This is a genomic window from Pseudomonas sp. 13B_2.1_Bac1 (assembly GCF_025466155.1).
In the GTDB taxonomy this organism is placed as follows: domain Bacteria; phylum Pseudomonadota; class Gammaproteobacteria; order Pseudomonadales; family Pseudomonadaceae; genus Aquipseudomonas; species Aquipseudomonas aylmerensis.
Map to the genome: position 1 here is coordinate 1 of NZ_JANLOH010000072.1, position 41,232 is coordinate 41,232.

At 58.4% G+C, this 41,232-nt stretch carries 39 protein-coding genes and 1 pseudogene; 19 read left to right on the forward strand and 21 right to left on the reverse strand.

From position 1 onward, the window contains the following. Positions 1 to 68 precede the first annotated feature (68 nt). Together NTD80_RS16905 and NTD80_RS16910 are read right to left on the reverse strand one after the other, a co-directional pair. A complete protein-coding gene (locus NTD80_RS16905) occupies positions 69 to 392 on the reverse strand; it encodes an antibiotic biosynthesis monooxygenase family protein (protein ID WP_262134370.1) in 324 nt (107 codons plus the stop codon). Next, on the reverse strand, positions 389 to 1,096 hold the full coding sequence (locus tag NTD80_RS16910) for a CTP synthase (RefSeq protein WP_262134371.1): 708 nt from the start codon (positions 1,094 to 1,096) through the stop codon (positions 389 to 391). The genes NTD80_RS16905 and NTD80_RS16910 overlap by 4 nt, the downstream gene beginning before the upstream one ends. An 80-nt stretch (positions 1,097 to 1,176) precedes the next feature. On the opposite strand from NTD80_RS16910, the gene NTD80_RS16915 reads away from it, so the two are divergent. Beyond that, positions 1,177 to 2,070 carry a LysR family transcriptional regulator gene (locus NTD80_RS16915; protein ID WP_106802820.1) on the forward strand — a complete coding sequence of 298 codons (894 nt, stop codon included), beginning with the start codon at positions 1,177 to 1,179 and terminating at the stop codon, positions 2,068 to 2,070. Positions 2,071 to 2,076: 6 nt separating this feature from the next. Here NTD80_RS16915 and NTD80_RS16920 read toward each other — a convergent pair whose 3' ends face one another. The 4 genes from NTD80_RS16920 to NTD80_RS16935 all read right to left on the reverse strand — a co-directional run bounded on the left by NTD80_RS16920 (position 2,077) and on the right by NTD80_RS16935 (position 6,131). Then, positions 2,077 to 2,598 (reverse strand): DUF1003 domain-containing protein, encoded by a 522-nt coding sequence (locus tag NTD80_RS16920; protein WP_065909162.1) that lies wholly within the window; start codon positions 2,596 to 2,598, stop codon positions 2,077 to 2,079. Between the two features lie 76 nt (positions 2,599 to 2,674). Next, positions 2,675 to 3,994, reverse strand: coding sequence for a methyl-accepting chemotaxis protein (locus NTD80_RS16925; protein WP_262134372.1), 1,320 nt, complete (start codon positions 3,992 to 3,994; stop codon positions 2,675 to 2,677). 263 nt (positions 3,995 to 4,257) lie between these two features. After that, positions 4,258 to 5,316, reverse strand: a complete 1,059-nt coding sequence (locus tag NTD80_RS16930; RefSeq protein ID WP_106802822.1) for a diguanylate cyclase — start codon at positions 5,314 to 5,316, stop codon at positions 4,258 to 4,260. 188 nt (positions 5,317 to 5,504) lie between these two features. Continuing rightward, on the reverse strand, positions 5,505 to 6,131 hold the full coding sequence (locus tag NTD80_RS16935) for a TetR/AcrR family transcriptional regulator (protein WP_106802823.1): 627 nt from the start codon (positions 6,129 to 6,131) through the stop codon (positions 5,505 to 5,507). A gap of 124 nt (positions 6,132 to 6,255) precedes the next feature. Between NTD80_RS16935 and NTD80_RS16940 the strand changes: the two genes are divergently transcribed. From NTD80_RS16940 to NTD80_RS16950, 3 genes are all read left to right on the forward strand, one after another. Next, positions 6,256 to 7,314, forward strand: a complete 1,059-nt coding sequence (locus tag NTD80_RS16940) for an MBL fold metallo-hydrolase (RefSeq protein ID WP_262134373.1) — start codon at positions 6,256 to 6,258, stop codon at positions 7,312 to 7,314. A gap of 156 nt (positions 7,315 to 7,470) precedes the next feature. Beyond that, positions 7,471 to 8,157: a hypothetical protein gene (locus tag NTD80_RS16945; protein ID WP_262134374.1), complete on the forward strand. Its 687-nt coding sequence runs from the start codon at positions 7,471 to 7,473 to the stop codon at positions 8,155 to 8,157. A 132-nt stretch (positions 8,158 to 8,289) separates the two neighbouring features. Further along, positions 8,290 to 9,792, forward strand: a complete 1,503-nt coding sequence (locus tag NTD80_RS16950) for an amidase family protein (RefSeq protein WP_262134375.1) — start codon at positions 8,290 to 8,292, stop codon at positions 9,790 to 9,792. A 178-nt stretch (positions 9,793 to 9,970) separates the two neighbouring features. On the opposite strand, the gene NTD80_RS16955 is transcribed toward NTD80_RS16950, so the two are convergent. The 7 genes from NTD80_RS16955 to argH all read right to left on the reverse strand — a co-directional run bounded on the left by NTD80_RS16955 (position 9,971) and on the right by argH (position 16,854). Continuing rightward, positions 9,971 to 10,351 (reverse strand): multiprotein-bridging factor 1 family protein, encoded by a 381-nt coding sequence (locus NTD80_RS16955; protein ID WP_262134376.1) that lies wholly within the window; start codon positions 10,349 to 10,351, stop codon positions 9,971 to 9,973. Between the two features lie 106 nt (positions 10,352 to 10,457). Then, the gene (locus NTD80_RS16960) at positions 10,458 to 11,405 is read right to left on the reverse strand and encodes a hypothetical protein (protein ID WP_262134377.1); all 948 of its coding nucleotides are present in this window, start codon (positions 11,403 to 11,405) and stop codon (positions 10,458 to 10,460) included. 54 nt (positions 11,406 to 11,459) lie between these two features. After that, the gene (locus NTD80_RS16965) at positions 11,460 to 12,629 is read right to left on the reverse strand and encodes an MFS transporter (RefSeq protein ID WP_106802829.1); all 1,170 of its coding nucleotides are present in this window, start codon (positions 12,627 to 12,629) and stop codon (positions 11,460 to 11,462) included. A 176-nt stretch (positions 12,630 to 12,805) separates the two neighbouring features. Then, positions 12,806 to 13,627, reverse strand: a complete 822-nt coding sequence (locus NTD80_RS16970) for an ABC transporter substrate-binding protein (protein WP_262134378.1) — start codon at positions 13,625 to 13,627, stop codon at positions 12,806 to 12,808. Positions 13,628 to 13,652: 25 nt separating this feature from the next. Further along, complete coding sequence (locus tag NTD80_RS16975) at positions 13,653 to 14,417, reverse strand: amino acid ABC transporter ATP-binding protein (protein ID WP_016974699.1); 765 nt, start codon at positions 14,415 to 14,417, stop codon at positions 13,653 to 13,655. A gap of 24 nt (positions 14,418 to 14,441) precedes the next feature. Further along, positions 14,442 to 15,320, reverse strand: coding sequence for an amino acid ABC transporter permease (locus NTD80_RS16980; RefSeq protein WP_017134649.1), 879 nt, complete (start codon positions 15,318 to 15,320; stop codon positions 14,442 to 14,444). Positions 15,321 to 15,426: 106 nt separating this feature from the next. Continuing rightward, positions 15,427 to 16,854 (reverse strand): argininosuccinate lyase, encoded by a 1,428-nt coding sequence (gene argH / locus NTD80_RS16985; protein WP_262134379.1) that lies wholly within the window; start codon positions 16,852 to 16,854, stop codon positions 15,427 to 15,429. A gap of 193 nt (positions 16,855 to 17,047) precedes the next feature. Here argH and NTD80_RS16990 point away from each other — a divergent pair, with 193 nt between their 5' ends. Further along, positions 17,048 to 18,007: a LysR family transcriptional regulator gene (locus NTD80_RS16990; RefSeq protein ID WP_213554507.1), complete on the forward strand. Its 960-nt coding sequence runs from the start codon at positions 17,048 to 17,050 to the stop codon at positions 18,005 to 18,007. Positions 18,008 to 18,247: 240 nt separating this feature from the next. On the opposite strand, the gene NTD80_RS16995 is transcribed toward NTD80_RS16990, so the two are convergent. Then, positions 18,248 to 18,892 (reverse strand): HAD-IB family hydrolase, encoded by a 645-nt coding sequence (locus tag NTD80_RS16995; protein WP_213554505.1) that lies wholly within the window; start codon positions 18,890 to 18,892, stop codon positions 18,248 to 18,250. A 345-nt stretch (positions 18,893 to 19,237) separates the two neighbouring features. Here NTD80_RS16995 and NTD80_RS17000 point away from each other — a divergent pair, with 345 nt between their 5' ends. Next, positions 19,238 to 19,723: an Hcp family type VI secretion system effector gene (locus NTD80_RS17000; protein WP_262134380.1), complete on the forward strand. Its 486-nt coding sequence runs from the start codon at positions 19,238 to 19,240 to the stop codon at positions 19,721 to 19,723. Further along, positions 19,720 to 20,433, forward strand: coding sequence for a DUF4225 domain-containing protein (locus NTD80_RS17005; RefSeq protein ID WP_410017417.1), 714 nt, complete (start codon positions 19,720 to 19,722; stop codon positions 20,431 to 20,433). Before NTD80_RS17000 ends, NTD80_RS17005 begins: the two co-directional genes overlap by 4 nt. Before the next feature lie 396 nt (positions 20,434 to 20,829). Here the strand turns inward: NTD80_RS17005 and NTD80_RS17010 are convergent. Further along, positions 20,830 to 21,331: pseudogene (locus tag NTD80_RS17010) on the reverse strand (Bro-N domain-containing protein). A 562-nt stretch (positions 21,332 to 21,893) separates the two neighbouring features. On the opposite strand from NTD80_RS17010, the gene NTD80_RS17015 reads away from it, so the two are divergent. Genes NTD80_RS17015 through NTD80_RS17025 form a run of 4 tightly spaced genes read left to right on the forward strand, consistent with a single transcriptional unit; the run spans position 21,894 to position 24,604 of the window. Further along, the gene (locus NTD80_RS17015; protein WP_262134381.1) at positions 21,894 to 22,130 is read left to right on the forward strand and encodes a hypothetical protein; all 237 of its coding nucleotides are present in this window, start codon (positions 21,894 to 21,896) and stop codon (positions 22,128 to 22,130) included. A 21-nt stretch (positions 22,131 to 22,151) separates the two neighbouring features. Then, positions 22,152 to 22,712, forward strand: coding sequence for a hypothetical protein (locus NTD80_RS17020; protein WP_262134382.1), 561 nt, complete (start codon positions 22,152 to 22,154; stop codon positions 22,710 to 22,712). After that, positions 22,702 to 22,929 (forward strand): ABC-three component system middle component 6, encoded by a 228-nt coding sequence (locus NTD80_RS31370; RefSeq protein ID WP_410017418.1) that lies wholly within the window; start codon positions 22,702 to 22,704, stop codon positions 22,927 to 22,929. The genes NTD80_RS17020 and NTD80_RS31370 overlap by 11 nt, the downstream gene beginning before the upstream one ends. Then, positions 22,916 to 24,604 (forward strand): DUF2326 domain-containing protein, encoded by a 1,689-nt coding sequence (locus NTD80_RS17025; protein ID WP_262134383.1) that lies wholly within the window; start codon positions 22,916 to 22,918, stop codon positions 24,602 to 24,604. The genes NTD80_RS31370 and NTD80_RS17025 overlap by 14 nt, the downstream gene beginning before the upstream one ends. 78 nt (positions 24,605 to 24,682) lie before the next feature. Here the strand turns inward: NTD80_RS17025 and NTD80_RS17030 are convergent, their stop codons facing one another. The 5 genes from NTD80_RS17030 to NTD80_RS17050 all read right to left on the reverse strand — a co-directional run bounded on the left by NTD80_RS17030 (position 24,683) and on the right by NTD80_RS17050 (position 30,528). Next, complete coding sequence (locus NTD80_RS17030; RefSeq protein WP_032879817.1) at positions 24,683 to 25,933, reverse strand: ribonucleotide-diphosphate reductase subunit beta; 1,251 nt, start codon at positions 25,931 to 25,933, stop codon at positions 24,683 to 24,685. A gap of 606 nt (positions 25,934 to 26,539) precedes the next feature. Next, positions 26,540 to 27,823: an ABC transporter substrate-binding protein gene (locus NTD80_RS17035; RefSeq protein WP_065909193.1), complete on the reverse strand. Its 1,284-nt coding sequence runs from the start codon at positions 27,821 to 27,823 to the stop codon at positions 26,540 to 26,542. Positions 27,824 to 27,860: 37 nt separating this feature from the next. Then, positions 27,861 to 29,126: a DUF1479 domain-containing protein gene (locus NTD80_RS17040; protein ID WP_262134384.1), complete on the reverse strand. Its 1,266-nt coding sequence runs from the start codon at positions 29,124 to 29,126 to the stop codon at positions 27,861 to 27,863. Between the two features lie 131 nt (positions 29,127 to 29,257). After that, on the reverse strand, positions 29,258 to 30,121 hold the full coding sequence (locus tag NTD80_RS17045; protein ID WP_262134385.1) for a helix-turn-helix domain-containing protein: 864 nt from the start codon (positions 30,119 to 30,121) through the stop codon (positions 29,258 to 29,260). A 137-nt stretch (positions 30,122 to 30,258) separates the two neighbouring features. Continuing rightward, positions 30,259 to 30,528 (reverse strand): DUF2790 domain-containing protein, encoded by a 270-nt coding sequence (locus tag NTD80_RS17050; RefSeq protein WP_027607759.1) that lies wholly within the window; start codon positions 30,526 to 30,528, stop codon positions 30,259 to 30,261. A 398-nt stretch (positions 30,529 to 30,926) separates the two neighbouring features. Between NTD80_RS17050 and acs the strand changes: the two genes are divergently transcribed. From acs to argR, 7 genes are all read left to right on the forward strand, one after another. Beyond that, positions 30,927 to 32,882, forward strand: a complete 1,956-nt coding sequence (acs, locus tag NTD80_RS17055) for an acetate--CoA ligase (RefSeq protein WP_065909200.1) — start codon at positions 30,927 to 30,929, stop codon at positions 32,880 to 32,882. 769 nt (positions 32,883 to 33,651) lie between these two features. Beyond that, positions 33,652 to 34,437, forward strand: a complete 786-nt coding sequence (locus NTD80_RS17060) for an ABC transporter substrate-binding protein (protein WP_065909201.1) — start codon at positions 33,652 to 33,654, stop codon at positions 34,435 to 34,437. A gap of 91 nt (positions 34,438 to 34,528) precedes the next feature. Beyond that, positions 34,529 to 35,218 carry an ABC transporter permease gene (locus NTD80_RS17065; protein WP_010208305.1) on the forward strand — a complete coding sequence of 230 codons (690 nt, stop codon included), beginning with the start codon at positions 34,529 to 34,531 and terminating at the stop codon, positions 35,216 to 35,218. Further along, positions 35,215 to 35,913 (forward strand): ABC transporter permease, encoded by a 699-nt coding sequence (locus tag NTD80_RS17070; protein WP_106802836.1) that lies wholly within the window; start codon positions 35,215 to 35,217, stop codon positions 35,911 to 35,913. The genes NTD80_RS17065 and NTD80_RS17070 overlap by 4 nt, the downstream gene beginning before the upstream one ends. A gap of 1 nt (position 35,914) precedes the next feature. Next, the gene (locus tag NTD80_RS17075; protein ID WP_262134387.1) at positions 35,915 to 37,027 is read left to right on the forward strand and encodes a succinylglutamate desuccinylase/aspartoacylase family protein; all 1,113 of its coding nucleotides are present in this window, start codon (positions 35,915 to 35,917) and stop codon (positions 37,025 to 37,027) included. A 27-nt stretch (positions 37,028 to 37,054) separates the two neighbouring features. After that, complete coding sequence (locus NTD80_RS17080) at positions 37,055 to 37,819, forward strand: ABC transporter ATP-binding protein (RefSeq protein WP_010208310.1); 765 nt, start codon at positions 37,055 to 37,057, stop codon at positions 37,817 to 37,819. Between the two features lie 247 nt (positions 37,820 to 38,066). Beyond that, positions 38,067 to 39,047: a transcriptional regulator ArgR gene (argR, locus tag NTD80_RS17085; RefSeq protein ID WP_065909207.1), complete on the forward strand. Its 981-nt coding sequence runs from the start codon at positions 38,067 to 38,069 to the stop codon at positions 39,045 to 39,047. Between the two features lie 9 nt (positions 39,048 to 39,056). On the opposite strand, the gene NTD80_RS17090 is transcribed toward argR, so the two are convergent. Beyond that, positions 39,057 to 39,461 (reverse strand): hypothetical protein, encoded by a 405-nt coding sequence (locus tag NTD80_RS17090; RefSeq protein WP_262134388.1) that lies wholly within the window; start codon positions 39,459 to 39,461, stop codon positions 39,057 to 39,059. A 447-nt stretch (positions 39,462 to 39,908) separates the two neighbouring features. Here NTD80_RS17090 and NTD80_RS17095 point away from each other — a divergent pair, with 447 nt between their 5' ends. Then, positions 39,909 to 41,129, forward strand: a complete 1,221-nt coding sequence (locus tag NTD80_RS17095; RefSeq protein ID WP_106802838.1) for an aspartate aminotransferase family protein — start codon at positions 39,909 to 39,911, stop codon at positions 41,127 to 41,129. Positions 41,130 to 41,232 lie beyond the last annotated feature (103 nt).

Sequence of the window (41,232 nt, forward strand, 5' to 3'; positions counted from 1 at the left end):
GGCGGTAGTTCAGCCACTGCATAAATTGGCTGAAAAAAATGCCATCGCAGGCAAGCCAACCCCCACCGTCACACCGCTCCAAAGGCGTAGGCTCGCTCCACCTTGCACACCCGCGTCTGAAACGCGGAGTACCAGGTGGAGCGCCCTTGCTCACGTACCGCGCGATGTTCTGCCTGCTGCTTCCACGCCAGGATCGCCGCCTCGCTGCTCCAGTACGAGACGGTAATCCCCAGGCCATTTTCACGCGCCGATTCCACGCCGAGAAACCCCGGCTGTTCGCGTGCCAGTTGCAGCATGCGGTTGGCGGCCTCGCCGTAGCCGTGATCACCTTCGGTGCGCAGTGAGCTGAAAATCACTGCGTAATACGGCGGGGTCGGTGTGGTCGCGATCATGCCACTGTCTCCTGGCATGCCTTGAGCAGGGCGATCGGCAACGGTGGCGTGATGCCCCTGAGGGCGGCGCGTTCCGGCTGAAACAACGTAGCGACAAAGAACGGATGATCGAGCAACTCCACAGCGCGCAAGTCGCCCGCCGAGTCGTGCCCGCTGGGAATCAACTCGCGTTCCAGCAATGCCTGTGCAAATTCGGGGTTCATGCCGTAGCGGCAGCGATAGCCTTCCTCGATGTCGAGGGTGCCATAAGCGTCGGCGATGCGCGTGTAGGGGGTCAAACGCACGGTGTCAGTGGCCTCCACCAGCGAGCAGCTCAGCGGTGCGATCACCGCGCGTTGGGCCTGTGGCGCCAGTTCACCATGTTCCGCGTCGGCCCAGCCCAGCACGTTGCGGGCATATTCGAGCACCGCATGTTGAAAGCCGCCGCAGGTGCCGAGGAAAGGTCGCCGTTGTTCGCGGGCAAACCGGATGGCGCGCAGGGCGCCGTCAGTGTCGCGGTAAGGGCTGGCAGGCACGCACCAGAAACCATCGAAACCGTGCAATGGGGTGGCGGGCGTGAGCGTGTCGGTGTCAATCCACTGCAGGTGAACCTTCAGCCCAAGGCTGTCGGCGGCCAGCTGCAAAGCGACGGGAATGGCCTGGTGCGCGGGGACATCGGGGTTGTAGTCGCCGATCAGGGCGAGGTGCAGAGCAGTAGCTTTCATCGTGTGCGTCCCATGGCTTGTGGTGTCCTGGTGCGCACTATAGATTGGCGTTCATGCAATCAATATTGGCGTTTATCCACATGCTCATTGCAGCCACGCACTATCAAATTGACTACGCCGACTTGTCACTGATCCTCGCCCTGGTGCGCGGTGGCAGTCTGGCCCGGGCGGCGGCGTTGTTGCGGGTGGATGTGTCCACAGTATTTCGCGCGGTGCGCCGGCTGGAGGCCGCGTTAGGCCAGACGCTGTTTGAAAAGAGCCGCGCCGGTTACCTGCCCACCAGCTTGGCGAGCAACCTGGCGCAACAGGCCGAGCGCGCCGAACAAGCGCTGGAGGCAGCGCGGGTTGGCGTGGAGCAGGGCGGTGAAGTGATCAGTGGCACGGTGCGCCTCACCTGCACCGACTCGGTGCTGCAAGGCCTGTTGCTGCCGGCGCTGGCGCAGTTCATGCCGCAGTTCCCGGCGCTGACCCTGGAGCTGAGCACCTCGAATGACTTTGCCAACCTCAGTCGCCGCGATGCCGACATCGCCTTGCGCCTGACCAGGACGCCACCTGAGCACCTGGTCGGTCGATGCCTGGGCACCGTGGCTTATCAGGTGTGCGCCAGCGCAGCCTACGCGCGCCAGCATCAAGGCCGGGCGCTGGCCGACCTGGCATGGATCGCGCCGGATGATTTCCTGCCCGACCATCCCACCGTGGTCTGGCGTCGCGAACATTTGCCGGGTGTACGCCCCAGTTATCGCTGCAACAGCATGTTGTCGGTCACCGAGCTGGTACGGGCGGGGCTGGGTGTGGCGGCGTTGCCGGATTTCCTCCTGGATGATGCCCTGCACCCGCTGGGCCCGGCATTGGCAGGGCACGACACGGCGCTATGGCTGCTGACGCGTCCCGATTGCCGCGCCTTGCGCTCGGTGGTGACGCTGTTTGATGAGTTGGGCCGACATGTGCAGGTCAAGCCGTCCCACACTGCATAGGCGCGGTTACTTGGGTTTTCGCACAAACTGCTCATGCATTTCGCACGTGAGTGTTTCGATTCGCTCAGTCAGCTGTTTGGTCATTTCTGTCAGCCGGGTGTTCTGCTCCAGCAGTTCCAGCAACTGCTTGGTGGTCTGCGCGGCCTGGGCCTGGCGTTCGGTATTGGCCACCGCCAGCGCCTCACGGTGCTGCGCATCGGCGTCCGACTGGGCTTTGTCGCGGGCGGCCTGGCGTGTCTGGGCCAGCAGGATCAACGGCGCGGCATAGGCAGACTGCAAGCTGAAAGCCAGGTTGAGCAGGATGAACGGGTACACGTCAAAGTGGGTGATGCCGGTGATGTTCAGCACCACCCACAGGATCACGATTGCGGTTTGCGCGCCGAGAAAGGTCGGCGTACCGAAGAAGCGCGCAAACGCCTCGGCCTTGAGTGCGAAGGTGTCGTTGCCGAAGGTCGGCGCCAGGTGGGCGTGGACACGATGGAAACGCAGGTGGTCGACGGGGGCGGTTGCAGGCTTGTCTGGGGTCATGGCGGGCTCGAATCTTCTGCTTGGAGACAATCAAGCACTATAGACCGAGCCCTCGGCCGCACACATGAAGATCGGGTCAGCCGTTGCCACGCTCATTGGCAAACACGCTGACAGCCTGCACCGCTTCGCTGGTGCCTTCACGAATCTGCAGGATTACCGTGCCGGCCTGATTGGCCAATTCCACGCCCTGGGCGGCGCGGTTGCGAGTGGCGTCCATGCTGTCGATGGCCTGGCGGGTTTCTGCCTGAATCATCGCGATCATGCTGGATATTTCCGTGGTCGAGCCGCTGGTGCGCGCCGCCAGCTGGCGCACTTCATCGGCCACCACGGCAAACCCCCGGCCCTGTTCACCGGCGCGCGCGGCTTCGATGGCGGCGTTGAGGGCGAGCAGGTTGGTCTGGTCGGCGATGCCACGGATGGTGTTGACGATGGTGGTGATCTGCTGCGAGCGCTCACCGAGCTTGGCGATCAGTTGCGACGAATCGTCGATATCTGCAGAAATATCACGCATGCCAGAGGCAGTTTTCTGAATCACTTCAGCGCCTTTTTCTGCCATGTCCTGGGTATGCAGGGACAGGTGATAGGCCTGGGCTGCACTCTGTGCATCGGCAGCATGTTGCTGCACGCGTGCGGTGACATCCGAAGCGAACTTCACCACTTTGCACAGGCGCCCGCTGGCGTCGTATACCGGGTTGTAGTTGGCCTCAAGCCAGACGGGCTGGCCATTTTTATCCACGCGCTCGAACTGGCCGCTGAACATTTCGCCCTGGTTCAGGCGTCGCCAGAAATCACTGTATTGCGAGCTGGCGGCGGTCTGGGGTGTGCAAAAAAGGCGGTGATGCTTGCCCTGGATCTGCGCCAGGCTGTAGCCCATGCGCTGCAGGAAATTGGCATTGGCGGTGAGGATGGTGCCGTCGAGGTTGAACTCGATCACGGCCATCGCCCGGCCGATGGCGTCCAGCTTGGCATTGGCTTCACTTTCGGCCTGCAGGCGCGGCGTGACGTCCATGGCGTACTTGACCACGCGAACCACTTGGCCGGCGTCATCGCGCACGGGGTTGTAGCTGGCCTCCAGCCACACCGACTGACCATTGCCGGCTACCCGTTCGAAGGTGCCGGATTGGAATTGACCACTGCGCAGGTTCGACCACCACTGGCCATACTCGGCGCTGCGGGCGAAGTCGGGGGTGCAGAACATGCGGTGGGGCTGGCCCTCGACCTGCTCGGCGCGGTAGCCCATGGTCTTAAGGAAATTGTCATTGGCACGCAGCACGTTGCCGTGCAGGTCGAATTCGATCACGGCCATGGAGCGCTCGATGGCGTCCAGCAGGCTGGCCTGGTGGGTGACGGTGTGCTGCAGGGCACTGAGGGTTTTCTTGTGGGCGTTGAATAGCATGTTCGGGGCTCGGGCAAGCAAGCTGCAGGGAGTATCCATGTATATGCGCCTGCCCCCGTAAGGCCTATGCCGTACGGTTGACGTGCTCATTGTCAGCCTCCTTGTGCTGACAGCGGGGGTGGAACAACGGGTTAAGAGTGACCAGCCTGACAAGAAGTTCGCTCGATGGGCAGGACCTTTATTGGGTAGTCGACGAGTGGTGGCATTATGATTTCATTTGCGCTGTTACGCGGAAGATTCAGACGAGGTGTCGTAGGACAACTTCAGGCGGAATGGGCGATCTTTTCCTCGCTGATGTTGACCCGGTTGCGCCCGGTGTCCTTGGCGGCATACAGCGCCCGGTCCGCGGCATTCAGCCACATGGCTGCATCGGTGAAGTACGGCTGGAAATCCGCCAGGCCGATACTCAGGCTCACCCGCAGTTCGGGGATTTGCGGGTTGCGGTAATTACTGAAGGTTTCGCGCATGCGCTCCATCAGTTGCGCGGCTTGTTCCAGGGGCATTTGCGGAAGAATCACACAGAACTCATCGCCCCCGTAACGTCCGGCCAGGTCGTTTTCCCGCAGGTTACGCCGCAGCTCGACGCTCAACTGACGCAATACTGCATCGCCGATGATATGGCCGTGGCTGTCGTTGATCTGCTTGAAGTGGTCGATATCGATCAAGGCGATGGTGGCGTGGCTTTGTTGTTGCTGGCACTTGTGGAACTTGAGGTGGAGCAGGTCTTTCCAGGAACCGTGATTGAGCAGGCCGGTGAGACTGTCGGTGCGGCTCAGGGCACTGAGGGCACGTTTGTGTTCCGACAGCTTGATTGCCAACTGGTAGCAGACCATGCCGATGGCCATCGGGTAGAGGGTCAGCATGGGCAGGCAGGTATAGACCTGCAGCAGGCTGACGTCAGGATTGAACTGGAAGCCGAACAGCGTCCCTGCCACGCCGATCCCGAGGGCTTGTGCGAGCAGGCCCCGCAGGAACAGGCGCTTGCCGCCGGCGGCGACGTTGTTCATGGTCATCATCGACAGGATGGTCACGGCCGTCAGCGGGGTGAACTGCGTGGCGGCGGCCCAGAAACCGCCGAACAACGAGTCGTACAGCAGGTTGCGCTGCTCGGCCTTGTAGGGATACTGCGAGCGAGTCGACAGCTGATACGCCACGTGCGCCCAGGCGAACCCATTGAACAACAGCAAGGCCCAGACCCAGCCGGGCATCGCGAGCGGGTAGAGCGCACCGATGACACTGATGCAGCCAATGCCCAGGCCGATGATCCTTGGCTTGTAGATACGTTTGGCAAATGAAAGCCCTTTGCCTTGTCTGTTTTCCATAAATTCCCGGATCAACTCTGTTGCAGATACGACGACACACGTTCGCAGGATTAACCGTTGATCGGATAATGCCTGTGAATATTGTCAGTTATTCCCGTGGGAATAATCAGTGTCCTTCCAGGCCATTTGCGCAAAACAGAGGGCTAATACGTCAAAAACGACCTGGAATGTCGCACACGCAACAGGTTTTACGGCTGGCGGGGCGCAGTGACTTCATAGCCGGCCAGGAACAGATCAATGGCGGACTCGATGACGCTGGCCTGGTTGGCCGCATCCAGGGTGGGTTGGCCAAGGGTGATCTGTGGCCAGAAGGCGAAGGCCTTGAGCAGACTCTGGATCTGGTGGGCGGCAAAGGCCGGGTCGCTGCAATTGAGCCGTCCGTCTTCCTGCGCGGCGCGTACCCACTGGGTAAAGCCTTCTTCACGCTTGCTCAGACGGTTGACCATGTCTTGCGCGCGTTCCGGCGAATGAATGGTGGCGGCGATCGCCACGCGGGCCAGGTCGAGGAAGTTGGCGTCCGACATCATTTTCATCTTCGCCTCCAGCAACCCCCGCAATTGTTCGCGCAATGGGCGGTCACTGGTATAGCTGACGTCGAGTTGGGCGACGCTGCTGGCCCAGAGTTGGTGGAGAATTTCGGCGAACAGCTCTTCCTTACTGGGGAAGTGGTTGTACACCGTGCGCTTGGATACGCCGGCGGTGGCGGCGATCTTGTCCATGCTGGTGACCTCGAAACCGTTGGCGCGAAACTCGGCAATAGCCGCAGCCACGATGGCTTCGCGTTTACGGTCAGTGAGGCGTAGAGGGGCAGTCATGGGCGGCGCTCGGCTCGTCAGGGTAAATTACACTCAGTAGTTTACTTGCTCGGGGTTTTGTTGCAATCTAGAAACTACACTGTGCAGTGTAATTTTATGCGCGATCGGTAGGAGTCACTCAGTTATGGCCACGATTTCAAGCCGTCTCAAGCCTTCGCCTGCGGCGCCCAAGCCTGCCGAGCAGGACCAGGGGCATTTCAGCAACGACGCCCCGGTGCAGCACGGCGGCTTTGGCAAAACCTTGCGTATCTTTTGGAACATGCTGTTCAACAAACCGCGCAGCACGCGGCCGGTGGGGCAGATCCCGGTGCAGCCGCTGACCCGCGAGCAGTTGCTGGCGGCGCCGGATCACAGCGTGTACCGCCTGGGGCATTCCACGGTGCTGCTGAAAATGCGCGGCAAATTCTGGCTGACCGATCCGGTGTTCGCCGAGCGTGCCTCGCCGTTCAGTTGGGCCGGCCCCAAGCGTTTTCATCAGCCGCCCATCAGCCTTGAAGAGTTGCCGCCGCTTGAGGCAGTGATTCTTTCCCACAACCATTACGACCACCTTGACCACAAGGCTGTCATCCAATTGGCCGACAAGACCCGGCACTTTCTTGCGCCGCTGGGCGTGGGCGATCTGCTGATCAAGTGGGGCGTGGATGCCAGCAAGGTGCGGCAACTGGATTGGTGGCAAGGCACTGAGGTGGATGGCCTGCGTTTTGTCGCCACGCCAGCGCAGCACTTTTCCGGACGCGGCCTGTTCGATGCCAACCAGACCTTGTGGTGTTCCTGGGTGATGATCGACGGCGCACGGCGGATCTTTTTCAGCGGTGACACCGGCTACTTCGATGGCTTCAAGCGCATCGGCGAGCAGTACGGGCCGTTTGACCTGACGTTGATGGAAACCGGCGCTTACAACGTCGACTGGCCGCACGTGCACATGCAGCCGGAGCAAACCCTGCAAGCGCATATCGACCTCAAGGGCCGCTGGTTGCTGCCGATCCACAACGGCACTTTCGACCTGGCATTCCATGCCTGGCACGAACCGTTTGATCGCATCATGGCCCTGGCCTGGGAACGCAATGTCTCGATCACAACGCCGGCGATGGGGCAGGCGTTCAGTTTGAACCAGCCGGAACGTGGCAACGCGTGGTGGCTGGACGTGGAAACCCAAGGTGCCCAGGAGCGCCTGTTGAGCTGAGCTGTGGAAAAAGGAGTTTTCAAGCTGTTTCAGGGCTGCGACAGACGCCAGCCAAGGGTGCGATGATCCCCGGAAGTCGGTTTTTCGGGGGGACTTCTTATGGAAGGCAAAGGTAGGAAATCTTGGCATGGGGGTACGTGCCCGACCGGGCACGCGGTGTCAGCGCTACTCGAGTCGGCAGTCTCGGCGCCCCTCCTCAAACAGCTGCTGAACGAACCGGCGAGTGCGCACGGTATCGCTTTTGGCAGCGACCCGCAGTCTCATGACCACCCTGAAGGTCGCATTCCAATCCCTGGCTATACCTCTGCGGCTCTTCCGCTGAAACCGGTGCGTGATCCGTCGTTATCGTTGATTGCCTTGAGTGGCGTTGACCCTTCGGGGCCGGTCATGGTGGAGGTGCCCCTGGTGCAGAACAACAACGTCTTGGCGGTCAGCCAGGCATTGGCGGGCAGGCGCATCGGCTTCGCCGAGCGGTTCGTGCAGGGCGAGCCGCTGGAGCACACCGCCGCCTTCTTGAACGCGCTGGACGTGCTTCGCCGGGCCGGGGCGCAACTGGTGCCAGTGCTTGCACAGCGTAGCGATGACAGCCTGCTGTTCGACCTGCAGACCCGTAACGAAATCGACGCGCATGTGAGTGACAATCGACTGGACGCATTGGTGTCAGACAGCCGCAGCGCGGCGTTTCATGCGGCCTGCTGGAACGGCTACCCGGTGCATGGCGAGCCGCTCGAAGAGGGCGCGACGGTGTGGTTCTACGGTGCGCGTTGGTCGAAGGATGCGCTGCAGGCGCTGGTTCAGGCATACCGCAGCGCCCAAGGCCTGATGCCGGCACCGGTGCAATGACAGTGACCGGTTGTGTTGACTAATCCTACGCCGTGAACGCCTTGGGTCGGGCTGCCTGGGGCGCGAGGCCTTCTTAGACTGGTGATGGATCAACGTCGATCCCTCGTCATTTCTTAATCCTGAAGAGGTCTTATGATCGGTCTTGTATACGGTGTAGGGGCTGTCGCTCGGCAAGTCGCGCAGTCCTGGGTTGCCGGTCCTGTGCCCGCAGTTTCAAAATCCGTAGCCCCAGGAACCGAGTACCTCAGTGTCAGCGAGCTCGGCGCGCAGATGGCCAGGCCCGGCGGACTCACATCGGTGAGCCTGGTCAACTACCTGCAACAGCGCATTCTCAAGCTTGACCCGCAATTGAACGCCGTGATTGAGCTCAATCCGGATGCGCTGCGCACTGCTCGCGAGTTGGATCAGGAGCGCGCCAGTGGCAAGGTGCGCGGGCCGCTGCATGGTATTCCCATCCTGCTCAAGGACACCCTCGAAACCACCGGCATGCAAACCAGTGCGGGAGCATTCGGCTTGGTGGGTGCGGCCGTCGGCAAGAACGCCCCGCTGGTCGATAACCTGATCAAGCAGGGCGTGGTGATCCTGGGGAAAACCAATATGACGGAGCTCGCGGGCTTTCGTGGCGCGCCCGATGGCTGGAGCAGCCGGGGCGGGCAAACGCGTAATCCGCATCAGGCAGGTGCTGACGTGGGGGGCTCCAGTTCCGGTTCGGCGGCCGCGGTCGCCGCCGGGCTGGCCCCCTTGGCCGTCGGGGCGGAGACGAATGGTTCGATCATCGTACCGGCGGCACTCAACGGCGTGGTCGGGCTCAAGCCCAGTGTCGGTTTGCTGGACCGTAACGGCATCATTCCGGCCAGCCGGCGACAGGACACGCCGGGCCCGATGGCACGCTCGGTGTATGACGTGGCGCTGATGCTCAATGCCATGTCAGGCCGCGACCCTGATGACCCGCAAAGCGTGGGCGCTCCCGAAGGCCTGGACTACACGCGGCTGCTGGTACCCGGTGCGTTGACGGGCAAGCGCATTGGTTATCCGGCGACGTTCAGTGCAAACGGCGAAATCCTGCCTGTGGTCAACAGTGCGTCATTTACGCGGACACTTGAGGTGCTGCGTGATCAAGGCGCGGTCCTTGTGCCCGTCGACATGCGCCTGGCCGACGCATCACGCTATGAGGAGTTGCTGCTCTCGGATGTTAAGGAGGAAATGAATGCTTACCTGGCCAAACGCCGCGGATTGCCAGTCAAGTCGTTGACGGAGCTGATCAAGTTCAATGAGGACCGCGACGGCACCGAGACCGATCACCAGCCGATGCTCAAGGAAATCGCTGCCTCCACTTTGACGCCGGACCAACGGGAGCCGCTGTGGAACGAGCTGATCGAGGATTTTCGCAGCACGGTGGATGATCCGATCAAGGCAGAAAACCTTGATGCCATGGTGACCGACTTCGAGACCAACGCTTATTTCGGCGTGGCCGCGGCGGGTTACCCGGGGATCACGGTGCCTTCCGGAACGAACGAGGACGGCCTGCCCACCAGTGCCTACTTTTTCGGCACCCGCTGGGCTGAACCGACCTTGCTGGCGGTGGCCCATGGGTATGAGCAGGCGGCCCAGGCGATGGTCAACCCCAGGCTCTGAAGCTACACACCGCCTCGCGCGGCCGGGTTGTGGTGCGACAGATTGGGGCACCAGGGCCAGGCGCGCATTTTCGGTGGCGTCCCAGTCGAGGCGGCGGGGCCACCCTCTCATCGACATCACCGCTGCCGCGATGAAACCGGGTTGAAGGTGTTGGCATGCTCGGTGGTCCGGCTGGACCCTACGCGCCATTCGGTTGGGGCGTGGCTGAGTCAATGGGTGCCGCGGTTGAGCCCATCAGCCGCGAAAGGATGGTGGGTGCGGCGGGCTCGGTCGGGTGGGTATCGAACCTGCGCACGCTCATGCCCCACCCCGGCGCAAACCCCGGGAAAAACACCAACCCTTCGGCCTCCAGGCGGAACGCCACGGCCAGGCGGGTTTCATCACCCACGTCGCCCAGGCTTTCGAATTGTTGGATGGCCTCCACCGTCACATCGGCCTGGCGCGCCAGGTCTTCGCGGCTCCAGCCCAGCATCGCGCGGGCCTGTACGCTGTGTTTGGCGGTGAATTGATGCAGGACGATCTGCTGATCGACGAAAGAGCGCATTGCCAGAGAGGACATGGAATTTCTCCAGGGTTCGACGGGGAGGACAAACTATACTGTGTTTTTGTACAGTTGTTTTGACCGCTCATCAACTGGATTTTTTTGATGGCTTTTCAGCCCCCCTTTATTCCAGTCCCGGCGCCTCGCGAATAAGCAGGTGATCGAGGTTTTCGATATTCGCGCTGAACACCCCGAAGGTCTGCTCGGGGTTTTTCTTGCTCGGTACCTGTTTCAGCTCCGGCGTCACGCCGTAGAAGAAGCAGTACAACGCCCGGTCACTGTCTGCCGCCGCCCTGATCTGCTCCAGGAATACTGAGCGTTTGCGGTAGTTCTCGATAAGCTTTTTGCTCAGGTAGACGTTGACCGAGTAGGGCTTCTTGTCGAGCCACACCTTCTTCTCGAAGTCGATGCGAAAGCTGCTGGTGTAGTCCTTGATCGCCTTGATCTTGCCCCAGTAGATCAGGCCCTTGTTGTCCTGCAGGTATTCGATCTTCTTGAAGAACGTCGAGTAGGTCGCGGTGTGGTCGCCGATTTTCAGCGGCATGCTTTTGAGCTTGTCCTTGTCGTCGATATTCGACACGAAGCATTCCACCGGGTGGGTAAACACGCTGGTTTTGTCCGGGGTGGTGTCGTGGGAACTGCCGGACGGGCTGGTGCGGCTTGACGGCGTTTTCTCAGGGCCCTGTGGGAGATGTCCTTGAGGGCCGGTAACCGGGGATTTAGCAGCGTACGTACGCCGTGTCAGGACAAATTCCGATGGGAAGTTTTCCTCGCGCTCGTCGTCATTTTCGCCGGTCGCGGTCTTGTGGGTACTGGCGTAACGGCAGCCGTCGATATGCCGGGTGCTCGGGGTGTTCTTGAAGTGCGGGGTGCGCAGGTAGTTGACGTTCTTCGCGTTGAAGGTGCTCAACACATTGCTCGCCTCGAAGGCTGCACGGCAGTCATCGTTGGGGCAGAAGAAACTGTCCTGGTCGGAATCGAAGGCGACGGTTTCGTCGAAATTCAGGTCACGTACATCGTAGATCGACAGCTTGTCATCGAGACTCAGGCTGTAGGCCGTGTCGAATTTCATGGGGCTCGGGTCCGTGAGAAGTTTCGCTATTAATAGCCGGATCGCGCGTAAATATCAGCAAGAAACTGCGACCCGCCGCCCGCTCAAGAAGCACAGCGTGCCGCCCATGGCCGTCAGTGCACCCAGCGCATAAAACATGCTGGTCGGCGCCGCATTGATCAGCAGGTAGCCGCAAATTACCGGGCTCATCGCGCCGCCAAATGCCGCCAGGTTCTGCGCGCCGTAGTAACTGCCGCGCAGTGCATCCGGGGCGATGGTGTCGATGAACAGGAATTCCGACGGGTAGATGATCATCTCGCCCAGGGTGAACACAAACATCGCCAGGCACCAGGTGAGCAGGCTGTCGGCCAGGCTGAAACCGATCAATCCGAGGATGAACAGCAAGGTTCCGAGCACGATCCAGTAGCGCAATTGTTCACGCTTGAGAAAACGCCCGATCTGGTACTGCATCAAAATCACGGTAATGGCGTTGCAGGCCAGCACCGCCGACAAAATCTTCAGCGCCTCGGCAGGCTTGTAGGCAACCAGCAGAAATTGCGACAGATAAAGCGTATAGCGCCCGTGGACAATGGTGCTCAGCAGGCTGCCGCTGGTGAAAAGGATCAACGTGCGATCACTGCGCAAGGTGCGCAGGGTGCTGAGGAAACTCAGGGGTTTGTTGCTGTCGTCGCGCTGGGTCGGCGGGATGCCGATCATCAGGAATACGCTGCCAAACGCGATGGCGCTGGCGATCAGGAACGGCGCCAGCTGCATGTGTCCGGCGATCACCACGCCGACCATCGGGCCGGTGGCGTAGCCGACGTTGGTCAGGGTGTAGCGCAGGGAAAACACCTTGGCGCGGTCGCCCACCGGCAGGTTCTCGCTGATGATCGCCTTGGAGCCGATCAGGAACAGCGCCGACGCGGCTTCGGTGATCACCAGGGTCAAGGTGGTGAGGTAGAGGTTGCTGGCAAAGGTCAGCAACAGAAAACCGATGGCGCTGGAGAGCATGGCCAGGATCAGCAGCTTGCGCTTTTCCAGGCGGTCGATGATGTAGCCGCCATACAGGCCCAGCAGGGTCGCGATGAAGACGGCGATACCCATCAGCAGGCCGATGTCCTGTTGGTTGAGGCCCAGGCGGGTGCTCAGCAGCAGGGCCAGCAAGGGGCTGGTCATGGCGCGGCTGACCACGATGGTCACCGAGCAGATCATCAGGCGGCGGATTACCAGGGAGTAGGTGGCCACGGTGGGGCGGATGTCCTTGTTATAAATACGCGGCCGAGCCGAGCACTGTTCTGAATCCAATGAAAATCAACTGTGGGAGCCGGGCTTGCCCGCGATGGCGGTGTGTCAGGCAATGCCGATGCAAGCTGGCCCGCCGCTATCGCAGGCAAGCCAGCTCCCACAAGGCCTTGCTGTGTTTACTGGCCGGAATTGATGGTGATCTTCTCGACCGCACCTTGCTCCAGATCCCACTTCTTGAGGATCTTGCCGTAGGTCCCATCATCGACCATGCCCTGCAACGCCTCACTGATAGCGCTGACCAGCTCGGTATTGCTCTTCTCGATCCCCAGCCCGGTGAACTGCTGGGAAATCGCCAGGCCTACCGGCTTGTACTTGCCCTTGTCCAACGACATCAAATAAGGAATCGTCTCGCTGCCCTGCATCGCCGCATCCAAACGGTTTTGCTGCAACTGGGCACGCGCGTCCGCCGAGCCTTCAGTGCCGATCACCACGATCGCTGGCTTACCTGCTGCTTCGCAGTTTTCCTTGCTCCACGCGGCAATTTCCGACGGCCAGGTCGTACGGCGGCTGGTGCCGACTTTTTTACCGCACAGGTCAGTCAATTCCTTGAGGTCTTCGCGCTTGGCCAGGGTGTACAGCTGTGGGCCACTGGTGAAGTAGTCGATAAACGTCACGGCTTTCTGGCGCTCGGCGGTGTCGCTCATGCCGGACAGCACGATGTCGACGCGCTTGGTGGTCAGCCCGCTGAGCATCTGCTCGAAGCCGGTTTCCTGCCATTTGATCTTCACGCCCAGGCGCTCGGCGAGGGCGTTGCCCAGGTCGAAGTCCAGGCCCGTGAGCTTGTTGGTGGCGGTGTCCTTGAAGTCCATCGGCGGATAGTTCGGCACGATGGCCGCGCTGATTTCACCCTTGTCCTTGATTGCCGCCGGCAATGCCGCGAATACACACGAGGAGGCCATCAGGCCTGCGAGCAACGTTGGGATAAACAATGTTTTCATGGGGGCGTTCTCGTTAGTTTTTTAGTTAAGTGCGAACGGCAGAAATAAAGCTTTGGGTACGCGGGTTTTGTGGGCTTATTAGAATTTCTTCCGGGCTGCCGGCTTCCACAATCTGGCCGGCGTCCATAAACACCATGCGGTTGGAGACTTCACGGGCGAAGCCCAACTCATGGGTGACCACGATCATGGTCATGCCGGTGGTGGCCAAATCGCGCATCACCGACAGCACTTCTCCTACCAGCTCCGGGTCGAGGGCTGACGTGGGTTCGTCAAACAACATCAGCTTGGGGCGCATCGCCAGCGCGCGGGCAATCGCCACACGCTGTTGCTGGCCACCGGACAATTCCACCGGGTAGGCATTGCGCTTGTCCGCCAGGCCGACGCGGGCCAGCAATTCCAGCGCGTCCTCGGTGGCTTCCTTGGGCGAGCGCTTGAGCACCTGGCACGGGCCTTCGATGATGTTCTGCAGCACGGTCATGTGCGGGAACAAATTGAAGCGCTGGAACACCATGCCGGTGGCCAGGCGCTGGCGCGCGATCTGCGATTCATTCATCTCGTGCAACTTGTTGCCGACGACGCGGTAACCCACCAGTTCGCCGTCGACCCAGAGGCCACCCTTGTCAATTTTTTCCAGCTGGTTGACGCAGCGCAGCAGCGTGCTTTTACCCGAGCCGGACGGACCGATGATGCACATGACTTCGCCTTGCTCGACCTCGATATTGATGTCGCGCAGCGCGTGATACTGGTCGTAATACTTGTTCAGGTTGACGGCCTTGACGATGCTTCTCATGGGGCAAATCTCCTCAACCCAGACTTACGAACGCTTGCCGGCGCCGCGGGCAAAACGACGCTCGAGGCGGCTTTGACCAAATGAAAGAACAGTCACCACCGCCAGGTACCAGATGCCGGCAACAATCAGCAGCTCCATGACCCGCGCGTTGGCGTAGTAGATGTTTTGCGCGTTGTGCAGCAGCTCCGAGTACTGGATCACGCTGGCCAGGCTGGTCATTTTCACCATGCTGATGAACTCGTTGCCTACAGGCGGAATGATCACTCGCATCGCCTGCGGCAGAATTACCCTACGCAGCGCTTGCAGGCTCGGCATGCCGATGGACTTGGCGGCTTCGTACTGTCCGGTGTCCACCGACAGCAGGCCGGCGCGCACCACTTCAGCGGTGTAGGCGCCCTGGTTGATACTCAGGCCGAGCAGGGCAGCCACGAATGGCGTCATCAGGTCGACGGTGTCGATGCTGAACAGGCCGGGGATCGCGATCACCGGGAAAATCAGCGCCAGGTTGAACCACAGCAGCAGCTGCAGAATCAGCGGCGTGCCGCGAAACAGCCAGGTATAGGTGATGGCCACGTAACGCAGGATCGGGTTGGCCGACATGCGCATGATCGCCGTGATGACCCCGATCACCACCCCCAGCGCCATTGCCAGGATCGACATGACGATGGTGTTGACCAGGCCCCAGAGGATGGCCTCAGACGTGAGGAACTGACCGATGTAGGACCATTCGATCTGGCCATTGGCGAAGGCGCGCAACAGCGCGGCCAGTGCGATCACGATCAACGTGGCAAAAAACATCCGTCCGTAATAACGACGCGGCACGTGCTCGTACTGCGTGATATCGAACTGGTTCTCGGACAACTTGCGCTCGGCTTCCAAGCGCTCCGCCGGGGTTTGGTTCATGGTGCTACTCCACTGCTGTACTCGATCCAACTGTTAAAACACGGTCCGAATGTGGGAGCTGGCTTGCCTGCGAAAGCGCCAGCAAACTCACCACAAAGGCTCAGGTTTAAATCCGAAACCCCTGATAACTTTCAGTCCACTGCTGCTGAGCCGCCAACGCCACCTTCAACCGCCCAATCTGCTCACGAACCCGCTCCGGCGCCGTCCCGCCCCAGCCACTACGTGCCGCAATCGCCGCCTCCAGGGTCAAGCAGTCGCGCACTTCCGGCAGCAACCGAGCATCCACCTCCGCCAACATCGCCGGCGAGGCTTCCCACAATTCAATCTCATGCTTCTCACAGGCCTGCACCAAGGCGCCAGTAATCTCATGCGCCTCCTTGAACGGCACACCGCGGGTGGCCAGCCAATCCGCCACCTCAGTCGCCAGGGTGAAACCCATCGGCGCCTGACGCCGCAGCTCTTGCACCTGCACTTTCATGGTCGCAACCATCCCGGCCATCGCCGGCAGCACCAGCAGCAGGGTGTCCACGCTGTCCAGCACGCTGTGCTTGTCTTCACTCAAATCGCGGTTGTACGACAGCGGCAGCGACTTGAGCGTCGACATCAACCCGGTCAAGTTGCCGATCAAGCGCCCAGCCTTGCCCCGGGCCAATTCGGCAATGTCCGGGTTCTTCTTCTGCGGCATGATCGAGCTGCCGGTAGCGTAGGCATCGTCCAGTACCACCCAGCGAAATTGGCGCGAAGACCACAGGCAAAACTCTTCCGACAGGCGCGAAATATTCACCCCAAGCATGCCGGCCACGAACAGGAATTCCGCCACATGGTCACGGCTGGCAACCGCATCAATGGAGTTTTCGCACGGTCCGGTGTAGCCCATTTCCTTGGCCGAATGCTCCGGCTGGCGCGCAATCGCCGACCCGGCCATGGCGGCCGCGCCCAACGGCGACAACGCCGTACGCGCATCCCAATCGACCAGACGCTGCACATCGCGCAGCATCGACTGCGCATGCGCCAACAGGTGATGGGCAAACACAATCGGTTGCGCCTGCTGCAAGTGGGTAAAGCCCGGGCAGATGCTCTCCACATGCTGCTCAGCCTGCTCCACCAACGCCTGCTGCAACGCCAGTACCTCGGTGGTGATGGTGCGTGCATGGTCGCGTAGGAAAAGGCGCAGGTCGTTGGCCGTCTGGTCGTTACGCGAACGCCCGGCGCGCAACTTGCCGCCTAGGGCGCCCAGGCGCTCGGTCAATACGCGTTCGATGAAGGTGTGCACATCCTCGTCATCCAGCGTCGGATGCAGGCGGCCGGCGGCGAAGTCCTCGCCGATCCGGTCCAGGGCTTCCAGGGTGCGCAGGGTCTCCGACTCATCCAGCAAACCGGCGCGCTGCAACTCACGGGCATGGGCACGGGAGCCGGCCAGGTCGTAGGGCGTCAGGCGGAAATAGCGCTCAGGGCAACGTGACAACGCGGCCAATGCTGCAGACGGACCGGTCTTGAAACGAGCGCCCCAAAGGCGGTCGGTGGGCTGGGACATGGGTATTCCTCACGCTTGTTTTTAGAAGAGTCGGAGGCAGTAAAAATAAGTTTTCAACTAGACTGAATCAGCGTCTGACGCGCCGTATTCAAGGTTGCCAAGGGCGGATGTTTATGTTCATTATCGCCGCCTGGCTGTGTTCAAGGACTGGGTCAAAGCCTGTTGAATATGGCACTTGAGGTCAACGCGTATTATGGAAACTCCACTTTCCACTTCTGGAAACCTGCCACCCAAACCCGGCACAAGACCGCCCCTGCAACTCAGTGGTTTGGACTTCAAATTGCTCCGGGTATTTATGGCTGTGGTCGAGGCTGGCGGCTTCAGCGCTGCACAAAACGAGCTGAACGTGGGCCTGGCAGCGATCAGCAAACAGATCTCCGACCTGGAAATTCGCATCGGTATGCGCCTGTGTACGCGGGGCCGGGAGGGCTTTGGGCTGACCGAAGAAGGCAAGTTGGTGTATCAGGCGTCCATCGAGTTATTTACCTCGGTCGACAGTTTTCGCGACAAGCTTAGTTCGGCTCAGAATGAACTGATAGGCGACCTTAGTGTGGGCGTTATTGATACTACCGTCTCCGATATCAACTCGCCGCTCATTGACGCGTTGAGGAAGTTGCACAGCGAGTCGCCAAAAATAAGATTGCGCCTACAGGCCTCGCAACTTGACGAAGTTGAGCGTGGCGTCGTGGAAGGGCGGCTGATCGTCGGCATCGTGCCGGTGTACCAGCGCCGTGAGGAATTCGACTATTTCCCGCTGTATGAAGAAAAAGCCCACGCTTACTGCGCCGTAGGACATCCACTGTTCAACGCGAGCGACATCACACCGGAGGTGTTGCGCCAATACGAAGTGGTCAACCACCGGTACGCGATTCACCGCGACAAGGCCAACTTCGTCACCTACGACAGCCAGTCCGCCTCGGCCTCACAAGTGGAAGCCGTCGCCATCCTGATCCTGACCGGCCGCTTCCTGGGCTTCCTGCCAGAACACTACGCTGCGCCGCTGGTAAGGGAAGGGCGCCTACGCGCACTGTGCCCGGACCACGTGCATCTGAGCACCGCCGTCAACCTGATCCTGCGCCACAACGCCCCGCGCAGCCCCATGGTAAAAGCCTTCGCCACCGCCCTGGGCGTAGACCTCAAGGCCGCAACATAACGCTAACGCCAAGCGCCGATCCCGGCACGACATCGATCAAATGTGGGATTTGTCGAGCCCCAGCGAGGCTACGAAGGGATCACCTCGGTCTACCTGCCGCTCCGCCCCATCTGTATCGACCCCAGCACCTCATGCGAGTGCTCCACCCAGCCCAGCACCGATCAAAATTTGGGAGCTCTCGAGCCCCAGCGAGGCAGCGATGGGATCGTCTCGGTCACCCGCCGACCCCACCCACCCGGATCACCGCTGCAACTTGCCCTGCTTCTTCTTCGAATGAAAATGCCGAAAATGCGCGTCCTGCGCCGCCGCCAGCAACTCCCGATCCCCGCGCGTATCGCCCCAGGCTCGCAGCCGATACTCCCCCAGGTCCCCATACACCGCTTCAAGGCGCAGCACCTTATTCTCACAGCGGCAATTATTCCCGGTGAGCTTGCCGGTCAACACCCCATCCACCACTTCAAGCTCCGTGCCAATCAACTTGATCCCGAGCCGATCAGCAAACGGCTGCAACACCAACGCCGGCGACGCCGAACACAGCGTGACCACCGCCCCCGAGCCCAACTCCTGCTCCACTGACAGCACACCCGCCGGGCGCATCAACCGCGCCCAATTGCGCTGGCAATACTCCTCGGCCTTCTGCTGCACCCACGACTTCTCGACCCCGGTCATAAAGGTGCGGATCAACTGCGCCTTCAACTCATCCCGGCTGATCAGCCGCAGCAAAAAGCGCAGCCCAGGCACCGCCAGCTTGACCATCCGGCCATAGAACTCGCCAGGGCCAAAGGCGAACTTGAGGAACGGCACAAAACTGTCGTGATGGGTCAGGGTGCCGTCGAAGTCAAAGACGGAAAGTACTTTGGCGTCTGCGGGGCCGGCTTCGAGCATGTCTGGGTTCACGGGCGGGTCTCGATTATTTGGAGCGGGTCATCTGGTGTTCTGACAGGGACTCGTCTCCACGGTTCAGGCGCAAGACGGTTACCTGCCAGAGCGATCGCTCTCTCTGTTTTCTCGGACGCGAAAATCACGCCTCTGGTTGAACGGCGCAGTTTACTACCTCAAGGTCCATGGTTGGGCCTTCTCGAACCTATCCAATGCGCTGTCCGGCATACAGCATGCGCCAGAAGGCGAAATTTCCTACTCATGACTCGTACCATTTAAAGCGAAGCGTCCGATATTTCCTATTTTGTATTTTTCGTAAGGTGCCCTTCAAAACAACAGGGTGCTTACCGTATGGCTAATCACGGCTACATGACCATCAGCGGCAAATCCCAGGGCCTGATCTCTGCAAGCTGTTCGACTCAAGACTCTATAGGCAACAAGTGCCAGGACGGGCACCGCGACGAGATAATGGTGCTGTCCTTCCACCACAATATGGCCAACCGCGGAAACGTCAGGGCATCGAGTCACGGCCCGATTGCCATCACCAAAAACATCGACAAGTCATCTCCTTTACTGGCGGTCGCGCTTTCCAATAGGGAAGAGCTTAACTGTGTCATCAATTTTTACCGTATTGCCCAAACGGGTTGGCATGAAAAGTACTACAGCGTCGATATTCGAGGCTGCATCATTACCGACCTCACCGTCGACGTGCCGCATTCTGTTCTGCACATTGACGCCGAGCCACAAGAGCATGTTGCGCTTCAATATCGGGAAATTATCTGGACTCACCATCAAGCCGGAACAAGTGGCTTCAGCACGTGGGAGGCGGGTCGGTGACTGTTGAAAAGAAAAAACAGAATCTGACGTTTCACGATATCTGGATGGTGAGTCAGGCGGGCGCATACTTGACTAATCAGGCATGTACGATAAGTGCTCGTCATATTAAAAATGGAATTGTCCGGTTGCAGTTCAATCGGGAAGTGGCTTATTACGCTCGGAGTATTGTTAGGGATGTCGAGGAAGGCAAGAAGAGTGTAGATCAAGGTTTGCTGGAAATAAAGAACGAACAAAAAAACCTGATGAATCAGTCTCTGGAAGTGGGGAGGAAAGGTGTTGGGGTTATTGCGGGGGCGCTTCAATTTGCGACAGGGGCAGGGATTTGCTATGCCTCGGTCGGAACGCTGTGTGTGCTGGCGGGCATCCCGATTATGGCGCATGGGGCTAATAATATGTATGAGAATGGTCGCAGTTTAATTGATGGCCGAGGAGACACAGTAGGGCCGGTAAGGAGTGGGTATCACGCTGCAGCGAAATCACTTGGGTACGGTGAGCGTGAGGGTGATATGGCGTATGGTGGCGCTGATATAGGAATGTCGATTTACAGTCTTGGCAGGCTTGTGCTTAAGCCTGATGCGTGGCGATTATTTAGATACATAAGAACAGATAAGCAAAGGGCCTTTAAAACTATGGGGGGAACCGCTTTGGGGGTTGAGGCTTATATCGACTATGAAACGGGTAGGCAAGTATATAAAAGGCTTGATGAGTGATTGTGGTTTTGGGTTTATTGTTTTTGATGGGTAGCGTGTGGTCCGCTTACGCGTTGAAGGTGAAATTTTCTGGGGGTAATTTGAATCATGTAAAACTGTATTTTTGCTTACTATTTAATGGGTTTTTTGTGATTACCTACATGGATGTTATAAAGTATGATGACTTTTTATATTTTGGGTATAGACCCGACTTAACCATGGGTTACCCAATTGTTGAGTGGATTGCCTTAATTGGGATATTGGCTCACGCATTTGCACTTCCAATGAAATGGAAGGTTAAGCGATGGTTTTAACGATAAAACAGAAGGGGAGTGACAGGTTCAGGGGCCGTCCGAGCATCAACTCGGACGGATCAAGCACAAAGGTTCAGCGCACCGTATGACCTGAAAAACGGACTTATTCCGCGACCTTCCGCAACCAAGTTCTGCCCGGCGGCGCCCGACGACGAGTTCTGTTGTGCAACAGATAGGGCTTATCCCGCAACCGGATCCACCCTTCGTCCTGCCAGTGCAGAAGGTTCAACGACATTTCAGGCCAATCCAGTAAGCTCAACATCGGACGGTCTGCAGACCTTGACTGATGCCCGTCACGCAAATTCGGCACGACTTGATGAGTCAACCATTCCCGCAGCAGGCGATGCCCAGATGTGTAGTGATACACCAGCAACGCATACACGCCGGACTCACTGAGCATCAGCATGTTCTTATGTTGGCCGTGATATCGAATTTCCAGGGTTTGGCGCTGATCCTCATCGAGCTTGCTGACCTTACGATCATCCAGGTACGACCCCATCAGACGGCCGAGGTCTCTAGCACAGAACCATGGCTGGTCCTCAAGGTAGAGCGTGTAGATGCAGGTTATGGCGGGTGAAGACCGTAGGCTGGAAGGGTTCATGCATGACACACCTCCGAGCCTGAGCGTGTTTGAGAGATGGTGCATTACAGCTAACGTTCTTCGTAGGGATCGCAAAGTATCCAGGCATTTCCTTCACCTCTGGTTGCTTTCTTAGGGCATGCGTTATGGGTGTCGGGAGCTAAGAAACCCACCAGAGTCGGGCCGGACATATTTCCCTTCCGGGTCTTGTATTCGCCCACTCCCGACGTAACGGGAATTTTTCACAGGCGTAGAGAAACCGCTGGCGAAAAAAAAGCCGCATGGCTGTCGGGTGCGGAGGGCCGCTCTGGTTGTCGAGTTTCTTAGGCTCGCGGCGAAAATTAGGTAGATCTTGAATGCTGGTCAATAGGGGATTGGCTTTTGTAATACTTGAAGCATCATAGCCTCAATGCTGGCGTTATAGTGGCTTGCGCGCCTAAGCGTTGAGTGTATGCTTTAAGGAGGTTTGTGATCCTTTTATTGCCTATATGGCGGTGTGATCAGCCTGCCCTACCCGTGAAAAAATGAGAACTGCATCGTCAATGAGCTGTATTTGGCAAAAAATGAGCTGTTTTTTTGGAGGTAATATGGATATTTTTTTTGAGTTTTTTAAGTCGGATATTGGATTAGCAATTTCTTGGATCTGCACGGTAGGAAGTGTTGCGTTTGGTTTCTTTAAACTTCGAGAAAATAAAAAGCTGAAGGTTAAAATAAAGCGGTTAGAAGTAAATGTTAATAAAATGGGGAATGACTCAGTTAGTCAGTCTGGGGGAGGGAATATATATACTAAACAAAATTCCGGTGGTATGAATATAAAAATGTAATTTTGATATGGTGTCAGATTAATGAGTGGGATTGCTAAAACGATAAATATCAGTAATTTGTCTGGGAATGTCAATATTGGTGATGCTCCCGAGTATCAGATAAATTCTGCGATCAATGAGCTTTTAATTTCACTTGCCACTAAAGGATCTACGTTTGTACGCCTTGATCAACGACCTACTGGGGAAGTTGTTAAAAAGATAAAATATAATAATATGGGCTCAAGATCATATATAGTGCGCCAGTATCTGGAGTATTCCTCAAGGATTGAGGATGCTTATATTGATGTTAATGCTCTGATTCCTTTTGGTAAGGATACTATTTTAAGAAATTTGAATGGTTTCTATTTTGCAGCTCTTGATGAGGTTGGGATTGACTACGTATGTGGACCGGTTGATATGCTTAAGGTGCGTGATAATTCAATTTTCATAATCGATTTTATAATAAGCAAATTACGTAATTTTGCATACGAATCGATGAACAGGCCGGCGCTCAAAGAGAATGTGGAGTTAGGCATTAACGTTGTAACTGCTCATGCATTCATTGAGTGTGTGGTTATGGAGAATCCTAATAATGCTCCCTAGTCAAAGTTGCGATCCGGATATTAATGTGGTAGTGCTTGGGGCGAAGCTCATAAAGCGCCTAGCGTCCACTGAAACCAATGTAGAATGGCTGTTAGAAGAGTTTCCGTCGGAGCTTGGAGTTTCGGTGGATCATGTAATTTTATGTGTTGATTGGCTGTATATGATTGACGCTATATATATTGATGGCGAAAGGATTTGCGTTTATGAAGCTGATTAGTATCGAAGTGAAAGTTGACGGTGAGTCTCGCCGTTTTGTTAAGTTTCACGATGGCTTAAATCTTGTCACTAATCGGAGAGGAGTGGGTCGATCGGGAAATAGTGTAGGGAAATCTACTTTATCTAGAGTTTTCGATTTTTTATTCTTAGGATCTATAGACTCAATATATATTGATGAGGAATTTAAGCGGCCAAATCAAGAAGTTGAGAATTTATTTATTAGTCATGATGTTTGGGCAGAGCTTGCTTTTGTTGGAGTGGATGGTGAGTTTCATCAATTGAAGCGAAATTTTTCTGTTGGTGATGAAGATAATAAATATATTGTTGATGGTGTTGGTGTTGATGTTCGGGAGTATGAAAGTAATATACAAAATTATTGTTTTGATATCCGTACGCGACGCCCAACGGTTAGATCGGTAGCCGCGAAATTTGTCAGGAATGACAGTCACCGTATGCTGAATACTACCCATTTTTTGGATGTTCGTGCAGCAGGTAAGGAGTATGGGGAATTATATCTATATCTTTTCGGATTTAAAAATACCGAATTGTTGACTCAAAAGCGTTATGCAAGTAATGCGGTAGGAAAGCGGAAGCGGCATTCTGCGGCTCTAAACGCTTTAGTAAAAGAGCAAAAGCCTGCGTCTGAATTGGGTAATATAAAAAAGCTGGCGGTTAAGCTAGAAGATGAGCTTTTAAAGTTTGAATACTCCCCTGAGTTTCCAAACCCTGTTGGTTTACTGCAAGATATACAAAAGTCAGAAGATGATGCGCTGAGTAGGCTGCTTGCCGTAGAGCGAAAGCTTCTAAATATTAATAAAACGGTAGACCTTTTAAATCATGAAGAGGGAGTCTATCTAGGTTCAGAGCTTAGGGCAATATATCAATATGCGGGAGTGAATGTTGAAGGGGCTATAAAAGATTTTGAATCGGTCGTGGCTCTTCACGAAAATCTTGTAAGTAGAAAGAGACAGTTTTTAGAAGAAGGGTTGGTTGGGCTGGTGGAGGACCAGGAAGATCTAGGTGATTTGTTGAGAAGCATGCAGGAGAAGAAGCTGAAGGTCTTCTCAGATATGAGGTCTGCCGAAAGTATTGCAAGTATTACTGAAAAACTGAGAGAGCTTGGTAAAGTTAAAGTCGAACTCGGTAAGCTAGAGGGGCTGATTCTTCAGCAATCTAAAGCTAAGAGTGAGCTAGAGTCTGCTGAACATCTTCTTTCCGAAGTTCTTGAAGAGATAGTTAAAGAGCTAAAAACAGTTTATGAGTTTGAGCGGGTTTTAGACTCGGAATTTAAAAAGATGACTAGAGTCGTCCATGGGGATGAGTACGGCGTCGGTTTTGAATTTGATGAGAAATCAGGTACTAGTTCCGTCGTTATTGAGAATGAAGTTACTAATCCAGAGGGCGGAAAGAAAAAAGCAGAGGTGATAGCGTTTGATTTTGCGTACATACATGCAGTCAGTGCGTCAGGGATAAAGCGACCAAAGTTTGTTTTTCATGACAGCATTGAGGACATAGATCAAAAACAGGTTGAAGATATTTTTACGCTTGCAAGAAGGCTTCCGGGTCAGCAAGTTCTCTCTATGCTTTCTGATAAATTTAGTGATGAAATCTATGAAGAGTATTCTAAGGATGTAGTTCTTTATTTGGACGACGGTGATCGTTTTTTTGGAATTTGAACTTATTTATATATTTAATGTTATTGCAAAAAATAGGGCTCAGTTTGAGCCCATATTTTTTGAAGTTTTGGTTTCAGATCAATCCCAGCTCAACGCCCCACCAGTCTGATACTCAATCACACGAGTCTCAAAGAAGTTCTTCTCTTTCTTCAAGTCCATGATCTCGCTCATCCAAGGGAACGGGTTGGTCGTGCCTGGATACTCTTCCTTCAAGCCAATCTGCGACAGGCGACGGTTGGCGATGAACTTGAGGTAGTCCTCCATCATCGCCGCGTTCATGCCCAACACGCCGCGCGGCATGGTGTCACGCGCGTATTCGATTTCCAGCTGAGTCCCTTGCAGGATCATCTGGGTCGCTTCTTCCTTCATCTCGGCATCCCACAGGTGTGGGTTTTCGATTTTGATCTGGTTGATCACGTCGATACCGAAGTTCAGGTGCATCGACTCGTCGCGCAGGATGTACTGGAACTGCTCGGCGACGCCGGTCATTTTGTTGCGACGGCCCATCGACAGGATCTGGGTAAAGCCGCAGTAGAAGAAGATGCCTTCCAGGACGCAGTAGTAGGCGACCAGGTTGCGTAGCAGCTCCTTGTCAGTCTCGACGGTGCCGGTTTCGAACTTCGGATCGGAGATCGAACGGGTGTATTTCAGGCCCCAGGCGGCTTTTTTCGCGACCGATGGGATCTCGTGGTACATGTTGAAGATCTCGCCTTCATCCATGGCCAGCGATTCGATGCAGTACTGGTAGGCGTGGGTGTGGATCGCTTCTTCGAAGGCCTGGCGCAGGATGTACTGGCGGCACTCCGGGTTGGTGATCAGGCGGTACACGGCCAGGACCAGGTTGTTGGCGACCAGCGAGTCGGCGGTGGAGAAGAAGCCGAGGTTGCGCATGACGATGCGACGTTCGTCGTCGGTCAGGCCTTCGGGGTTTTTCCACAGCGCGATGTCGGCGGTCATGTTGACCTCTTGCGGCATCCAGTGGTTGGCGCAGCCGTCGAGGTACTTCTGCCAGGCCCAGTCGTATTTGAAGGGCACGAGTTGGTTGAGGTCGGCGCGGCAGTTGATCATGCGCTTTTCGTCAACGGCGACGCGGGCGGCGGAGCCTTCCAGCTCGGCGAGGCCTTCGGCGACGTCGAGTTTGTCGAGGGCGGCCTTGGCGCGCACGATGGCGGCGGAGTCACTGGCGGTGACGGCGCGCGCTTCGATGGCGGCAGCGGCGCCGGCACCGTCGAGGCGGTCCATGTTGGCTTCGGTGGCGTGGCCGGCGTTGGCGCCTTTAGCGGCTACTTCGCCTTCTTCTTCTTTGTCGAATTCGTCCCAGCTCAGCATGACGTGTCGTCTCCTGCGTGAGGGCGCAAAGGGGCCCGTGTGAAACCGGATGGTTGGGTGTTCACACGGCCCTGAGGCCGCGGTGGATCTTAAGGAATCGTTTGTTGCAGCTAGCGCACGCATTAAACGGAATAGGCTAACGGGTGCTCTGCGTGAGGCTTGAGGGGCGGAGCGACAGGTACATGCTCCAGCGCAGGCTCAAGGTCTGGCTCTTCATCCCGGTGTAAAGGGATATTGCAGGCCCGATTTACCCGCGCATTATAGGGAAAAATTCGGCTTTGTGTTGCGGCGGATGGCCTCAGCGGTCGGCCAAAATGCATGGGGTTACGGCCAGAGTGTTGGTTTGTAAGGGTTTGCTGCTTGGGGATTTTTTTAGCGGCGAGTGGTGGTGTCCAATCGTCGGGAAATCGCCTTGTGGCTTGTATGCGGCTGTTGTGGCGAGCGGGCTTGCCCCGCGCTGGGCAGCGAAGCGGCCCCAGTCAAGGCGCTGAGGTTTTCCTGAGAGAACTCAGCGCCTGATTTTGGGGCCGCTTCGCTGCCCGACGCGGGGCAAGCCCGCTCGCCACGGGGGAGTGTGGCGGCCTTGACGGTTGTTTAGATCGCGGATTACTGGGCCGCCGCTTTAATGCTGGCGAACATCTGCTTGCCCGCCTTGGCCGGGTCCGCATCTTTATTGCTCATGAAGTTGCTCACCACATCAAACACCGCGCCCTGCACGGCTTGGGACGTTGACATGTTGAACGCCATGCTCGGCGCCAGCGTGCCGGCCTTTTCCGCCTCGGCGAAATCCTTGGCGGAAGCTTGGGCGCAGCTATCGAATGGGCTCATGTCGAGGCCCTTGATGACCGGGATCGAGCCTTTGTTCTGGTTGAACACCGTTTGGAATTGCGGCTCCAGGGCGATCTTGGCCAGGTCGTCGCGGGCGGCGTTGTTACCGGGCGTGTCGTTTTTGCTCGACAGCTTGAACATCGCCAGTGAGTCGATGGTGTAGCTATAGATGCCTTGAGTGCCGGGGAAGGGCGCGCATTCATAGTCGACGCCGGCCTTTTTGCCGACGGCGCTCCATTCGCTCTTGGCCCAGTCGCCCATGAGTTGCATGCCAGCCTGGCCGTTGATGACCTTGGCGGTTTCCATGTTCCAGTCCTGGCCGGCGCCGTTGGGGTCCATGTAGGTCTTCAGTTTGCGCAGGGCGACGAACACTTCGGTCATTTTCGGACCGGTGAAGGTGGCTTCGTCGTTGTCGATAAAGGCCTTTTTGAAGCCATCGGCGCCGAGGATGCTCAGTACCAGGCCTTCGAATACGGTGGTGTCCTGCCATGGCTGGCCGCCGTGGGCGATCGCGATAAAACCGGCGGCCTTGAGCTTGTCCCCGGCGGCGTAGAGTTCTTCCAGAGTGGTCGGGGCATGGGCGACCCCGGCTTTGCGCAGCACGTCGGGGTTGGTCCACAGCCAGTTGATGCGGTGGATATTCAGCGGCACGGCCACGTAGTGGCCGTCGAATTTCATCAGCTCGGCGATGCTCGGCGGCAGCAGGGTGTCCCAGTGGTTGGCCTGGGCGACGTTGTCGATGCTGGTCAGCAGGCCCAGCTTGCCCCATTCCTGGATGTCCGGCCCTTTGATCTGCGCGGCGGAGGGCGGGTTGCCGGACACTGCGCGAGTCTTGAGCACGGTCATGGCCGCCGCGCCACCGCCACCGGCGACGGCGCTGTTTTGCCAGGTGAAGCCGTCTTTTTCGATCAGTTGCTTAAGCACGTCGGCTGATTTGGCTTCGCCGCCCGACGTCCAGTAGTGGACGACTTCGACACTGCCTTTGCTCTCAGCCGCCTGAGCGGTGAGCGTACAGAGGCTGGCGAAAGAGACTGCAAGGGCAAGGCGATTGACGAGGTTCATAGGGGATACCTTTTTTTGTTGTTATGGACAGCGGTGTTTATTCCAATCCGAGGCCTTTGCGGCCCAGGCTGTTGAGTTGTCGAGGGGTGAAGCGGTCTTGCCACTGTTGCTCGTAGTCTTCCCGGGGGAAGTCGTCCGGCGAGACACCTTGCTCGAATGCCCTGAACACGTCCTTGGCGTAACGCAGATTTTTCGGACACATGGGCGCGGCGGGGACGTACATCACATTGCCCCAGCCCTGCTGGTCTTCCACCGGGGCGACGCTGTGGATTACGTCGCAGTGCCACCACACCGAGTCGCCGGCGTGCACGTCCGGAATGGGTGTCATGCCCTGTACCAGCAACGGGTGCCATTTCTCTGAGATGGGCAGCACTTTGCCAGGCGCCACGCCGCACAATTCATCCTCGGGCACGTCGTCCAGCAGCGGGCGCAGCAGCATATAAGCCATGGCCTTGGGGATCGGCAGCGTATGCAGCACACCCTGGTCGGCACGCATATCGCACAGTGCCGTCCAGCCCTGGAAGGTGCGGAAGGCCGAGCATTTCACCGTGTCCTTGTAGGCATATTCGTCGACCTCGGTGCGATGCGCGGCATCCCAGGGGTCGTACGCCCGGAAGTCATTGCGGTAGATCTTGTCGAAGACCTTCAGGTAGGCCGGATGGAGCCAGCGTTCCAGCGCCCCGGAGTCGGTATGCGGGCCAAGGCCTTTGGATGTGGTGCCCGGTGGGCGCCGGCGGACGCGGTCCGGGTACAGCGCGTTGATGTCTGGGTCGAACCATTGTTGGCCTTGGGAATAGGTGGTCCACAACCGGTTGAGGAAGGATTGCGCAGCGCCCATGCGCGGGTGCTGACGCACTTGCATCTGGGCGTCGGACCAGTAGATCGGAAATATCTCCGGGCGGGAGGCGTCGAGGTTGCCGAAAAAGGTGTCAGCCGGGCCGCGATACACCGTGTCGAAATGGTTGTTGTCGAGGTAGTCCAGCAGGCTCTTGTCCCACCCCAGCACTTGCTCGCGCGCAAAGTGATTGCGGATCACCAGGCAGCCCCTGCGCTTGATCAGGGCGCGTTGCGCGTCCGTCACCTGGCCGTTGGCGATCGTGTCGAAATCCAGTTCCGGCCAAGCCGAACCGCTCAGCGCCTGGGCTTTGATCGAGGCGATTTCATCGGCAATGAAAGCGCTGACCTCGGCAAACAAAGCGTTCACATCGCCGATCTGCGCGCGCAGGGTTTTCTTCATGTTGACGATGTTGCGCCGGTAGTCGTCCGGCAGCTCGGCACTTTCGAAGGCGTGATAATTACTCATGGGGTGGCCTGTATTGTTGTTATGCATACAGGTATGGAATCACCGGGGCAGCCTGGGCAGCAGTCCGGTTAGACGCGTTGAGCAGTACGATTGTGGCGTTTGTTGCGTCGTGAATGGAAGAATCGGCTTGGTTACTGGAAGTGATGCCCGTGCTGCGCGCGAAATTGCGAAGGCGTGAGGCCTTTTAGCGCTTTGAACTGGCGATTGAACAACGCCTGGGAGACATAGCCGACCCGCTCGGCGATGGCACTGACCGCCAGGTTGCCCTGCATCAGCAGTGCACAGGCATGTCCGATGCGCAGGCGCACGATGTAGTCCAACGCCGTGCAGCGTGTGTGTTTGCGAAACATGCGATGGAGGGCCGACACGCTGACGCATGCCATCTGCGCCAATTGCGGAATGCCCACGGGCTGGGCGTAGTGGGCATGCAGATAATCCAGCACCCGACGTATGCGAGGGTCTTCGATTACCTGAGGCGCGGCGTTTTCCACCGCAATACGCTGCGCGGCGACGTCTCGCGACAGCAGGTTGAGCACGGTCAGCAAAGAGATCAGCCGCTGCGATGCATCCTGCTCGACCATGGCTTCGATCACCGGGCGCAGGACCCTTGAGGTGCTGTCACTGAAACTCAGCGCCTGCTGGGCTGCCGCCAGTAACGCGCGGGTCGGGGCCATTTCGGGAAACAGGCGCACCAGCGATTCCGCCCAGGCTTCGGAAAACCAGATGACCAGGGCGACGTGTGGTTGGGTCGGGTCAATGCGTTCGGCGGACGACCAGCTGTGTGGCACGTTCGGGCCCACCAGAACCAGGTCGCCGTCGTCGTAGAGCGCCACATCGTTGCTGATATAGCGATGCCCGCGGCTATTGAGGGTGAGGGTCAGTTCGTATTCGGGATGGTGATGCCACTCAAACGGGATCGCCTCCGGCAGCCTGCGGTTCAGCAGGGTCCAGGAGGTATTGGCCTCGGTGGGGATTTTCTCGAAACTGGCTCGCATGAATGCATCCTGCCGTACAGGGAAGGCGGCGACGCCACAATCGTAGCATTCGATTCAAGCGAGGGGAGGGGGGCCTCGCCGCAAGAACGATTTCTTGCGGCAAATAAGATCACGCGCAGATCACACTAACTAAGTTGTTATCCGTTCGAACAGCCATTGCCCATTACATGGTAGTTAAGAATATGACGCTGACCTTGTGAGTCTTCATATTCCATCTTGACCGGCACAACTTCGCAAACTTCCGGGATTGTGCTCATGGACAATACTTTGGCCACATCCAGCTTGGTGCTATAGGTGTAGTCTTCGACAATCGGGGCGTTCTGGCCGGCCAGCTCGGTCGGGGCCTCATCGGCCAGGGCGGCGGTGGCGCACAAGCTGCTGAGGGCCATAACTACGAGAGCTTTCATTACTGTATTTACCTTCTTTAGGTCGAATGGGGTCACGGGGCCCTTGTGAGGCCACGTGTGTAACTTAAGAGTTGGGAAGTTCGGATTAACGTTGCCTTCGTGGGGGCTGTTACGGTGTTAATCACAGTGCCGTGTTGGCGGAGTTGATTTTAGGCCTGCGCGTTATATTCATATACCCGTACTTTTGATAAACACTATTGGCGGTTTTTGTAACAATCGTGTGGTAAAGGTTTTTTCATACAGCTGCAAAGCCCCGCAGGCCACGGGCCAGAGCGGCAAACGGGGATAGCAGGGTAATTTGTAGGGGCTTGTTACTACCATCGTCGAATGGTTCTATGGGGCAGCCCCGGCTACAACAGGGGCCATACAACAACAACTATGTCACCGAGGTAAGAAAGATGAGTGCGGCTTCCCTGTACCCCGTTCGCCCCGAAGTAGCAGCCAACACGCTGACCGACGAGGCGACCTACAAGGCCATGTACCAGCAGTCGGTGGTCAACCCCGATGGCTTCTGGCGCGAGCAAGCCAAGCGCCTCGACTGGATCAAGCCTTTCACCACGGTGAAGCAGACCTCGTTCGACGATCACCATGTCGACATCAAGTGGTTCGCCGATGGCACCCTGAACGTTTCCTACAACTGCCTGGACCGTCACCTCGCCGAGCGCGGCGACCAGGCGGCGATCATCTGGGAGGGCGATGACCCTGCCGAGAGCCGCACCATCACCTACCGCGAGCTGCATGAAGAAGTCTGCAAGTTCGCCAACGCCCTGCGTGGCCAGGACGTACACCGCGGCGACGTGGTGACTATCTATATGCCGATGATCCCCGAAGCCGTGGTCGCCATGCTGGCGTGTACCCGCATCGGTGCGATTCACTCGGTGGTTTTTGGCGGTTTTTCCCCGGAAGCCCTGGCCGGTCGCATCATCGACTGTAAGTCGAAGGTAGTGATCACCGCCGACGAAGGCATCCGCGCCGGTAAGAAAATTCCGTTGAAGGCCAACGTCGACGATGCCCTGACCAACCCGGAAACCAGCAGCATCCAGAAAGTCATTGTGTGCAAGCGCACCAATGGCAACATCAAGTGGAACCAGCATCGCGACATCTGGTACGAAGACCTGATGAAAGTGGCGGGCACCGTGTGTGCGCCAAAAGAGATGGGCGCCGAAGAGGCGCTGTTTATCCTCTACACATCCGGTTCCACCGGCAAGCCCAAGGGCGTGCAGCACACCACCGGCGGCTACCTGTTGTACGCGGCCCTGACCCATGAGCGCGTGTTCGACTACCGCCCGGGTGAAATCTACTGGTGCACCGCCGACGTCGGCTGGGTCACCGGCCACACCTATATCGTCTATGGCCCGCTGGCCAACGGCGCCACCACCTTGTTGTTCGAAGGCGTGCCGAACTACCCGGACATCACGCGGGTGGCGAAGATCGTCGACAAGCACAAGGTCAATATCCTCTACACCGCACCGACCGCGATCCGCGCGATGATGGCCTCGGGCACCGCCGCCTGCGAAGGTGCCGATGGCAGCAGCCTGCGCCTGCTCGGTTCGGTGGGCGAGCCGATCAACCCGGAAGCCTGGGATTGGTACTACAAGAACGTCGGCCAATCGCGTTGCCCGATTGTCGACACCTGGTGGCAGACCGAAACCGGCGGCAACATGATGAGCCCGCTGCCGGGTGCCCATGCGCTCAAGCCGGGTTCGGCGGCACGCCCGTTCTTCGGCGTGGTGCCGGCGCTGGTGGATAACCTCGGCAACCTGATCGAGGGGGCTGCCGAAGGCAACCTGGTGATCCTCGATTCGTGGCCGGGCCAGGCGCGCACGCTGTACGGCGACCATGACCGTTTCGTCGACACCTACTTCAAGACCTTCCGTGGCATGTACTTCACCGGTGACGGTGCGCGTCGTGACGAGGACGGCTACTACTGGATCACCGGCCGCGTGGACGACGTGTTGAACGTGTCCGGCCACCGCATGGGCACCGCCGAGATTGAAAGCGCCATGGTCGCCCACCCGAAAGTCGCCGAAGCGGCGGTGGTCGGTGTGCCGCATGACATCAAGGGCCAGGGCATCTATGTCTACGTGACGCTGAAGAACGGCGAGGAGCCAAACGAAGCGCTGCGCCTGGAACTGAAAAACTGGGTGCGCAAGGAGATCGGGCCGATCGCTTCGCCGGACGTGATCCAGTGGGCGCCAGGCTTGCCGAAGACACGCTCGGGCAAGATCATGCGGCGTATCCTGCGCAAGATTGCTACGGCTGAGTACGACGGGCTGGGCGATATCTCCACCCTGGCGGACCCGGGTGTGGTGGCGCATTTGATCGAGACGCACAAGACCATGAACGTCGCGTAAGGCGGGGTAGGTGGGACAGGGCCCCATTTGGCGTGAGCTGGATGGGGCTTTTTTGTTGGCTATCACTGGCGAAACCGGATCACTGTGGGAGCTGGCTTGCCTGCGATGAGGGTGTGTCATGACAGACCGCTATCGCAGGCAAGCCGGCTCCCACATTTGGAATGTATTTCATGCCGGGAGTGCTGATCGTTCCCACGCTCCGCGTGGGAATGCCGCCCTGGACGCTCCGCGTCTGCTCTTGAGGCGTGACGCAGAGCGTCACAGGATGTACTCCCACGCAGAGCGTGGGAACGATCTATGCGCAGGCCAATAAATATCGACTTCGTGTGTAGGACGTTTCTGAATGTTACCGAGAGCCCTAAATGTGTAACCCATCGCCCAAACCTGAGGCAAAGTGCTACAACATTGCCCCGAAAAAGCGCGTTTTAGACACCCCAAGAAATAAGATTAAACGCCAGACTTGCCGTGCTAGAAGGGTTTGCGAATAATAGGCCCGCAATTTGCAGCATCAACAGGTTTAATATCTTTTGTCTCTGCATAAAATTCAGAGGCTGTCAATGTGCTGGAACGGCTTTCTCGGTGCTTCTGTAAATTGTTGTCGCATTGAGGAAATATCGGCTTCCGGCCTGTCGTTAGAATGCCGATCACTCGCTCGTCGTCGCAGGTCGTCACCTGCGTAGGACGCAGCACCGCAATTCGGTTTCCCTTAAGTCGCATCGTGGGCCATGGCTCATACTGCTGTTTTGCCCTATACCGATGGAGTCCCAAGATGAAGAAACTCGTGCTGTTGGGCGCCCTGGCGCTGTCCGTGCTATCCATGCAGGCTTTCGCTGAAGGCAAGCCACTGAAGATTGGTATCGAAGCGGCTTACCCTCCGTTTGCCTCCAAAGCTCCCGATGGCAGCATCGTTGGTTTTGACTACGACATCGGCAACGCCCTGTGCAAGCAGATGGACGTCAAGTGCACGTGGGTCGAGCAGGAATTCGATGGCCTGATCCCAGCGCTGAAAGTGCGCAAGATCGACGCGATCCTGTCGTCGATGTCCATCACTGAAGACCGCAAGAAGTCCGTGGACTTCACCAACCGCTACTACCTGAGCCCAGCGCAGCTGGTGATGAAGGAAGGCACCAAGGTCAGCGACAGCCTGGATGAATTGAAAGGCAAGAAAATCGGCGTGCAGCGCGGTTCGATCCACGATCGCTTCGCCAAGGAAGTCCTGGCCCCTAAAGGCGCCACGGTTGTGCCTTACAGCTCGCAGAACGAAATCTACCTGGACGTGGAAGCCGGTCGCCTCGATGGCACCGTGGCTGACGCTACCCTGCTGCAGGACGGTTTCTTGAAGACTCCGGCCGGCAAAGGCTACGCGTTCGTCGGCCCACAGTTCACCGACGCCAAATACTTCGGCGACGGCATCGGCATTGCCGTCCGTAAAGGCGACAAGGAAAACCTGGACCGCATCAACGCTGCCATTGCCGCGATCCGTGCCAACGGCGAATACAAGAAAATCCAGGACAAGTACTTCGACTTCGATATTTACGGCGCTGACCCTAAGTAACTCGTCGCAGCTGTCTGTCCAGAATGGCGCAAGCAACAGAATTCCTGAGGTTTGCGCCATTTTTTCATCCCCCTTTTCGAGGACCTGAATCATGTTGAAAGGCTACGGGGCCGTCATCCTCGATGGCGCATGGTTGACGCTTCAGCTCGCCTTGTCGTCCATGGCCTTGGCCATTGTTCTGGGTCTGATCGGGGTCGCGTTACGCCTGTCGCCGGTGCGCTGGTTGGCCTGGCTGGGTGACTTGTACTCCACGGTGATCCGCGGGATCCCCGACCTGGTGCTGATCCTGCTGATTTTCTACGGCGGCCAGGACCTGCTGAACCGCGTCGCGCCGATGCTCGGCTATGACGACTATATCGACTTGAACCCCTTGGCCGCCGGTATCGGCACCCTGGGTTTCATCTTTGGCGCCTACCTCTCGGAAACATTCCGGGGCGCCTTCATGGCCATTCCCAAGGGGCAGGCCGAAGCCGGCCTTGCGTATGGCATGAGTAGTTTCCAAGTGTTCTTCCGGGTGATGGTGCCGCAGATGATTCGGCTGGCGATCCCCGGGTTCACCAACAACTGGCTGGTACTGACCAAGGCCACCGCGCTGATTTCGGTGGTGGGCCTGCAAGACATGATGTTCAAGGCCAAGCAGGCGGCAGATGCCACCCGCGAGCCTTTTACCTTCTTCCTCGCAGTGGCGGCGATGTACCTGGTGATCACCAGCGTATCGTTGCTGGCCTTGCGTCATCTTGAGAAGCGCTATTCGGTAGGCGTAAGGGCGGCTGATCTATGATCTTCGACTACAACGTCATCTGGGACGCCATGCCGCTGTACCTCGGCGGCTTGGTGACCACCTTGAAACTGCTGGCCATTTCGCTGTTCTTCGGCCTGCTTGCCGCCTTGCCCCTGGGCTTGATGCGCGTGTCCAAGCAGCCGATCGTCAATGGCGCAGCCTGGCTCTACACCTACGTGATCCGTGGCACGCCGATGCTGGTGCAGCTGTTCCTGATCTACTACGGCCTGGCCCAGTTCGATGCGGTGCGCGAGAGTTTCCTGTGGCCGCTGCTGTCCAGCGCCACGTTCTGTGCGTGCCTGGCCTTTGCGATCAACACCAGTGCCTACACCGCTGAAATCATCGCCGGCAGCCTCAAGGCCACCCCCAATGGCGAGATCGAAGCGGCCAAGGCCATGGGCATGTCGCGCTACAAGCTGTATCGCCGCATCCTGCTGCCGTCGGCCCTGCGCCGCGCGCTGCCGCAGTACAGCAACGAAGTGATCATGATGCTGCAGACCACCAGCCTGGCGTCCATTGTCACCCTGATCGACATCACCGGTGCCGCACGCACGGTGAACGCCCAGTTCTACCTGCCGTTCGAAGCCTATATCACCGCCGGCGCGTTCTACCTGTGCCTGACCTTCATCCTGGTGCGCCTGTTCAAGTTGGCCGAGCGCCGCTGGCTGAGCTACCTGGCTCCACGGAAGCACTGATATGGAACGTATTGATCACCGGCTGCCCTGGGGTCACCTGGGGTGCGAGCGGCAGTTGAGCGTGTTCCGATTCGGCAAAGGCGAGCGCAAGGCCTATATCCAGGCCAGCCTGCACGCCGACGAATTGCCCGGCATGCGCGCCGCCTGGGAGCTGAAGAAACGCCTCACCGAGCTGGAACAGCAAGGCGCGCTCAATGGCGTGATCGAACTGGTGCCGGTGGCCAACCCGATGGGTCTCGGCCAACTGCTGCAAGGCAGTCACCAGGGGCGTTTTGAAATCGGCAGCGGCAAGAACTTCAATCGCGATTTCGTCGAGTTGAGCACGCCGGTGGCCGAGTTGCTCCAGGGCAAGTTGGGTGATGACCCTCACGCCAACGTGCGCATGATCCGCCAGGCCATGACCGATACGCTGAATGCACTGCCGGCGCCGAGCAGCCAGTTGCAAGGCATGCAGCGCCTGTTGCTGAGCCATGCCTGCACTGCCGACATCGTCCTCGACCTGCATTGCGATGCCGAGGCCGCGTTGCATATGTACGCGCTGCCCCAGCACTGGCCGCAGTGGCGCTCATTGTCGGCGCACTTGAATGTGAAAGTCGGCCTGCTGGCGGAAGACTCCGGCGGCAGCTCGTTCGATGAAGCCTGTTCATTGCCATGGTTGCGCTTGTCCCAGGCGTTCCCCGAGGCCCAGGTGCCGCTGGCATGCCTGGCGACCACTCTGGAACTGGGCGGCCAGGCCGACACCGGACGCGACGAGGCGATCTTCCACGCCGAAGGTATCCTCGCGTTTCTGGCCGAGCAGGGCCTGATCAAGGGCGACTGGCCGGCGCCGCAGTACGAGCCGTGTGAAGGCCTGCCTTTTGAAGGCACTGAATTGCTCTTCGCGCCCCACGCCGGGGTGATCAGTTACCTGCGTAAGGCCGGTGACTGGGTCGAGAAGGGCGAACCGATTTTTGAAGTGATTGACCCCCTGGAAGACCGCGTCAGCACGCTTTGCGCGGGCACTTCGGGGGTGCTGTTTGCCGTTGAACGGCTACGTTATGCCCAAGCGGGTTTCTGGCTGGCCAAGGTGGCGGGGCGCGAAGCGCTGCGTCACGGGCGCTTGCTCAACGACTGACCACCTGTTTTTGTGAGAACCGACCGCATGTACAAACTTGAAGTCCAAGACCTGCATAAACGCTATGGCAGTCATGAAGTGCTCAAAGGTGTGTCCCTGGCCGCCGCGGCCGGTGATGTGATCAGCATCATCGGCTCCAGTGGTTCGGGCAAAAGCACCTTCTTGCGCTGCATCAACCTGCTCGAGCAACCCCACGCCGGCAAGATTCTGCTCAACAACGAAGAGCTGAAACTGGTGGCCAACAAGGACGGCGCCATGAAGGCTGCCGACCCTAAACAGCTGCAGCGCATGCGCTCGCGCCTGTCGATGGTGTTCCAGCATTTCAACCTGTGGTCGCACATGACCGCGATTGAAAACGTGATGGAAGCGCCGGTGCATGTGCTGGGCGTGTCGAAGAAAGAAGCGCGTGAAAAGGCCGAGCACTACCTGGCCAAGGTCGGCGTGGGCCATCGCAAGGATGCGTTCCCCGGCCATATGTCCGGTGGCGAGCAGCAGCGCGTGGCGATTGCCCGTGCCCTGGCGATGGAGCCTGAGGTGATGCTGTTCGACGAGCCGACCTCGGCGCTGGACCCGGAGCTGGTCGGCGAAGTGCTCAAGGTCATGCAGGACCTGGCCCAGGAAGGCCGCACCATGGTGGTGGTGACTCACGAAATGGGCTTTGCCCGTGAAGTGTCGAACCAACTGGTGTTCTTGCACAAAGGCATTGTCGAAGAACGCGGCAACCCGCGCGAAGTGCTGGTGAACCCGCAATCGGAGCGGTTGCAGCAATTCCTGTCGGGCAGCCTGAAGTAATCAAGGCTGCTTTTGTGCACCGGTTTAGTGCATGCTTCGCAGTCTTGAGAGTTGGCCTCAATCCCCTGTGGGAGCTGGCTTGCCTGCGATAGCGGTGTATCAGAAGTAGATGTGCTCACTGACCCACCGCCATCGCAGGCAAGCCAGCTCCCACATTGGAACGCCATATGTTTTGAGATTTGTGTTGGTTTCCGGGCTAGCATTGGCCCTTGTCTTCATTACTGTTACTCGCTTCGGATAGCCCTCCATGACCGCCCATCGAATTGGTTTCCTGATTTGGCCCAGCACGAAAGCACTGACGCTTGCGCTGGCTGAGGAGGCCTTGCGCGTTGCTCAGCGGGTGCATCCGGACGTGGTGTATGAGCTGTCGTTCCTGCTCGCCGAGCCTGCGACCGATGGCGCCTGGCAGCTGCCGGGTGAGCCGTGGGCGGGCAAGCTCGAAGGCTTCCAGAAGCTGTTCCTGCTGGCGGACGAACCGCCCACCGTGATCGCCTCCCAACTGAGCACCGCGCTCAAGCAACTGGTGCGCGCCGGGTGTGTGATCGGTGGCCTGTCGGCGGGTGTCTACCCGTTGGCCCAGCTCGGCTTGCTCGACGGCTACCGCGCCGCCGTGCACTGGCGCTGGCAGGATGATTTTGCCGAGCGCTTCCCCAAGGTCATCGCTACCAGCCACCTGTTCGACTGGGACCGTGATCGCCTGACCGCCTGCGGTGGGATGTCGGTGCTCGACCTGCTGCTGGCGGTACTGGCCCGTGACCACGGCGCCGAACTGGCCGGTGCAGTCTCCGAGGAACTGGTGGTGGAGCGCATCCGCGAAGGCGGCGAACGCCAGCGTATTCCTTTGCAAAACCGCCTGGGTTCCAGCCATCCGAAGCTGACCCAGGCGGTGTTGCTGATGGAGGCCAACATCGAAGAGCCGTTGACCACCGATGAAATCGCCCAGCACGTGTGCGTGTCGCGACGACAGCTCGAAAGGATCTTCAAGCAATACCTCAACCGCGTTCCCAGCCAGTACTACCTGGAGCTGCGCCTGAACAAGGCGCGCCAGATGCTCATGCAAACCAGCAAGTCGATCATCCAGATCGGCCTGTCCTGCGGCTTCTCCTCGGGGCCGCACTTCTCCAGCGCCTACCGCAACTTCTTTGGCGCCACCCCGCGCGAAGACCGCAACCAGCGGCGCAGCAGCAGCCCGTTCGAGCTGTCGTCGGTACCGTCCGAACGCGGCTGAGGTGGGCGGTTACTCCTCCATTGGTCGCGGTGTTCCCGGAACCTGCAACGCCACGCCGAAGGCATCGACCATCGCTTCTTCCACCCTCAGCTCGTAACCGGTTTGGCGGTAGTAATCGCGCAGCAGCTCGATGCTTTGCGCGGACAGCGGGTTGCCGCTCAAGTCTGAGGCATCATCGAGCGGCAGTGACATTTCGAGCAAATCGCTGGGTAGTCCCATGATTTCGTTGTCACTCAGGTCCAGGTATTCAAGGAAGATCAGGCGTGAAAGCTGCTCCTTGCTCTCGGGCGTCATGCGCATTTGGGTGTCTGCCAACTTCAGGTAGCGCACGTCTTCGTCTACACCGTATTGGCGCTTGAGGGCGGCTTGCAGCAGCTCGGCGGCGAAGGTTTGCGGGCTCTTGAGCCCGGCCAAAGCCTTGTTCAGCCGATTCTGGTGGCTCCAGGCCGCGCGATTGAGGCGTTTGAGTTCTGTGTGCTGGGCCTCGGAGGCGTTTGTGTACCCATCGGCAATAGTCGGTGAAATGTCGCGGAGGGCGGTGCGCCTGTCGGGCGTAGCATCGGATCGGTCCTGGATGGCGCTAATGTGCCTCCAGCAACCAGGCCGCGCTCGCTCGACGACGGTAGATAGTTGATGAAGCCTGCGGGGGGGATTCGCGAAGATCACCTGCGCATGGCGGGGCCGCACGGTTTAAACTGCGCCATTGCGACGCTATTTGTCGCATTGGCGTAAACCCGCGTAAAACCGGGGTTGGCGCTATAAGAAGTTGTCGCTTGGCGACAAGGTCGCGCTGAAAACTGTCCTTACAATCCCTGCATCGCCCGCCAGTTCCAGGCAGGCGTTCCTCTTCAGGAGACTCCGATGTCCGTTGAGCAAGCCCCGGTGCAACGTGCCGATTTCGACCAGGTCATGGTTCCCAACTATGCACCTGCTGCCTTCATTCCCGTGCGCGGCGAAGGCTCCCGCGTCTGGGACCAGGCGGGTCGCGAGCTGATCGATTTTGCCGGCGGCATCGCGGTCAACGTATTGGGCCACGCCCACCCGGCGCTGGTCGGTGCACTGACCGAGCAGGCCAGCAAGTTGTGGCATGTCTCCAACGTCTTCACCAACGAGCCGGCCCTGCGCCTGGCCCACAAGCTGATCGACGCCACCTTTGCCGAGCGCGTGTTCTTCTGCAACTCCGGCGCCGAAGCCAACGAGGCCGCCTTCAAGCTGGCCCGTCGCGTCGCGTTCGACCGTTTCGGCACTGAGAAGTACGAGATCATCGCCGCACTGAACAGCTTCCACGGCCGTACCCTGTTTACCGTCAACGTCGGTGGCCAGTCGAAGTATTCCGATGGGTTCGGTCCGAAAATCACCGGTATCACCCACGTGCCTTACAACGACCTGGACGCGCTGAAAGCCGCTGTCTCGGACAAGACCTGCGCCGTGGTGCTGGAACCGATCCAGGGCGAAGGCGGCGTACTGCCGGCCGAACTGGCCTACCTGCAAGGCGCCCGCGAGTTGTGCGACGCCAACAACGCGCTGCTGGTGTTCGACGAAGTGCAAACCGGCATGGGCCGCAGCGGCCACTTGTTCGCCTACCAGCACTACGGTGTGGTGCCGGACATCCTCACCAGCGCAAAGAGCCTGGGCGGCGGTTTCCCGATTGCGGCGATGCTCACCCGTGAAGACCTCGCCAAGCACCTGGTGGTCGGCACCCACGGCACCACCTACGGCGGCAACCCGCTGGCCTGCGCGGTCGCCGAGGCGGTGATCGATGTGATCAACACGCCAGAGGTGCTGGCCGGCGTCAACGCCAAGCACGACCTGTTCAAGGCGCGCCTGGAGCAGATCGGCAAGCAGTACGGCATCTTCACCGAAGTGCGCGGCATGGGCCTGCTGATCGGTTGTGTGCTGAGCGATGCCTTCAAAGGCAAGGCCAAGGACGTGTTCAACGCCGCCGAGAAAGAAAACCTGATGATCCTGCAAGCCGGCCCCGACGTGGTGCGTTTCGCCCCGAGCCTGGTAGTGGAAGACGCAGACATCCAGGAAGGCCTGGACCGTTTTGAGCGTGCCGTGAAGACGCTGACACACGCTTGATGGACCGTTCGGTGCCCAAACGATTGGGCATCGAACCTAAATTTTTGTGCCGGGCCTCTTAATTGGAGCTGTGTAGATCCAATGTGGGAGCGGGCTTGCTCGC

Bases quoted from the DNA above. Each gene is read 5' to 3' on its own strand.
- NTD80_RS16905 (WP_262134370.1), bottom strand. From the start codon at position 392: ATGATCGCGACCACACCGACCCCGCCGTATTACGCAGTGATTTTCAGC.
- NTD80_RS16910 (WP_262134371.1), bottom strand. From the start codon at position 1,096: ATGAAAGCTACTGCTCTGCACCTCGCCCTGATCGGCGACTACAACCCC.
- NTD80_RS16915 (WP_106802820.1), top strand. From the start codon at position 1,177: ATGCTCATTGCAGCCACGCACTATCAAATTGACTACGCCGACTTGTCA.
- NTD80_RS16920 (WP_065909162.1), bottom strand. From the start codon at position 2,598: ATGACCCCAGACAAGCCTGCAACCGCCCCCGTCGACCACCTGCGTTTC.
- NTD80_RS16925 (WP_262134372.1), bottom strand. From the start codon at position 3,994: ATGCTATTCAACGCCCACAAGAAAACCCTCAGTGCCCTGCAGCACACC.
- NTD80_RS16930 (WP_106802822.1), bottom strand. From the start codon at position 5,316: ATGGAAAACAGACAAGGCAAAGGGCTTTCATTTGCCAAACGTATCTAC.
- NTD80_RS16935 (WP_106802823.1), bottom strand. From the start codon at position 6,131: ATGACTGCCCCTCTACGCCTCACTGACCGTAAACGCGAAGCCATCGTG.
- NTD80_RS16940 (WP_262134373.1), top strand. From the start codon at position 6,256: ATGGCCACGATTTCAAGCCGTCTCAAGCCTTCGCCTGCGGCGCCCAAG.
- NTD80_RS16950 (WP_262134375.1), top strand. From the start codon at position 8,290: ATGATCGGTCTTGTATACGGTGTAGGGGCTGTCGCTCGGCAAGTCGCG.
- NTD80_RS16955 (WP_262134376.1), bottom strand. From the start codon at position 10,351: ATGTCCTCTCTGGCAATGCGCTCTTTCGTCGATCAGCAGATCGTCCTG.
- NTD80_RS16960 (WP_262134377.1), bottom strand. From the start codon at position 11,405: ATGAAATTCGACACGGCCTACAGCCTGAGTCTCGATGACAAGCTGTCG.
- NTD80_RS16970 (WP_262134378.1), bottom strand. From the start codon at position 13,627: ATGAAAACATTGTTTATCCCAACGTTGCTCGCAGGCCTGATGGCCTCC.
- NTD80_RS16975 (WP_016974699.1), bottom strand. From the start codon at position 14,417: ATGAGAAGCATCGTCAAGGCCGTCAACCTGAACAAGTATTACGACCAG.
- NTD80_RS16980 (WP_017134649.1), bottom strand. From the start codon at position 15,320: ATGAACCAAACCCCGGCGGAGCGCTTGGAAGCCGAGCGCAAGTTGTCC.
- argH (WP_262134379.1), bottom strand. From the start codon at position 16,854: ATGTCCCAGCCCACCGACCGCCTTTGGGGCGCTCGTTTCAAGACCGGT.
- NTD80_RS16990 (WP_213554507.1), top strand. From the start codon at position 17,048: ATGGAAACTCCACTTTCCACTTCTGGAAACCTGCCACCCAAACCCGGC.
- NTD80_RS16995 (WP_213554505.1), bottom strand. From the start codon at position 18,892: ATGCTCGAAGCCGGCCCCGCAGACGCCAAAGTACTTTCCGTCTTTGAC.
- NTD80_RS17000 (WP_262134380.1), top strand. From the start codon at position 19,238: ATGGCTAATCACGGCTACATGACCATCAGCGGCAAATCCCAGGGCCTG.
- NTD80_RS17015 (WP_262134381.1), top strand. From the start codon at position 21,894: ATGGATATTTTTTTTGAGTTTTTTAAGTCGGATATTGGATTAGCAATT.
- NTD80_RS17020 (WP_262134382.1), top strand. From the start codon at position 22,152: ATGAGTGGGATTGCTAAAACGATAAATATCAGTAATTTGTCTGGGAAT.
- NTD80_RS31370 (WP_410017418.1), top strand. From the start codon at position 22,702: ATGCTCCCTAGTCAAAGTTGCGATCCGGATATTAATGTGGTAGTGCTT.
- NTD80_RS17025 (WP_262134383.1), top strand. From the start codon at position 22,916: ATGAAGCTGATTAGTATCGAAGTGAAAGTTGACGGTGAGTCTCGCCGT.
- NTD80_RS17030 (WP_032879817.1), bottom strand. From the start codon at position 25,933: ATGCTGAGCTGGGACGAATTCGACAAAGAAGAAGAAGGCGAAGTAGCC.
- NTD80_RS17035 (WP_065909193.1), bottom strand. From the start codon at position 27,823: ATGAACCTCGTCAATCGCCTTGCCCTTGCAGTCTCTTTCGCCAGCCTC.
- NTD80_RS17040 (WP_262134384.1), bottom strand. From the start codon at position 29,126: ATGAGTAATTATCACGCCTTCGAAAGTGCCGAGCTGCCGGACGACTAC.
- NTD80_RS17045 (WP_262134385.1), bottom strand. From the start codon at position 30,121: ATGCGAGCCAGTTTCGAGAAAATCCCCACCGAGGCCAATACCTCCTGG.
- NTD80_RS17050 (WP_027607759.1), bottom strand. From the start codon at position 30,528: ATGAAAGCTCTCGTAGTTATGGCCCTCAGCAGCTTGTGCGCCACCGCC.
- acs (WP_065909200.1), top strand. From the start codon at position 30,927: ATGAGTGCGGCTTCCCTGTACCCCGTTCGCCCCGAAGTAGCAGCCAAC.
- NTD80_RS17060 (WP_065909201.1), top strand. From the start codon at position 33,652: ATGAAGAAACTCGTGCTGTTGGGCGCCCTGGCGCTGTCCGTGCTATCC.
- NTD80_RS17065 (WP_010208305.1), top strand. From the start codon at position 34,529: ATGTTGAAAGGCTACGGGGCCGTCATCCTCGATGGCGCATGGTTGACG.
- NTD80_RS17070 (WP_106802836.1), top strand. From the start codon at position 35,215: ATGATCTTCGACTACAACGTCATCTGGGACGCCATGCCGCTGTACCTC.
- NTD80_RS17075 (WP_262134387.1), top strand. From the start codon at position 35,915: ATGGAACGTATTGATCACCGGCTGCCCTGGGGTCACCTGGGGTGCGAG.
- NTD80_RS17080 (WP_010208310.1), top strand. From the start codon at position 37,055: ATGTACAAACTTGAAGTCCAAGACCTGCATAAACGCTATGGCAGTCAT.
- argR (WP_065909207.1), top strand. From the start codon at position 38,067: ATGACCGCCCATCGAATTGGTTTCCTGATTTGGCCCAGCACGAAAGCA.
- NTD80_RS17095 (WP_106802838.1), top strand. From the start codon at position 39,909: ATGTCCGTTGAGCAAGCCCCGGTGCAACGTGCCGATTTCGACCAGGTC.